Origin of the sequence: Halanaerobium kushneri (assembly GCF_900156285.1) — a bacterium.
GTDB classification, from domain to species: Bacteria; Bacillota; Halanaerobiia; order Halanaerobiales; family Halanaerobiaceae; genus Halanaerobium; species Halanaerobium kushneri.
In genome coordinates this window covers 1-50,595 of record NZ_FTNC01000019.1, presented here as the reverse complement: position 1 = coordinate 50,595, position 50,595 = coordinate 1, and the positions used below count along the sequence as shown (strand labels likewise).

Annotated in this window: 42 protein-coding genes, 1 tRNA gene, 1 rRNA gene, 1 pseudogene and 1 other annotated feature; of the genes and pseudogenes, 43 read left to right on the top strand and 2 right to left on the bottom strand. The window is 33.6% G+C overall.

The annotated features are described in order from the left end of the window. Nucleotides 1-38: 38 nt before the first annotated feature. From rrf to BW929_RS11485, 15 genes and pseudogenes are all read left to right on the top strand, one after another. Nucleotides 39-155: ribosomal RNA gene (gene rrf, locus BW929_RS11555) — 5S ribosomal RNA — on the top strand. A gap of 111 nt (nt 156-266) precedes the next feature. Then, nucleotides 267-342, top strand: a tRNA-Asn gene (locus BW929_RS11550). A gap of 180 nt (nt 343-522) precedes the next feature. Beyond that, on the top strand, nt 523-1,158 hold the full coding sequence (locus BW929_RS11545; protein ID WP_233493939.1) for an MBL fold metallo-hydrolase: 636 nt from the start codon (nt 523-525) through the stop codon (nt 1,156-1,158). 212 nt (nt 1,159-1,370) lie between these two features. Continuing rightward, entirely contained in the window at nt 1,371-2,132 is a 762-nt protein-coding gene (locus BW929_RS11540) for a DeoR/GlpR family DNA-binding transcription regulator (RefSeq protein ID WP_076545645.1), read from the top strand. Between the two features lie 22 nt (nt 2,133-2,154). After that, nucleotides 2,155-3,087 carry a 1-phosphofructokinase gene (pfkB, locus tag BW929_RS11535; RefSeq protein ID WP_076545644.1) on the top strand — a complete coding sequence of 311 codons (933 nt, stop codon included), beginning with the start codon at nt 2,155-2,157 and terminating at the stop codon, nt 3,085-3,087. Between the two features lie 24 nt (nt 3,088-3,111). After that, on the top strand, nt 3,112-3,561 hold the full coding sequence (locus BW929_RS11530; RefSeq protein WP_076545643.1) for a PTS sugar transporter subunit IIA: 450 nt from the start codon (nt 3,112-3,114) through the stop codon (nt 3,559-3,561). 30 nt (nt 3,562-3,591) lie between these two features. Then, complete coding sequence (locus BW929_RS11525; protein WP_076545642.1) at nt 3,592-4,980, top strand: PTS fructose transporter subunit IIC; 1,389 nt, start codon at nt 3,592-3,594, stop codon at nt 4,978-4,980. Between the two features lie 209 nt (nt 4,981-5,189). Further along, complete coding sequence (locus BW929_RS11520; protein ID WP_076545641.1) at nt 5,190-6,242, top strand: peptidyl-prolyl cis-trans isomerase; 1,053 nt, start codon at nt 5,190-5,192, stop codon at nt 6,240-6,242. A gap of 159 nt (nt 6,243-6,401) precedes the next feature. After that, nucleotides 6,402-7,526: pseudogene (ald, locus tag BW929_RS11515) on the top strand (alanine dehydrogenase). A gap of 63 nt (nt 7,527-7,589) precedes the next feature. Then, entirely contained in the window at nt 7,590-8,714 is a 1,125-nt protein-coding gene (gene alr / locus BW929_RS11510) for an alanine racemase (protein WP_084566195.1), read from the top strand. Nucleotides 8,715-8,815: 101 nt separating this feature from the next. Further along, a complete protein-coding gene (locus BW929_RS11505) occupies nt 8,816-9,283 on the top strand; it encodes a hypothetical protein (protein WP_076545639.1) in 468 nt (155 codons plus the stop codon). A 211-nt stretch (nt 9,284-9,494) separates the two neighbouring features. Next, nucleotides 9,495-9,705 (top strand) — a binding site (T-box leader). A 103-nt stretch (nt 9,706-9,808) separates the two neighbouring features. Further along, nucleotides 9,809-11,077, top strand: coding sequence for a serine--tRNA ligase (gene serS, locus BW929_RS11500; RefSeq protein WP_076545638.1), 1,269 nt, complete (start codon nt 9,809-9,811; stop codon nt 11,075-11,077). A gap of 254 nt (nt 11,078-11,331) precedes the next feature. Then, nucleotides 11,332-11,982 carry a bifunctional 2-keto-4-hydroxyglutarate aldolase/2-keto-3-deoxy-6-phosphogluconate aldolase gene (locus tag BW929_RS11495; protein WP_076545637.1) on the top strand — a complete coding sequence of 217 codons (651 nt, stop codon included), beginning with the start codon at nt 11,332-11,334 and terminating at the stop codon, nt 11,980-11,982. Between the two features lie 380 nt (nt 11,983-12,362). Beyond that, nucleotides 12,363-13,385 carry a sugar kinase gene (locus tag BW929_RS11490; protein WP_076545636.1) on the top strand — a complete coding sequence of 341 codons (1,023 nt, stop codon included), beginning with the start codon at nt 12,363-12,365 and terminating at the stop codon, nt 13,383-13,385. Between the two features lie 107 nt (nt 13,386-13,492). Continuing rightward, a complete protein-coding gene (locus BW929_RS11485; RefSeq protein WP_076545635.1) occupies nt 13,493-14,452 on the top strand; it encodes a sugar kinase in 960 nt (319 codons plus the stop codon). Between the two features lie 141 nt (nt 14,453-14,593). Here the strand turns inward: BW929_RS11485 and BW929_RS11480 are convergent, their stop codons facing one another. Next, nucleotides 14,594-16,984, bottom strand: a complete 2,391-nt coding sequence (locus tag BW929_RS11480) for a bifunctional diguanylate cyclase/phosphodiesterase (RefSeq protein ID WP_076545634.1) — start codon at nt 16,982-16,984, stop codon at nt 14,594-14,596. A 406-nt stretch (nt 16,985-17,390) separates the two neighbouring features. Between BW929_RS11480 and BW929_RS11475 the strand changes: the two genes are divergently transcribed. From BW929_RS11475 to BW929_RS11345, 27 genes are all read left to right on the top strand, one after another. Next, complete coding sequence (locus BW929_RS11475; RefSeq protein ID WP_076545633.1) at nt 17,391-19,655, top strand: MEDS domain-containing protein; 2,265 nt, start codon at nt 17,391-17,393, stop codon at nt 19,653-19,655. A gap of 155 nt (nt 19,656-19,810) precedes the next feature. Further along, the gene (gene nrdJ, locus BW929_RS11470) at nt 19,811-22,201 is read left to right on the top strand and encodes a ribonucleoside-triphosphate reductase, adenosylcobalamin-dependent (RefSeq protein ID WP_084566194.1); all 2,391 of its coding nucleotides are present in this window, start codon (nt 19,811-19,813) and stop codon (nt 22,199-22,201) included. Between the two features lie 305 nt (nt 22,202-22,506). Further along, nucleotides 22,507-23,670 carry a tetratricopeptide repeat protein gene (locus BW929_RS11465; RefSeq protein WP_076545632.1) on the top strand — a complete coding sequence of 388 codons (1,164 nt, stop codon included), beginning with the start codon at nt 22,507-22,509 and terminating at the stop codon, nt 23,668-23,670. A 28-nt stretch (nt 23,671-23,698) separates the two neighbouring features. After that, nucleotides 23,699-24,079 carry a response regulator transcription factor gene (locus BW929_RS11460; protein ID WP_076545631.1) on the top strand — a complete coding sequence of 127 codons (381 nt, stop codon included), beginning with the start codon at nt 23,699-23,701 and terminating at the stop codon, nt 24,077-24,079. Nucleotides 24,080-24,081: 2 nt separating this feature from the next. After that, nucleotides 24,082-25,146: a HEAT repeat domain-containing protein gene (locus BW929_RS11455; RefSeq protein ID WP_076545630.1), complete on the top strand. Its 1,065-nt coding sequence runs from the start codon at nt 24,082-24,084 to the stop codon at nt 25,144-25,146. A gap of 17 nt (nt 25,147-25,163) precedes the next feature. Beyond that, nucleotides 25,164-26,567, top strand: coding sequence for a glycosyltransferase family 2 protein (locus tag BW929_RS11450; RefSeq protein WP_076545629.1), 1,404 nt, complete (start codon nt 25,164-25,166; stop codon nt 26,565-26,567). A gap of 26 nt (nt 26,568-26,593) precedes the next feature. After that, nucleotides 26,594-27,595 (top strand): GGDEF domain-containing response regulator, encoded by a 1,002-nt coding sequence (locus tag BW929_RS11445; RefSeq protein ID WP_084566192.1) that lies wholly within the window; start codon nt 26,594-26,596, stop codon nt 27,593-27,595. A 17-nt stretch (nt 27,596-27,612) separates the two neighbouring features. Further along, complete coding sequence (locus tag BW929_RS11440) at nt 27,613-27,918, top strand: Hpt domain-containing protein (protein ID WP_076545628.1); 306 nt, start codon at nt 27,613-27,615, stop codon at nt 27,916-27,918. A 10-nt stretch (nt 27,919-27,928) separates the two neighbouring features. Further along, on the top strand, nt 27,929-30,367 hold the full coding sequence (locus BW929_RS11435; RefSeq protein WP_076545627.1) for a response regulator: 2,439 nt from the start codon (nt 27,929-27,931) through the stop codon (nt 30,365-30,367). A gap of 16 nt (nt 30,368-30,383) precedes the next feature. Further along, on the top strand, nt 30,384-31,751 hold the full coding sequence (locus BW929_RS11430) for an MATE family efflux transporter (RefSeq protein WP_076545626.1): 1,368 nt from the start codon (nt 30,384-30,386) through the stop codon (nt 31,749-31,751). A gap of 95 nt (nt 31,752-31,846) precedes the next feature. After that, on the top strand, nt 31,847-32,767 hold the full coding sequence (locus tag BW929_RS11425) for an ABC transporter ATP-binding protein (protein WP_076545625.1): 921 nt from the start codon (nt 31,847-31,849) through the stop codon (nt 32,765-32,767). Next, complete coding sequence (locus tag BW929_RS11420; RefSeq protein WP_076545624.1) at nt 32,757-33,524, top strand: ABC transporter permease; 768 nt, start codon at nt 32,757-32,759, stop codon at nt 33,522-33,524. The genes BW929_RS11425 and BW929_RS11420 overlap by 11 nt, the downstream gene beginning before the upstream one ends. 122 nt (nt 33,525-33,646) lie before the next feature. Next, the gene (locus BW929_RS11415) at nt 33,647-34,600 is read left to right on the top strand and encodes a 2-hydroxyacid dehydrogenase (protein WP_076545623.1); all 954 of its coding nucleotides are present in this window, start codon (nt 33,647-33,649) and stop codon (nt 34,598-34,600) included. Between the two features lie 57 nt (nt 34,601-34,657). Beyond that, nucleotides 34,658-35,938 carry an iron-containing alcohol dehydrogenase gene (locus tag BW929_RS11410; RefSeq protein WP_076545622.1) on the top strand — a complete coding sequence of 427 codons (1,281 nt, stop codon included), beginning with the start codon at nt 34,658-34,660 and terminating at the stop codon, nt 35,936-35,938. 15 nt (nt 35,939-35,953) lie between these two features. Then, the gene (locus BW929_RS11405; RefSeq protein ID WP_076545621.1) at nt 35,954-36,856 is read left to right on the top strand and encodes an SMP-30/gluconolactonase/LRE family protein; all 903 of its coding nucleotides are present in this window, start codon (nt 35,954-35,956) and stop codon (nt 36,854-36,856) included. Between the two features lie 230 nt (nt 36,857-37,086). Further along, complete coding sequence (locus tag BW929_RS11400) at nt 37,087-37,542, top strand: PTS sugar transporter subunit IIA (RefSeq protein ID WP_076545620.1); 456 nt, start codon at nt 37,087-37,089, stop codon at nt 37,540-37,542. Nucleotides 37,543-37,613: 71 nt separating this feature from the next. Continuing rightward, entirely contained in the window at nt 37,614-37,883 is a 270-nt protein-coding gene (locus BW929_RS11395) for a PTS sugar transporter subunit IIB (RefSeq protein WP_076545619.1), read from the top strand. 15 nt (nt 37,884-37,898) lie between these two features. Continuing rightward, nucleotides 37,899-39,176, top strand: a complete 1,278-nt coding sequence (locus BW929_RS11390) for a PTS ascorbate transporter subunit IIC (RefSeq protein WP_233493852.1) — start codon at nt 37,899-37,901, stop codon at nt 39,174-39,176. Nucleotide 39,177: 1 nt separating this feature from the next. Continuing rightward, nucleotides 39,178-41,400, top strand: coding sequence for a BglG family transcription antiterminator (locus BW929_RS11385; protein ID WP_076545618.1), 2,223 nt, complete (start codon nt 39,178-39,180; stop codon nt 41,398-41,400). Between the two features lie 96 nt (nt 41,401-41,496). Continuing rightward, a complete protein-coding gene (locus tag BW929_RS11380; protein ID WP_076545617.1) occupies nt 41,497-41,766 on the top strand; it encodes an HPr family phosphocarrier protein in 270 nt (89 codons plus the stop codon). A gap of 13 nt (nt 41,767-41,779) precedes the next feature. Continuing rightward, nucleotides 41,780-43,735 carry a transketolase gene (gene tkt, locus BW929_RS11375; RefSeq protein ID WP_076545616.1) on the top strand — a complete coding sequence of 652 codons (1,956 nt, stop codon included), beginning with the start codon at nt 41,780-41,782 and terminating at the stop codon, nt 43,733-43,735. Nucleotides 43,736-44,044: 309 nt separating this feature from the next. Then, complete coding sequence (locus BW929_RS11370) at nt 44,045-44,752, top strand: ribulose-phosphate 3-epimerase (RefSeq protein WP_076545615.1); 708 nt, start codon at nt 44,045-44,047, stop codon at nt 44,750-44,752. 1 nt (nt 44,753) lies between these two features. Beyond that, entirely contained in the window at nt 44,754-45,317 is a 564-nt protein-coding gene (hxlB, locus tag BW929_RS11365) for a 6-phospho-3-hexuloisomerase (protein ID WP_076545614.1), read from the top strand. Nucleotides 45,318-45,330: 13 nt separating this feature from the next. Further along, a complete protein-coding gene (locus BW929_RS11360; protein ID WP_076545613.1) occupies nt 45,331-46,512 on the top strand; it encodes a mannitol-1-phosphate 5-dehydrogenase in 1,182 nt (393 codons plus the stop codon). Between the two features lie 37 nt (nt 46,513-46,549). Then, nucleotides 46,550-46,990 (top strand): PTS sugar transporter subunit IIA, encoded by a 441-nt coding sequence (locus BW929_RS11355; RefSeq protein ID WP_076545612.1) that lies wholly within the window; start codon nt 46,550-46,552, stop codon nt 46,988-46,990. Between the two features lie 54 nt (nt 46,991-47,044). Then, nucleotides 47,045-48,484, top strand: a complete 1,440-nt coding sequence (locus BW929_RS11350; protein ID WP_076545611.1) for a PTS mannitol transporter subunit IIBC — start codon at nt 47,045-47,047, stop codon at nt 48,482-48,484. Between the two features lie 143 nt (nt 48,485-48,627). Next, nucleotides 48,628-48,894 carry an HPr family phosphocarrier protein gene (locus BW929_RS11345; protein WP_076545610.1) on the top strand — a complete coding sequence of 89 codons (267 nt, stop codon included), beginning with the start codon at nt 48,628-48,630 and terminating at the stop codon, nt 48,892-48,894. A 60-nt stretch (nt 48,895-48,954) separates the two neighbouring features. Here the strand turns inward: BW929_RS11345 and BW929_RS11340 are convergent, their stop codons facing one another. Beyond that, nucleotides 48,955-49,704: a DeoR/GlpR family DNA-binding transcription regulator gene (locus tag BW929_RS11340; RefSeq protein ID WP_076545609.1), complete on the bottom strand. Its 750-nt coding sequence runs from the start codon at nt 49,702-49,704 to the stop codon at nt 48,955-48,957. Between the two features lie 184 nt (nt 49,705-49,888). On the opposite strand from BW929_RS11340, the gene BW929_RS11335 reads away from it, so the two are divergent. Further along, on the top strand, nt 49,889-50,595 hold a 707-nt coding region (locus tag BW929_RS11335), incomplete at its 3' end, for a 1-deoxy-D-xylulose-5-phosphate synthase N-terminal domain-containing protein (RefSeq protein ID WP_234978101.1).

Here is a 50,595-nt window from a genome sequence, read left to right as displayed (position 1 = left end):
GCTTTAGAAGAGAGCAGAATCACATGTAAATAACGATTTCCGGTGGTAATAGCGGAGGGGCAACACTTGTTCCCATCTCGAACACAAAAGTTAAGTCCTCCAGCGCCTATGGTACTGCATTGGTAACGATGTGGGAGAGTAGGTCGCTGCCGGTCCTTTTTTTATTTAATTTGACTTTTTTAGAAAAAATCTAAAAAAGCACTGGAAATATAATTATATTTATGCTACAATATATTACAGTAAAAGAAAATATTAATATTTTATACTCCCCGATAGCTCAGTTGGTAGAGCAGGTGACTGTTAATCATCTTGTCGCAAGTTCGAGTCTTGCTCGGGGAGCCATTTTTATTTAGAGACCTTTAAGGGGTCTTTTTTTTATTTGAGCTAAAGTTAAAATTATAAGACTTAAAAAGTTTTAAATTTTGAAATTTAACCCCAAAATATTATATAATTAAATAAAGAAAATAAATTACTCATAAGCTTAAAAGATTTTACAGTACTTTAATTAAAAGGGGGAGTGATATGATGAAAATTAAATGGTGGGGTCATTCCTGTTTTTCAATTGAAATAAATGGAATTAAAATCTTGACTGATCCCTATGATGATAGTCTACCTTATAAAAAATTTGATGATTATCCAGATTATGTAACTGTCAGTCACGGGCATTTTGACCACAATGCAGTAGAAAGAGTTAATGGTGATTTTAAAGTGGTAGATAGTGAGAAAGGTTTAAAAAATGATGATCTGAACATTGAAGCATTAAAATCTTATCATGACAGCAGCAAAGGTAAAAACAGAGGAGAAAATTTAATTTATTTAATGGAAATAGGCGATTATAGAATCTGTCATCTCGGAGATTTAGGTCATTTGTTAGCTGAAAAGACTATAAATAAAATTAAAAATGTTGATCTGTTACTGATTCCTGTAGGAGGAAATTATACAATTGATGCTGAGACTGCTTATAAACTTACCAAAAAAATAGAACCAAAATTAATTATTCCAATGCATTTTAAAACAGATATATTAGATTTTCCTATTACGGGTGTAGAAAAATTCACCGATAAATTCGATGAAGAAGAAGTTAATTATGTTAATGAATCTGAAATTAATCTTGGTGAGACAGAAAATAAGCAGGTTATAGTTTTAAATTATAGTTAAAATAATTTAATATGGTTAGTTTATTCTATAAGTGACTTTATAAAAATATCTCAAACTGCAGTTTTATTATCATAACTGCAGTTTTAATTTTTTTCTACAATTTTTTGAAAATTGTGTTGACAAACAAAAACGAATAATATATAATCATAAATGAACACAAACGAAAGTAAACAATCATAAACAAACAACAATCACGAAAAGAGGTTTTATTAATGTTTGCGGAAGAGAGAAGAAAGAAAATAGTAAAATTATTAGAGAATCAAAAACGAGCAAGTGTTAATGAACTGAGCAGTAAATTTGATGTTTCACGTGCAACAATAAGAAGAGATTTAAGTGAATTAGAAAAAGAGGGATTTCTTCGTCGTACTCATGGAGGAGCTATTTTAAGTGGTAGCAGTAAATTGGAACCAAGTTTTAAAGAAAAAGAAGATAAACTGGCAAAAGAAAAAAGAGAAATTGGAAAAAAGGCAGCAGAAATAATAAGAGATGGAGATACAGTATTTATTGATGCTGGAACAACTACCAGATATATTATTGACTTTTTAAAAGGGAAAAAAGATATTACAATAGTAACTCATGCTCTGCATATCATTAATAAAATAAATGAAGATAATCTTAATTGCGAATTAATTGTAATTGGAGGAAATTTCAAATGGTCAACAGAGGCAATGATCGGTCCGCTGGCAGAAGATATTTTAAAAAAATTACATGTTGATAAAAGTTTTATCGGTTCTAATGGCTTTAATTTGGAATCTGCAGCTACAACCCCTGATTTAAATGAGGCAAAAATTAAAGAAATTGCTTTAAATATAGCAGGTGAGAATTTTATTTTATTTGATCAGAGTAAATGGGAGGAAATATATTTTTATCGATTTGCTGAATTAAATCAGATTGATTTTATTATTACAGATTCAATAGAAGAAAATAAGGCAAAAGTTCTTGAACAGGAAGAAATTGAAATAATTTTAGCATAAATTTAATAATGGAGGTGAGCAGATGATTTTAACAGTTACTTTAAATCCGGCTCTGGATAAAATAATAATTCTGGATAATTTAAAAGTAGGAAAATTAAATAGAGTAAAAGATACAACAGTTTTAGCTGGAGGAAAGGGAATAAATGTATCAGAAGTTTTAACAGAATTAGAAATTGAGAATAAAGCAATTGGGATAGTTGGTGGTAATAATGGCAGAAGAATAACTTCAATGCTTGAAAACAGAGGGGTCAAATCGGATTTTATCTGGTCTGATTTTGAAACAAGACAAAATTTAAAAATTAAAGAAAAAGAAACCAATCGGGAGACCGAAATTAATGAAGCGGGTAGAGTTAGTCAGGAAAATATTAATGATTTTATTAAATCATTTGAAAAAGCAATTAAAAAAAATAAAACTTTTGTACTTTCAGGAAGTTTACCGACAGGAGTAGACAAAGATATTTATGCCTTATTAATTGAAAAGGCTAAAGAAGAAGAAGCAAAAGTAATCTTGGATAGTTCTGGTGAAGAATTTAAACTGGCTTTAAAAAAGGCTCCTTATTTGGTAAAACCAAATTTAGAAGAAATTGAAAATCTATTGGGAAGAAAGATTAATAATAATGCTGATCTAAAAAAAGGAGCAAAATATTTACTTGATCAGGGAGTAAATATTGTTATGATTTCGCTGGGAGCAAAGGGAGCTTTTATTGCTTCGGAAGCTGAAGGATATAGAATTTATACCCCGCAGGTAAAAGTTTCTCAGACTACAGTTGGTGCTGGTGATACTATGGTTGCTGGACTGGCTGCTGAAATAGATGATAATCAAAGTTTAAAAGAAACTGGAATTTTTGCTGCAACACTGGCGACAGCTTATGTAAAAATTGGCTCGATAGCTAAGATTAATGATAAACTAATCAAAAGAATAAAAAATAGTACTAAGGTTGAAAAAATTTATTAATTAAAGAAAAGGGGTATTAAAATAATGGAAGTAAATGAATTTATTAATCAGAATTTAATTAAAATGAATTTAAAAAGTGAGGATAAAGAATCTGTTATTAAAGAAATGATAGAAATTATGGCTGAAAATGAAATAATTACTGATAAAGATGAAGTGATAAAAAAAGCAATGGAAAGAGAGGCTAAAGGTACAACTGGGGTTGGAAAAGGTGTTGCTATTCCACATGTAAAAAGTGATGCAGTTAAAAAACCTGCTGTTGCCTTTGGTCGTTCTAAAAAAGGTATCGATTATGGGTCTATGGATGAAAAACCAAGCTATTTATTTTTCTTAATCACTGTTCCCGAAGAATCACATGATGAACATTTAAAATTGTTAGCTAAACTGTCCAGAAATTTAATTCATGATGATTTTAGGAACAGCCTCTTAGAGGCCAAAGATGAGGAAGAAGTAATGAGTGTGTTGGAAAATATTTAAATCTATTTTAAAAATTAGGAGGAGTAGTTTATGAAAAAAATTGTTGCTGTAACTTCCTGTCCAACTGGAATAGCACATACCTATATGGCTTCTGAATCATTAGAAGAAGCTGGCAAAAAAATGGATGTGCAGATGAAAGTAGAAACCCAGGGCTCTGTAGGTGTAGAAAATGAATTAACAGATCAGGATATTAAAGAAGCTGATGCCGTAATTATCGCAGCTGATACCAATGTTAGTAAAGACCGTTTTGGTGGAAAGTATATTGTTGAAGTGGCTGTAGCTGATGCTATCAATGATGCTGAAGCCTTAATTAATCAGGCGCTTGAAGGTGCTGAATCTGGTAAAGAAAGTGAAGTGGATTCTAATCTTTATTCACAGGTAAGTGATGAAAAATCCAAGCGGAAAGAAAAAAGAACCGGTGCCTATAAGCATTTAATGACTGGGGTTTCTTTTATGCTTCCTTTTGTTGTTGCAGGAGGTCTTTCAATTGCACTGTCCTTTGTTTTTGGTATTAATGCTGCTGAACAGGAAGGTACACTTGCGGCTGCATTAATGCAGATTGGTGGAAGTTCTGCCTTTGCTCTGATGGTTCCTATTCTGGCTGGTTATATTGCTTTCTCAATTGCTGATCGTCCTGGTATAGCTCCTGGTATGATAGGTGGTATGCTGGCAAGCAGTATTGGTGCTGGATTTTTAGGCGGTATTATAGCAGGTTTTCTGGCCGGTTATATTACACAATGGTTAAAAAAGACTATCAAACTTCCAGAAAATTTACAGGGATTAATGCCTATTTTAATTTTACCATTTTTAGCTAGTTTGATTGTTGGTTTATTAATGATTTATTTAATCGGACCACCAGTAGAAGGTATCATGAATGGTTTAGAATCATGGCTGCAGGGAATGACCGATGCTAATGCTGTATTACTGGGGCTGATTTTAGGAGCAATGATGGCTTTTGATATGGGAGGCCCAGTTAATAAAGCTGCCTATACATTTAGTGTAGGACTTTTAGGTTCTGAAATTTATGGTCCGATGGCTGCAGTTATGGCAGCTGGAATGACTCCACCGCTTGGACTTGCTCTGGCAACTGTACTGTTTAAAAATAGATTTACCCGTCAGGAAATTGAAGCAGGTAAACCTGCCTGGTTTATGGGGATTTCATTTATTACAGAAGGTGCTATTCCTTTTGCTGCTGCTGATCCAATCAGAGTTATTCCTTCAATAATGACTGGTTCAGCTATTACAGGTGCACTCTCAATGTTGTTTGGGGTTGGTTTAAGAGCTCCACATGGAGGTATATTTGTCCTTCCAATTCCTAATGTTGTAAGCAATCTTGGATTTTATGCTCTGGCAATTATCGCAGGTACTATAGTAACTGCTTTAATGTTGAGAATAGTAAAACCAAAATTAGAGGAGTAGCAGCAGATATTAATAATTTCAAGCTGAAAATTTAAATTCAATAGTTAATTTAAAGAAGGTATCAGTTCTGATACCTTCTTTTTATGCCATTTATTAATAATTAGAATAGTATTAGAATCACCTGTGTTGACTTGCTTATAACAAAATTTATGGTATAATAATTAACGATGGATAAAAATTTAGAATATTTAAATTGGGAGTGTTTATTAATGAATTTAAAGAAAAACTTTTTAATTATCACAGCAGTATTTCTATTAGTTTTATCAATGCCAGTAATGGCTCAGGAACAAAATGCTCAGGAAACTAAGACTGAAAAAGTTAAAGAAGCTGTAACTGAACAAACTCCAGAAGTGGCAGCATATGTAAATGGTGAAGAAATTTCGATGCAGGAACTTGAGCAGTTTGCTGGAGTTAGAAATATTTTAATGCAGCTATTACAGTCAAATCAGGAATTTGCATCTGTAATTCTGCAGACAGAGGCAGGTAAAAATGTTGTAGATGAATTTAGAAAATTAAAATTGGAACAGTTAATTACAAATGAACTGCTTGTTCAGGAAGCAAAAGACAGAGGTATTGAAGTTAGTGATCAGGAAATGAACAATATTTTTGATCAGCAGGTAAATGCTCTAAAGCAGCAAAATAATTTAAATGATGAACAGCTGGAAAAAGCAATTCAGCAGCAGGGATTTGAATCCATGCAGCAGTATAAAGATATGTTTTTTGAAAATAATATGAATGGATTTTTAGTTAATAAATTACGCGAAGAAGTAGTAAGAGATGTTAGTGTAAGTGATGACGAAGCTAAGGAATATTATGATAACAATAAGCAAAAATATGAAACTTCTGAGCAGAAAAAAGTAAGCCATATTTTATTTGATGAAAAAGAAAAAGCTGAAGAAGTTTTAGCTAAAATTAATAATGGTGCTGATTTTGCAGAAATGGCTAAAGAATATTCCACTGGTCCTACAGCAGAAAATGGTGGAGATTTAGGATTTATCACTGCTAATGAGCAGGGTCTAGATAAAACTTTCCGTGATGCTGCAATGAAATTAAGTGTTGGAGAAGTTAGCTCTGAACCTGTAAAAACTCAGTTTGGTTATCATTTAATTAAAGTTACTGATTCTAGAGAAGCAGGAACCAGAGATTTCGAAGAAGTTAAATCTCAAATTAAAAGTCAGCTGAGAAGTCAGAAACAAAATCAGGCTTTTCAAGATTTTGTTGAAGGCTTAAGAGAAGATGCAGAAATAGATGTTAAACTGTAAAAAATAGAATTTTAAATATAAATCAAATATAAATATAATTAACTGTAAAAATTCCTGTTTCAGTAAAATGAGCAGGAATTTTTCGCTTTTATTAAGACTTTATATCTGATATTATAGTTATAGATATAATTTTAAAAATTAGATAGGGAGCTGATTTTAATGATAATTGCTGTACCAAAAGAGATTAAAAATAATGAAAATCGAGTAGCCTTAACAGCTGCGGGTACTGAAATTTTGAAAAAAGCCGGAAACTAAATTTTAATTGAAAAAAATGCCGGTCAGGGGAGTGGAATCTCTGATCAGGATTATAATAAAGCAGGTGCAGAAATAGTTAATAATAAAAAAGAACTTTTTGACCGGGCAGAAATGATCATTAAAGTCAAGGAACCTTTACAAGAAGAGTATGATTTATTTAAAAAAGATCAGATTCTATTTACCTATCTTCATTTAGCAGCAGATAAGGAACTTACAGAGGCTTTAAAGAAAAAAGGAGTGACTGCAGTTGCTTATGAGACTGTTCAGAGTGAAGATGGAGAACTACCACTTTTAACTCCAATGAGTGAGGTAGCAGGAAGATTATCTGTACAGGCGGCGGCAGCTTTTCTGGAAAAGCCAAAAGGTGGAAGTGGAATGCTGCTGGGGGGAGTACCGGGAGTTAAACCAGCTAAAGTAGTTGTAATTGGTGGAGGAATTGTTGGCCGTAATGCAGCAAAAATTGCTCTTGGGATGGGAGCAGATGTAACAATTATGGATATTAAGCAGTCGACAATGCGCTATATAGATGACATTTTCCAGGGACAGATAAAAACTATTATGTCAAATAATGCTCATGTGGCTGAAGAGGTCAGTCAGGCAGATGTAGTAATCGGTGCAGTTTTGATCCCGGGTGCTAAAGCCCCTAATTTGGTTACAGAAAAAATGATAAAAACTATGACAGATGGTTCTGTTGTTGTTGATGTAGCAATTGATCAGGGTGGATGTATAGAAGGAACTTATCCAACTACTCACGATAACCCAGTATTTACCAAACATGGTGTAATTCATTATTCAGTAGCCAATATGCCGGGAGCAGTTGCCAGGACTTCAACCTTTGCTCTGACCAATGCAACACTTCCTTATATTAAAAAATTGGCTGCTCTTGGATATAAAAAAGCTATGCTTAATGATTATTCTCTAGCTAAAGGTTTAAATATTTATCAGGGAGAAGTATTCTGTCAGGCAGTAGCAGAAAGCTTTGGGCAGGAATATAGGAGTCTAGATAATTTATTAAAATCCTGGCAGTAGAAAGTATAATAATTTGATTAGTATTTATATAGATAAGTTAAAGCAGTTGATGGAGGTAAAATGATGGAACAATATTTAAAAAGACCCGCCTGGATTGAAATTGATCTTAGTGCTTTAGAGCATAATTATAAATTTATTCGCAGGAAAATCAACTCAGAGACTAAGATTGCAGCAGTAGTTAAGGCGAATGCCTATGGTCATGGGGCAGCAAAGGTAGCTAAAAAATTATCTCAGCTGGGAGTGGAATATTTCTGTGTTGGTAGCCCGGATGAAGGTATTGAATTAAGAGAGGCAGGAATAAAAAAACCAATTTTAGTTCTGGCTGAGGTACTGGATTCACAGTACCAGGATATTATTAAGGGAGATTTAATTCAGACCGCTGCCAGTATAAATACTTTAAAAGCTTTAAATCAGGTTGGAATTAAAGCGAATAAAATAATTAAAGTTCATTTAAAATTTGATACAGGTATGGGAAGAATTGGATTCTTTCCAGAGGATTTGCTTGAGATTTATCAGTTAGCAGAAAAATTGAAAAATATTAAAGTCGAGGGTGTTTTTAGCCATTTTGCCAGGGCAGATGAAAAAAACAAGGAATTTTCTTTTAAGCAGCTAAAAAGATTTAAATCAGCTTTAAATAAAATTAAAGCCGCTGGTTTTAAATTACCTCAGCTACATATAGCTAACAGTGCAGCTGTAATAGATCTAGCTAAAACTTCGCTGGATTTAGTTAGACCGGGAATTATGCTCTATGGTCTACTTCCATCCAATCAATTAAAAAATGAAGCCTATTTAAAGCCACTTTTATCATTTAAAACAAGAATTGTTCAGCTTAGAACTCTGCCTGCAGGTTCAGCCGTCAGTTATGGTTCTACCTATACAACTGAAAAAGATGAGAGGATAGCAGTTTTACCAATTGGTTATAAGGATGGTTATCCAAGACTTTTATCAAATCAGGGAGAGGTTTTAATTAACGGAAAGAGAGCTCCAATTAGAGGTAGAGTTTGTATGGGACAGACTATTGTCAGTGTTGAGCAGATAGAAAATGTTGAAGTTGGAGATGAAGTTGTCTTAATTGGAAAACAGAGTAAGGAAGAGATAAGTGCTACAGAGATAGCTGATTTAGTAGGGACTATCAATTATGAAATAATATGTAATTTAAGTGAAAGACTAAAAAGGATATATTTGTAATTAAATTGGATTTTTGCATTTGAGATTGATAAACTTTTAATAAGTTCTCAAATTTTTGCTTAGAATTTAATAATAATTTTTTAAATTATGAGGAGGCAAATATGATAAAAGATAAAGAAAGAGTTAACAAAAAGGTAACTGGAATCCTGGAAAAAGGCTATGAGGCTCATTATATGTTGAGAAGAGTGCTGCAAAATGACACCCTGTTTTTGGAAAATAAAGATATTATAGATGTAATCTTTATTCAAAGAAAAAGTATGGATTCTCCTGATTTAAAACCAGAGACAATTAGTCCAGCCAAGCTTTTAATAGCAACTAATTATGGTATTTTGTTTATGGAGGAAGGATTTAAAGAAATAAATGATAATTATCTTGGTTATAAATTAAAGAGAATTTATTATGATAAAATTGATAGTGTGGAGTTAGATATCTGCATGTTAAATGGAAATTTTAGAGTAATAACTGGAGGTAAGGAAAATTTTGTTGTAGAATTTAATACAGCAAGTTATTATAAGCAGTTTGAAGAATTTATGAAAATAATTCATGATAATATTACAGAAAATAAATGATTAACATTTTTTTAAGATTTGTAAAAAACAAAATGACTGTACTGTAAAAAGTATTTATAATAGTTTATTTTAGAGCAGCAGAATTAAAAAATCTAAAATTAAATAAAAAAATATTCTTTTTCAGTGCAGTTATTTTTATAAATTATTATTTTAACTTGAATTTAGAAATCTGCTGTAATATAATAGGCATAATAATTAAATAGCCAATTTTATAAAAGCTGAGAAAGACATTAGTAGATTAATTAACTGAAATTAGAGAGCTGATGGCTGCTGCAAATCAGTCAGTTAATTTTTCGAATCCAGTCTGGAGCTGTGAAGCTGAAAATATAATGATTAAGCTGAACCGGTTGGGCCCGTTAAAACTATTTAAGCGGCAGTTTTTCTGTCATTAGGGTGGCACCACGAGCAATCTCGTCCCTTTTTTAGGGAGAGATTTTTTTGTTTTTAAGATGATTTTTTAATTTTTTTTAAAAATCAGATCTATATCAATTTTGATTAAAAATAAATTTTAAGGGGGAATAAAAAATGTTAGATATGAGATTTATTAGAGAAAATCCAGAAGTTGTTGAAAAGGCTATGGAGAAGAGAAATATGGAATCACCGGTAGCAAAATTTCAGAAACTTGATGATAATAGGCGTGATCTTTTATACGAAGCGGAACAGTTAAAGCATAAGCGGAACGTTAATTCTGATAAAATTGGTGAGTTAAAAAGAAATGGTGAAGATGCATCTGATTTAATTTCTGAGATGCAGGAGGTTTCTGCTAGAATTAAAGAACTGGACCAGCAGGTGGCTGAAGTAGAAACAGAATTAAATGAACTGCTTTTATCAATTCCCAATATTCCACATCCAAGCGTACCTGTTGGAACAGATGAGGAGGACAATGAGGAGATAAGAAAATGGGGAGAACCCAGAAATTTTGATTTTGAATATAAAGCTCATTGGGATCTTGGTGAAGAGTTAGATATCTTAGATTTTGAAAGAGGAGGAAAGGTAACAGGTACTCGCTTTACCTTTCTTAAAGGGGCAGGTGCCAGACTGGAGAGAGCTTTAATTAACTTTATGCTTAATCTGCATACAGATGAACACGGTTATAAAGAGGTTTTCCCTCCATTTATTGCTAATGCTGACAGTATGACCGGGACTGGTCAGCTGCCTAAATTTAAAAAGGATATGTTTAAATTAGAAGGGCATGACTATTATTTAATTCCAACTGCTGAGGTACCAGTTACAAATATGTACAGAGACGAAATTTTAGATGTAGAACAGCTGCCTGAATATTTAACAGCTTACAGTGCCTGTTTTAGAGCTGAAGCTGGGGCACATGGTCGAGACACAAGAGGTATTATTCGTCAGCATCAGTTTAATAAAGTCGAAATGGTTAAGTTTGTTAAGCCAGAAGACTCTTATGATGAATTGGAAAAAATAACTGCTGATGCAGAGGACGTGCTGCAGAAATTAGAACTTCCCTATAGAGTAGTAAGTTTATGTACAGGAGATTTAACTTTCTCATCTGCAAAAACTTATGATTTAGAGGTCTGGATGCCGGCTTATGAAACCTACAGAGAGATCTCTTCCTGTTCCAATTTTGAAGATTTTCAGGCCAGACGGGCCGGAATTCGTTATCGTCCTGAGCCAGAAGCCAGTACAGAATTTGTTCATACTTTAAATGGTTCTGGTCTGGCAATTGGGAGAACAGTAGCTGCTATTCTGGAAAATTATCAAAATGAAGATGGGACAGTCACGGTACCAGAAGTTTTAAGACCATTTATGGGAACAGATACAATTAGATAATATTTTAACTTAAAAAGATAATATTGTAATTAAAAGGGCCCTTTTTAGGGCTCTTTCTGTTTTTTAAATAAAATTTTAAATTTTTTTCTAAAAAAAGAAGGAATATGGCTTTGAGTATAGAATAATATAAAACGAGATATAAATAAAACAGTGTTTTACTATTAGAAACACTGTCTTAAAATACCGGCTGAGAGATTCGAATAGGATGCTGAGCTGTTTCTGGAAAGTTTTAAAATTAAAAGGAGGCTTATTTAATGAGTAAAGTTGAAGATTTAAAGAGAATTGAAGAGACTGGGATTGTGGCTGTTGTTAGAGCTGAAAATGCGGAAAAAGCATTAAAAATTACTGAAGCTGTAAAAGCTGGTGGTATTGATGCAATTGAAATTACAATGACTGTTCCTGGAGCTGTAGATGTAATTAAGCAGTTAACTGATGAGTACAGCAGAGATGAAATTTTAATTGGTGCTGGATCAGTTTTAGATGCTGAAACTGCTCGTGCCTGTATTTTAGCTGGTGCAGAGTATATAGTTTCTCCATCACTTGATGAAGAAACTATTGCGATGTGTAACCGCTATCAAAAAGCTGTTATGCCTGGTGCAATGAGTGTAACTGAAGTAGTTAAAGCTATGAAATTTGGTGCAGATATTGTTAAGATATTCCCTGCTACTTTATTTGGTCCTAAGATTATTAAGGCTGTTAAAGGTCCTCTACCACAGGCACCTCTAATGCCTACTGGTGGAGTTAGTTTAGATAATGTTAAAGATTGGATTAAAGCTGGTAGTTTAGCAGTTGGTGTTGGTAGTTCTCTAAGTAAAGGTGCTAAGACAGGAGACTATGAGCAGGTAACAGAAACAGCTAAAGAGTTTATTAGATTGATTAAGGAAGCCAGAGCAGAAATGAATTAAATTTTTATTTCAGAATAATTTTTAAGAATAACTAAAATTCATCTCTCAGCTAACTCAGCTTACCTTCCCGATCAGCACCTCCTGTGCTGCGGTCAGCTCAAGACATCGTGTCTTTCGAGCTGAGTTAGCGGAGATATTCATTAAGTTATTCTAGTAAAAATTCTAATTCATAAAAATTTAATATCATTTCTTCTAGTTAAGAAGGGTGGGTTGGTTGCCCTCATATCTCTGAGAAGTTTAGCCAGCTGAAAGATCAATTTTACTGGCAGATGTAGATTCTATTTTGAATTGTTCATTTTGACACTGTTAAGTTTTTAATATAGGATTATCATTTATTTAAATCAAATTTAATTCAAAAATTATCAGGAGGTTTTTATATTATGTCTAAGAAAGTTGTTACTTTTGGAGAAATTATGTTACGTTTGACCCCACCGGATCATGAGCGTTTTATTCAGGCAGATACTTTTAACGTTATTTATGGTGGTGGAGAAGCAAATACTGCAGTATCTTTAGCTAACTATGGTTTAGATGCTCGCTTTGTTACTAAGTTACCTGATAACCCAATTGGTCAGGCAGCTTTAAATGAAGTACGTCGTTTTGGTGTTAAAACAGATTATATTGCTCGTGGTGGAGACCGTTTAGGAATCTACTATTGTGAAAATGGTGCCAGTCAGAGACCATCTAACGTAGTTTATGATAGAGCTCATTCTGCAATTGCTGAAGCTGAAAGTGCAGATTTTGACTGGGAAGAAATTTTTGCTGATGTAGACTGGTTCCACTATACTGGTATTACTCCTGCTTTAAGTGAGCAGATGTCTGATGTTACTTTAGAAGCTGTTAAGGCTGCTAAAAAACATGGTGTAAAAGTAAGCTGTGACCTTAACTACCGTGCTAAGCTCTGGAGCCGAGAAAGAGCTGGTAAGGTAATGGAAGGTTTAATGGAATATACAGATGTTGTAATTGCCAATGAAGAAGATGCCGAAATGGTATTTGATATTAAGAGTGGTTCTGATATTACTGGTGGTGACCTCAATGTTGAAGGTTATAAGGATGTTGCTAAACAGTTAATTGACCGCTTTGACTTAGAATTAGTAGGAAGTCACTTAAGAATTAGTCACAGTGCTTCTAATAATGGCTGGTTAGTTGTTCTCTTTGATGGAGAAAACTTTGTTCAGTCAACCAAATATGAAATCACTATTATTGACCGTGTGGGTGGAGGAGATTCTTTTGCCGGTGGTTTAATTTATTCTCTAGTAACTGGTAAAGAACTTCAGGAAGCTGCTGAGTTTGGTGCTGCCGCATCTGCTTTAAAACAGTCAATCCCTGGTGACTTTAACCATGTGAGTGTTAAAGAGGTAGAAACTCTAGCTGGAGGAAATGCTTCCGGTAGAGTTAAAAGATAAATAGTTAATAATTCTATTCCTTAAAGAAGGCTGCAGCTTCAGGCTGTGGCCTTTTTTTCAATTTTAGCATTAAATACAAATTTTTATTTTTTTAGGAGGAATTTCAAATGATTGATCTTGTTACTATTGGAGAGACAATGGCGGCTATGGCACCAGGTGAAGTAGGATCTTTAAAGTATTTAAATAATTTTTCTAAATATATAGCAGGAGCAGAATCCAATGTTGCAATTGGGGTCAGAAGACTTGGGTTCAATTCTGGCTGGATTAGTAAACTGGGTAAGGACCCTCTTGGAGATTATGTAGAATTTTTTGTGCGGGGTGAGGGAGTAGATGTCTCTCAGGTTAAAAGGGATAAAGATCACAGAACCGGATTATTGATCAAAGAGATGCATACAACCAAGGAACCAAAAGTTTTTTATTATCGTGATAATTCTGCTGCCAGTCATCTCAGCAAAGAAGATATAGATGAAAATTATATAAAAAATGCCAGACATCTTCATTTAACAGGGATTACCCCCGCTTTAAGCTCAAGTGCTCGAGAGGCATTTTTTGAGGCTTTAAAAGTGGCCAGGGAAAATAATTTAAAAATTTCTTTTGATCCTAATTTAAGACTTAAACTCTGGGATTCAATTGAAGAAATGAGAGAGGTCATGTTAAAGATTATTCCTCAGGTTAATGTTTTGCTCCCGGGAGTTGAAGAAGGAGAAATATTACTTGGACTTTCTGATCCAGAAGAGATTATTAAGGGCTTTTATGAAATGATGGACCCCGGTTCTCTGATAGTATTAAAAATTGGAGCAGAAGGAGCATTATATTATCAGGGGGATAAGATCGAGCATGTTGAACCGTACTGTGTTGATAATATTGTGGATTTAATTGGAGCTGGAGATGCTTTTGCAGCCGGTCTAATCAGCGGTCTCTTAAGAGAATTACCAATTAAAGAAGCTGTGGAACTTGCTAATTTAGTTGGAGCTCTCTGTATTACTGTTAAGGGTGACATAGAGGGGCTGCCCACCTGGGAACAGGTTGAGGTATATCAGGGTAAAAAAGATGAAATCCATCGTTAAAAAATAATACTTCCAGGTAGATAGTCTGTTTTACTGCTTTGGAGTGTCTACTCTGGAAGTATAATCTGATTTTGATAAAATAGATTTTTATTAATCAGTTTGTTTATCATAATAAAATTGTTTATTTTAAAAGATTTATGATTATAATTGATCTATTTTTTCAATTATTTGAGAAAAGACAAGAGGTTTGCTAAATATATATCCCTGTATATAATCACAGTTAGCAGTTTTTAACTTAGCTAACTGTTTTTCTGTTTCTACACCTTCAGCTACAACTGGTAATTCCATACTGTGGAACAAACTAATTAAACTATCAATAGTGTTAATATTATCATATTCTAAGAATTCTTCAATTAATATCTTATCTAATTTGACTTTTGAAAAAGAGATATAGGTTAAATAATTTAAAGAAGAATATCCGGTTCCAAAATCATCTAAAGCAAGTTTAATTCCCAGATCAGTAAGTTGATTCAAATAATTAATAGCCTTTTGTTCCTGATGAATTAGGAGACTTTCTGTAATTTCAATTTCTAAATTCTCAAAATTTACCTTATTTGCTCTCATATTTTCCTCAATAAAATTAATATAATCCAGATCATTTAACTGCTGCACAGAAAAGTTAATAGAGATTTTTAAAGATTTATTTTTTTTCTTGTTCAAAACAGCTAAATCTTTAATTGCTCTCTTTGTAACCCACCTTGATATTTCAATAATTAATCCACTTTCTTCTGCCACAGGAATGAATTCTGCAGGAGATATAGAATAATTTTTTAATCTAATTAGAGCCTCTAAAGTTTCCACATTTCCGGTTTTAGTGTTAACTTGAGGTTGATATTTCAATTTAAAGCCATTATTTTTAAGTGCCAGACGAAGAATTTTTCTGATATCCTGTTTATTCTTTATTTTATTAAACATATCAGGCTGGTAAAACAGATAATCCTGATTGTAGCTTTCTTTGGCCTGATACATTGCAGTGTCTGCCATTGTAATTAATTCGTAACTATCGTTAGAATCTTTTGGGAAACAGCTTATTCCTAAACTAAAATCAAGATAAAATTCACTTTCTTCAATTAAAAATGGCCTGGCTACCAAAGCTTCTAATTTATAAATATATTCCTTTATTTCATAACTCGAATTAATCCCTTTTAAAAGAAGCAAAAATTCATCCCCACCATATCTGGCGACAAAGACATTATCCGAAAAAGAATTGAGTAATAACTGACTAAATTTTTTTAATAGGTTATCCCCATATATGTGGCCAAAGGTGTCATTGATTTCTTTAAAGTTATCAAAATCAAGTAAAATAATGGAACCCTCATTTTTATTAGCTAAGACTGAATCTAATCTTTCCCTAAAATTTCTTCTATTAGCCAGTTGAGTTAAGGGATCATGATATGCCTGATACTCTAGATTTTCATTTAAAGCAGTAATTTCTTGATTATAGGCTTCTAACTGCTGATAAGCAGCAGAAATTTCTTCTGTCATATAATTAAAATTTTGAGCTAATTTGCCAATTTCATCTTCTCTATTACTATTAATTTGGACTTCAAAATCTCCCTTTGCTACCTTTATAATATTATTAATTAACTGATGAAGTGGTTTAAGTAAATATTTTTTGTTAATTAAATATACTGTTAGAATTAAAATAAATAATATTATTAAACTTATTTTAAAAATAAGAGATTTTAATTTATCTCTGACTAAAAAAGCTTCTTCTGTGTTAATTTGAGAAAAAATAATACTATTTAAACGATCCAGGGATACAAAAGAAGCTAAAATTTGTTCATCATCCCTTTTATAGTTCAAAGAACCAATCTGTTCATTATAAACTTGACCATAATTAAATAGATTATTGATATTATATTTATTTTTAACAAGTTCGAAATTGGGGTGAGCTATAATTTCTCCACTTTGATTGGCTATATATGTATAACCTGTTTGCCCCATTTTTTTACTGGCAATTGTACTGCTTAATTGATCAAGTAAAATATCACCCGCTAAAACTCCCAAGAGCTCTCCCTTTTCATTTTTAATTGGTAAAGCGACGGTGATCATAAGATACCTGTCATTTGCATCCAAATAAGAGTCTGTCCAGATTAACCTATCTTTTTTAACAGCCTTTTTATACCAAACTCTCTCTCCGGGATTATATTCTGAACTTAAATATACTCCAGGATGAATAATCATTTTACCATTGGTGTCTGCAAAATAAATATATTTAAAAACTGAATATTCTTCTTTAACCTGTTCTAACAATTCCAGAATTTCTTGATCGTTATCTAAATGGTGACCAATAAAAGAAGCTGTTAAATTAATAATATTTTCAGTATCATCTAAAAAGTCATTAACATTAGTTTTTAAAGACTTTGCATTTTCTAAATTAACTTCTTTAACCTGATCACTTATTTCTTCAGAAGCAAGTTCATTAATTGACCAACTTAAAATTGAAATAAAAATGATTAAAATTAAAATTATAATCCAGTTAACTTTAACTATTAAACTTTTATACCATTTAACCTGATTATTATCCATATAACAACGCCTTTCCCTATAAATATATCAGATTTATAAAAAATTGAGAAAAATCTTATTTTACAATTCGAGTATATTTATTTATCAATTTAATTATATTATAGATTTGCAGAATATTCCAGTCTTATATTATAGAGTAAAAAATGAAAATAAAAAGGGGAATAACTATTAATGAAGAATATTAATTAATAAGAAATTACTATATAAATACAAATCAACATAATTTTTTTATTATTCTCAAAATAAATTATTGCAAAGGCAGCGACTAAATAGTCAGAGTGTTTAATCACTGACTATTTTTACTGTTTAGATATTTAAAATTTATTAGCTTAAATAAAGGAATTAATAAATCTATAGTTAATTATAATAGTAATGATTATTAATTACAGTAAAAGAGGTGACATTGATGCCTAATTGGGAGAAAGAAATAAAGAATATTGATTTACTTTCTCAGGGAGACCATGCAGTTTTATTTTATGAAAAAAACAGTGATTGTTTAAATTCTGTACGAGACTTTGTAATTAATTCTTTAAAAGAAAATCAAAAATGCTATTATATTGATCAGGAAGAAAATCAGGAGCTTCTGTTAGCAGAATTAAAAAATACAGATCTGGATCTGGAGAAATATCTAGAAACCGGGCAATTTCTCTGTTTAAAAAAAGAAGAAATTTATGGAACTCCTTCAAATTTTAACGCTCAGAAAATGTTAAATTTACTTGAAGAAAGCGTTATTCTAGCTGAAAATGAAGGCTATAGTGGTTTAAGTATTACGGGAGAATTAACGGGAGTAGTTGACTTTAGTGGGGGCAAGGAAGAAATAATAAAATATGAGTGGCAGCTTAACGATCGAATTTTTAAAAAATATCCTGTAACTGCACTTTGTAGATATAATATTAATCAGTTTGATAATCAAATAATCAAGGCGGCAGTTGAACTCCATGACTACATTGTCTGGAGAGGAGAATTACATGAAAATCCTTATTATATTGATCCCGAAGGTTATCGCCAGAATAAAATAGAAGAATATGAAATAAAAAGCTGGCTCAAAAATATTAGTGAATATCAAAAAAAAGAAAGTCTTTATAGAAAGGCTATTAATCAGAGTCAAAAAAGATATTTAAGACTTTTTAATAATTCACCGGTAGGAATTATCAAAACTACTTCTCGGGGGAAAGTGCTGCATATAAATCAGAGAATGGCAAAAATAGCTGGCTATGATAGTGTTTATGAAGTGATCAAAAAATACGATAATCTTGGTACTGAATTTTATGTTAACTTTGAGCGGAGAAATGATTTTTTAACTGAATTGAGAAATAACGATGAAGTTGAGAATTTTGAATTTAAAGCTAAAAAGAAGAATGGTGAACATATCTGGCTTAATATGAATGCCAAAATTATTAAAAGAAATAATGACGGCAGCTTTATCATAGAGGGTTTTGTTTTTGATATTAGTGAAAAAAAAGAGTATGAAAAAGAAATTAAGCGAAGAAAGGAAGAATTATCTGCTTCAAACCAGCAGCTGCAGGCCTATAATGAGGAAATTATGTCAATGAATGAAGAACTTGAGGATTCTTTTAAAGAGCTGGCAGATTTAAATAATAGATTTGAAAAAATGATTAGTTTAGTTTCGGATATAGAAAATTTAAGTACAATAAGTGAAGAAGAATTTCTGAGTAAAATTTTAAAACAGGCTGTTACAATAATTCCGGAGGCTGCTGCAGGCAGTGTTTATACTTTTGGACAGGAAAATGTTCAATTTGTAGATTGTATTGGGTATGATCTTGGCAATTTAAAGCAGAATGAGATTAAAAATGAAGCTTTTTATAATTACAATTCAGCTATAGAAACTATGACAGCCGCCGAAATTAAAGCGAGAAATAAACAATATATGCAGCCGGAAGATTTTGAAAGTTTAAAGGCGGAAAGTTTGGATAAGATTAAAGAAATAATGTATTTTGATTTAGAACTAAATGGAGAAAAAAAGGCCGGTGTCACTCTGGATATCAAAGCTGACAGCACAAATACATTTACTATTAATTCGAAAAAAATATTTAGAGCTTTTTATAATATAGCATCTTCTTTTTATAAATTAAAAGAATATAACCTGCTTCAGAACAATTTTACCCGGGAGATTATCTCGTCTACTATTAAAATGCTAGAAATGTATGATTTATATACCCGGGGGCATTCGGAAAATGTAGCAGAACTGGCAGTACAAATAGCGGAAGAAATGGGGCTATCACAAAACATTGTTGATAATATATACTGGACCGGTCTTGTTCATGATATTGGTAAAATGTTAATTCCATTGGAAGTATTAAACAAAGAGGGAAAACTTAGCAAAAGCGAATATGAGCTTATTAAAGAACATCCGGTTCTTGGCAGTAATGCACTAAAAAGCTCAAGTTCATTAAAACAGTTAGCTGATTATGTACGCTATCATCATGAACGCTGGGATGGAAGAGGCTATCCGGATGGACTTAAAGGTGATCAGATTCCAATTGAATCTCAGGTTATCTGTGCAGCGGATGCCTGGGATGCAATGCGTTCTAAAAGAACTTATCGAGAACCCCTTACTTTTAATCATGCTCTGGCAGAAATCAAAGATAATAAAGGTTTACAATTTGCGCCGGATGTAGCAGAAGCTTTGATAAATGTTTTAGAAATTTAATATCTAAATATTAAATAATCGATGATCTTTAGGAGTGTTTTTATGAAAAAAGAAGAATTACATAAAATTATTAATTTTAGACTTAAATTGACTTCTTTTATATGTTATAATTATATTTCAGAAATATTTATTGAAATTCCAAGGAGGTTTTTATTTTGAGTAAATCCGACATGACGGTAATCAAGCGGGATGAGAGAGAAGTAGCTTACAGTCGGGATAAGATAACTAAGGCGATTTACCGGGCAATGGTCGAATCTGGTGAAGATGCGACTGAAGATGATGCAGAACAGGTTGCCTTAGATGTAGAAACAGAACTTATTACAGAGTTTTATAATCAGGATCAGATACCAAAAGTGGAAGAAATTCAGGATTTAGTGGAAGAAAAATTAATGAAGGCTGCCTATGTAACAACAGCCAAAGCTTATATTTTATACAGAAATAAAAGACAGCAGTCAAGATTATCCAGAAAACAGGAGAAAGAAAATCCGCTCTTAACAAATGAATTTTTAAGTAAGTATAAACACCAGCCCAATCCTTTTCCAACTGAGCTGGGAGAATTTATTTATTATAGAACATATTCACGCTGGTTAGAAGAGGAGCAGCGTCGTGAGTACTGGTGGGAAACTGTAAAAAGAGCTGTGGAATATAACTGTTCCTTAGCTCAGACAACAAAAAAAGAAGCAGAAAAACTTTATGATAATGTTTATAACTTAAGAAACTTTCTGGCAGGTCGTACACTCTGGACAGCTTCTACAGAGTCCTCTAAGAAATATGGAATGTCAAACTACAACTGTTCTTTTACAGTTATTGACAGTTTTAAAGCCTATCAGGATTTGTTTTATCTTTTAATGATTGGTTCAGGTGTTGGCTTCCGCGTGCTTCCGCGTGATGTGGAGAAGTTGCCTAAAATTAGAACGGATATTGAAGTTATTCATAAATATTATGAGCCTGTAGATAAAGAAGAAAGAAGAGAATATACAGATTTTGATTTTGATGAAGATGATGTAGTAACAATTAATGTTGGTGACTCAAAAGAAGGCTGGATTCAGTCACTGGAATATTATTTTAAGTTCCTGGTTGACCATGCCTATCGTCCGCTAAAAAGAATTATTTTTAATTATGATTCTGTGCGTCCAAAGGGAGAAAAGCTTAAGACTTTTGGTGGTACAGCTTCTGGACATCAGAGTTTAAAGCGGATGTTTACTAAGATTGATAAATTATTAAAAGAAAAGCCGGACCGTGATTTAGATGATATTAATCGGGTTAAACTAAAGCCAATTGATGCTATGGATTTAGCCAATATTGTAGCGGAAAATGTGGTTTCAGGTGGAGTTAGACGCTCATCTCAGATCTGTCTCTTTAGTGCTGATGATAAAGAAATTGCTCAGGCTAAAAGTAATTTATATGTCAAAGAAGATGATGAGTGGGTAATTAATAAGGAAATTTCTCACCGCCAGATGAGCAACAATAGTATTTTCTACGAAGGTAAGCCTTCTAAAGAACAATTAAAGTGGCATGTTAAGCAGATGCGCTTTAGTGGTGAACCTGGCTTTATCAATGCTGTGGAAGGAAGTCGCCGCCGTGAAAACTTCAAAGGAGTTAACCCCTGTGCAGAAATTCTGCTTGATTCCAGAGGGGTCTGCAATTTAACTTCTTTAAATGTGATGGCCTTTGTTGATGAGGAAGGTAATCTGGATAAAAAATCAATGTTTGAATCTCAGAAACTTTCTGCCAGAGCTGGTTACAGAATGGCTCTAATCGAGTTTGAATTACCGGAGTGGGATCAGATCAACAAACGGGATCGATTGATTGGAACTTCTCTGACTGGTTGGCAGGACATGAAAAATGCTGCTGATTTAAATGAAGCTCAGGAAGCTCAGCTGCTGGAAGAACTGCGTGAGATTGCACATCAGGCTGCAAGAGAAATTGCCAAAGAGGTGGGAGATAATGAACCTAAACTGATTACAACTGTTAAACCTGAGGGAACTCAGACTCAGATGCCTACAGTTTCCAGTGGTCTTCATTATTCACACAGTGCCCATTATGTTCGCCGGGTAAGAATTTCTGCTTCTGATCCGCTGGCCCGGGTCTGTGAAGAATTGGACTATCCTATTCATCCAGAAGTGGGTCAGGATCCAGATGATCCAGAAACTTTAGTGGTAGAATTCCCTGTTAAAGCTCCTGAAGGACAGGTTAAAGGAGATGTGAATGCAATTGATCAGCTGGAAACTTATAAGATGTTTATGGAAAATTATGTTGATCATAATGCTTCAATTACTGTTCATGTTCGTGATGATGAATGGGAAGATGTAGAAGAATGGCTCTGGGAAAACTGGAACAGCGTAGTTGGTATTTCCTTTATTTCCTACAATGATAACTTCTATGATCTGATGCCTTATGAAGAAATTACAGAGGAAGAATACAATCAGCGGGTGGAAGAGATGGAGCGCTTTAATCCTTCCTTAGTATCTAAGTACGAAACAGAGTATTTAGAAAGAGAACTCGATGAATCTTCCTGTGAAGGAGGAGCCTGTCCGGTAAGATAAAGTACAGGTGCCGTGTAAAACTTGATTTATGAATAAAAATGTCGAAAAACATTTTTATTAGATAATATAATTTAATTCTAAGCCTACCTTAACTGGTAGGCTTTTTCTATAGTTATCAATCTTACAGACTTTTTTTAGTAAATTTAATATAATAATGGTATAATAACCTAAAAGAAGATAAAAGCAGATTAAGTATTAGTTCCAGAATAAAAAGAGGAAATACAGAATTTATAAATAAGTTTATATATAATAGCAATTATGGATTTAAAAATAATAATCTATACCAGATATAGGGTGATAAGTAGATGCTGAAAAAAATAATAATTCTGCTCTTTATTTTTGTGTTTTTAAGTAGCAGCTGTATATTAGCTTCAGATATAAGTTTAGAAAATATACAGAAATTAATTGCAGAAAATAATAATAAGCAGGCCTTAGAAATTTTGACAGAGAATAATCTGAATAATAATCCTGATCTTCTCTATTACAAAGCTCTTCTGTTGAGCTGGGAAAAAGAATATGTAGAATCCGAAAAAATTTTGCTGCAATTAATTGATGATTATCCGGAAAGGCTTGAATTTTATAATCATTTAGCCCGGATATATGGCTGGCAGCGGAAATTTGAAAAGGCCAAAAAAATTATTGCAAGAGCCCAGCAAAGGGAATATTCTTCAACCAGAATGGCTCTTTTAGCCAGACATGCAGAATGGCAGGGTAACTGGTTTGAAGCACAAAAATTGATTAAAATCGCTCTAACTAAAGCAGAATCAAATGAATTAAAAAATGAATATCAAAGCCGATTAAAGATAATTAATCAGAAAATCAGGACAGAATTATTTATAAAAGGTAAATTTATTTATTCTCCAGCTGCCAGGGACGATATAAGTTTGCGACTTGGTTTAGAAAAGCCATTAAATGATGGTATTAATTCTGAAATTTCTGCTGGTGTAAATCATTTTAAAGATGAGTTTAATTTGCTTTTAGGCGCAGAAATTGAATTAGCTCCTCCTTTGCTTTTTAATAAAACAAATTTTAGTTCTACTTTTAACTTCTATCAGGGGGATAGTAAGGATAAAATTGAATTAAATAACAGTCTTAATTACTTCTTTAATTCCAAAAATAGAGCCGGCATCAGCTTTGAGATAGTAAAAGATGATGCTAGTTATCAAAACCTTGAATTAGAATATGAACATAGATTTAAAAAAATAATAATGGTATTAAAAAATTCGTCAAGGCATTATTCCACTGGTTGGATTTCTGATTTTTCCCAGCATTTAGATTTTTATTATCCGCGTGATAATTATCTTTTAAATTTTAGAATAAGTCATTATCAGGATGGAGAAAATTTATTTAGAGTCGGTTTTGAATTTTCTAATCTATTTTCTGAGCATAAATATTCTTTCGAAAATCTTAATCTCTGGTTTAATAATCAGCAGACTGGTAATTTAGATTTTAGATTAAATTTAAGATAAAAAGAAAATGTTTAAAGGTGGGGTTATAATGGGAGATGAGAGAGATTATAAGATTTTGATTGCTGAAGATGATGAGTCAATTTCACGATTAATATCTTATAAGTTTAAAAATCAAAATTTGGAAAGTGAAGTAGTTACTGATGGTGATCAGGTGCTGCCGGAAATAGAAAAGGGTGTCTATGATGCTTTAATCTTAGATCTCATGCTGCCGGTTTTAGATGGGATGAGTATTTTAAATAAAATTAGGGAGAATAATATTGAAATACCAGTTTTAATATTATCGGCCAGGAGCCAGGAAAAAGATATACTCAAAGCACTTAAAAGCGGAGCTGATGAGTACTTAACCAAACCTTTTAGACCGGAGGAATTAATTATTAGATTAAAAATGCTGCTGGATGGAGTTGATTAATTTTGCGCACTATTTTATATTATGCTGCTTCGGTCATAATGTTTTTAATAGTCCTGGTGATATTAACTATTATAGTTTATCATTTAAAAAACAGGAGAAAAGAAAAAAAATATCAAAATCAAAAGAAAAAGTGGGAGCATTATTTATTTAAATATCTGGCAGAAGAAATAAATGTTGAAGAAGCAGCTTTAAAATTAAACAGTAATTATTTTTATTTATATGATTTTATAAAACCTTATTTAAAAAACTTAAAGGGCGATGATTTTGAAAAAATAAAGCAACTTGTAAAAGAAAATGGAATGAATAAATTTTTTTTAGAAAAGCTGGAGCAGGGGAGAAAAGAAGAAAAAATAAAAGCAGCTGTTTTTCTGGGTAAAGTTGAAGAAAAAAAGGCACTGCCATTACTGGAAATTTATCTTGATTCAGATAATAAAGATTTACAGACAGTCAGTATCTGGGCGATTGCTGACATTGGAGAACAGCGTCTTTTCTTTAAGATTTTAAAAATCGTTTTGAAGGAAAGCAGATTTACGTTTGAAATTTTAACGGAAATATTAATTAGATTTGGTAGAGATATCTGTGGAGAAATAGAGACTTTTTTAAAAGAAAATTTTTATCAAGAAAATAAATTAGAAGTTATTCTCGGGGTACCAGAATATCAAGCTCTTTCTCTGTTTTTTGACATATTTGGCTATTATAGATATCATCCAGGAGTTCAATTAATGGAGCCAGTTTTAATACCGGAATATAATAATGAAGTATTAATTCATATATTTAAATCACTGGTAAAGATGGAATATCCAGTTGATAAAGATTTAAGTGTTTTTTTAAGTCATGATGACTGGGTTGTAAGAAGTCAGACCGCTCGTTATATTGGTGTGATAAACGCTGACGGGTATTTAGAAGAACTGCAGGTTTTAATTAACGATTCAAACTGGTGGGTTCGCTATTATTCTGCCTGGGCTATTTTAAAAACTGGGAATATAGATGTTTTAAAAGATATCATTAAGAGTGAAAAAAAGGGGAAAGAAATGAGCGAATATGTTTTAGCTCAAAATAATATTTAAAAACGTAGGTGAAGGTAGTGGAGAACTTCTATTATTTTTTATTAGTATTTGACTATTTTGCAGTTTTATACTTCTTTTTAGTTAATGGGACATATATTTTTTTAAATGTGAAGGCCTTTTTTTCAATTAAAAATTACTGGACTTCCAGAGAGATAATTGATATTGAAAATTTATTTCAGAGTGAGTTCTATAAACCGGTGTCAATTATAATTCCGGCCTACAATGAGGAATTAACAATTGTCGATAATATTATTTCTATTTTATCACTGCAGTATCCGGAACTGGAAGTGATTGTTGTTAATGATGGATCAAAAGATAATACAATTGAAGAATTAAAAGATTATTTCAGTCTAGTTGAATCAAGCAGAACTTACAGAGATGATCTAGCAACTCAGCCGGTAAAGAAAGTTTATGACTCTCTTGATTATCCAAATCTAGTAGTTATTGATAAAGAAAATGGAGGTAAAGCTGATTCGCTCAATGCAGGCATAAATATTGCTCAATTTCCCCTGGTCTGTAATATAGATGCAGATTCTCTGATAGATGATCAGGCATTACAAAAAATTGTAGAACCTTTTTCTCGTGACTGGCGGGTTATAGCTGCAGGAGGAACGATCAGGGTTGCTAATGAGTGTGGAATTAAAGGTGGGCAGGTTAAAAAAGTCAGGTTATCTAAAAAACCAATTGTCAGGTTTCAAGTTTTAGAATATTTAAGAGCTTTTTTATTTGGACGAGTAGGTTGGGCTTCTCTTAACAGTTTATTGATTATTTCGGGTGCTTTTGGAGTTTTCAAACGTAAATATTTACTTAAAGTAGGTGGCTACAGCACCAGGACAGTTGGCGAAGATATGGAACTCGTTTTAAAACTAAATAAAGAGATGCAGAAAAGTGATCGAGATTATCGAGTGCTGTTTTTTCCGGACCCTGTCTGCTGGACTCAGGTTCCAGAAGAGATTAAAATTCTTTCCAGCCAGAGAAGGCGCTGGCAGAGAGGCCTGGGACAGAGTCTGTTGATGAATAAAGAAATATTTTTTAATAAAAATTATGGATTATTGGGTCTCTTTACCTATCCATTTTACTTTTTTGTAGAACTTTTAGGGCCTGTTATTGAAATTTTGGGTTATATAAGCATTATTTTAACAGTAGTTATCAGGGGTAGAATCAATGAGGTAGTTATCCTCTTTTTTATAACAGCTATTTTAATGGGGGTACTCTTATCTATTCTCTCACTGTTTTTTGAAGAGATGACTTTTCATAAATACACAAAATTGAAAGATAAATTAAGCTTGGTCTTCTATGCTTTTTTAGAAAATTTTGGCTACCGCCAGCTGCATACTTTCTGGAGATTGAGAGGTTTATTTGATCTATTTTCTAAAAAAGAAAGCTGGGGAAGTCAAAAAAGAAAAAAATTTAATGATTAGTAATTAGATATTTAAACTTTGCTGAGGTGGTAAAAATAAACATTTTAGTTGTTGATGATGACCGGGATATTAAATTGTTATTAGAGAGTTATTTAAAAAAATTAGAAGTTGATAGGATTCATTTTACAGAAACTGCGGCCGAAACCTATGAATTCCTGAATTTAAAGGATAAAAATAATGAAGCTAAAATTGATTTAATTATTCTGGACATCATTTTAGAGGATGAAGATGGGATTGCAATTTGTAAAAAAATAAAAAGTTCAGAAACTTATCAAGAAATTCCTGTAATAATGGTGACTGCCCAAAAAGCTTCAAAATTTTTAAAGAGGGCTTTTGAGGCTGGTGCCTTTGACTTTATAAAAAAACCAATAAATAAGATTGAGTTTATGGCCAGAATTAATTCTGCCATAAAATTAAGAAAAGAAATGAAAAAGAGAATAAAAAGGGAAGAAGAGCTGCTTAAAATATCAGCTAAATTGAAAGCAGTAAATAAAAAATTAGAAAAAATAGCTCTTCAGGATGGATTAACAGGTCTGGCAAATCGAAGGCTATTTGATAAAACTTTAAAGGATGAACTAAATCGAGCTAAAAGAAATAAAAATAGTTTAGCTTTAATTATGGCTGATATAGATAATTTTAAGGTTTATAATGATACTTATGGTCATCAGCAGGGAGATGAGTGTTTAAAAAAAGTTGCTTCAGTTTTAGCTAAAAATGCCAAAAGAGCTTCGGATTTTTCCGCCCGTTATGGTGGAGAAGAATTTGCTGTTATTCTGGCTGATACAGATAAAGATGGGGCAGTAAAAGTTGCTGAAAATATTAGAGAAGATATTAGAGAATTAGAAATTGAACATCAAAATTCGAATACCGATAAATATGTTACTTTAAGTCTGGGAGTAAGCTGTATTAAAGTAAAAAGAGAAATAACGGAAGAACTGGTTAATTCCTTTATAGAAAAGGCTGATCAGGCATTGTATCAGGCTAAAGAAAAAGGAAAAAATAGAGTAGTTTATCTTGACTTTGAATAAATTTAAGGAGTTTTAAAATGAAGAAAAATAAAGTATATATTGATCAGGATCTTGAGACTTTAATCCCTCAATATTTAGATAATAGAGAAGAAGATATTAGAAGATTAAAGACTTTAATAGAAGCAGAAAATTATGAAAAAATAAGAATAATTGGACACAGTCTTAAGGGGTCTGGTGGTGGCTATGGTTTTGATTATTTAACTGAATTAGGGAGTCAGATAGAAAAAAATGCAGAACTAAAAAACAGAGAAGATATTGAGCTAATTATTAATAAATTAGAGAATTATCTGGATAATTTAGAGATTATTTATCAGGAAGATTAGGGGGGATATAGTGGTAGAGCTTAATTTTGAGCAGGGTTATCAAATATTATTTAATAATACTCAGGATGCACTTTTTATAATGGAAGTGGATGAAAATCAGGATCTTCGATTTTTGAAATTAAATCCAGCTCATGAGAATTTAACAGGTTTAAAAACCGAAGATGTTGCCGGTAAAACACCAGTAGAAGCAGTTGGCCCGGAGATTGGAGAAATTGTAGAGTCACATTATCGGGAATGTCTGGAGAAAAAAGAAACCATAAGTTATGAAGAAGTTTTAGATCTACCCTCTGGCAAAAAAACCTGGGCTACCCAATTGAGTCCTGTTATAAACGAAGGAAAAGTTACTCATATTGTTGGTAGTGCCAGAAATATAACTGAAAGAAAGAAGTTAGAAATGGAAAATAGAGAGCTAAGTCAGCGCTATAAGCTGGCTACAGAGGCTGCTGGAATAGGTGTCTGGAAATTAGATTTAAAAGACAATTTTTTGCTCTGGGATCAGCAGATGAATAAGATTTATGAATTAACTTCTGAAGAAAATAAAACTTTCCAGGCCTGGGTTAAACATCTTCACCCCGAAGATAAAGAAAGAGTAGTCGCTAAATTTAATCGCGCCCTGGATAAGGAGAATATTTTTGAAGATGAGTTTAGAATCAAAACAGATTCCGGTAAGATAAAACATATCAAAGCTTTTGGTAAATCAATTTATGACAGTGGTAAGAAAGTTATTGGGGTAAATTATGATATTACTGAAAAAGTTAAGGCCTTAAAAGGTTTGGAAGAATATTCGAAGGAACTTAAAATAAAAAATATTGAATTAGAGCAGGCGAGAGATAAAGCCTGGGAAGCTTCCAGAGCTAAATCTGAATTTCTGGCTACAATGAGTCATGAAATAAGGACTCCGATGAATTCTATTATTGGAATGGCAGAATTGCTTTTAGAAACTGATTTGAGTAAACAGCAGCAAAAATATGTTGATATTTTTCAGAAGGCAGGGGAAAGTCTTTTAAATTTAATAAATGATATTCTTAATCTATCAAAAATTGAGGCGGGAAAGATAGAATTAGAAAAGAAGAAATTTAATCTGATTGAAACTGTGGAAAGTATTGCAGAGATGATAGCGGTTAGAGCTTATAAAAAAGGGCTTGAGATGCCTTTAAGAATTTCTTCTGAGGTTCCTCAATGTGTGATAGGCGATCCAGAAAGGCTGAGACAGATATTAATTAACCTGCTGGGTAATGCGGTGAAATTTACTGAGCAAGGAGAAATCTTTTTAGATTTAAGAATAGAATCTAATTTTAAATCTGAAAGTAAAAAGATGATTACTTTCATGGTAAAAGATACCGGCATTGGTATTGAAGAAGAAAAGCAGGAAACAATATTCAATCATTTTACTCAGGCAGATTCGTCCAGTACCCGAAAATATGGGGGAACTGGTTTAGGTCTGACTATTTCTAAACAGTTAGTAGAACTTATGGGAGGTAAAATCTGGGTAAAAAGTCAACCAGGTCTGGGCAGTACTTTTTATTTTTCAATACCATTTAAGGTAGCTGAAAAAACCACAGTTAAATTTGAGAAAAAGAAAAATATTAATTTTGATAGCATAAGTATTTTGGCTGTAGATGATAATCCAACTAATTTATTTATACTGGAAGAAATGCTCTCTGACAAGGGAGCAATAGTTGAGACTGCAGGTAGTGGAGAGGAAGCTCTATCTGCTCTGAAAAAAAGTATTAGCAGTAATAATCCTTTTAAGATAATTTTGATGGATAATTTTATGCCTCAAAAAACTGGATTAGAAACTGCCCGTGAGATTAAAGAAAAATATGAATTAAATAACATTAAAATAGTTATTACTTCATCTGATTTTGAAAATAAATATATTGAGGCTCAAAAAGAATATATTGATGATTATATTATGAAACCAATCAGAAAAAAGGAGCTTTTTTCTTTATTAAACAGGTTAACTGATGAAATTGGGAAAAGCAGGAATAAAGCAAGTAAAAAGAATAAAAAATCAGATCAAGGGGCCCTAGAGTTAGATAAAAAAACAACTGCAGCCTCTGATTTAGGGGATAAAGAAAAGAAATTACTAATAGTAGAAGATAATGCAGATAATAGAATGTTAATTAGGGCTTATTTAAGTAAATCAGATTATGAGGTTGAAATGGCGGTAAATGGGCTTGAAGGTGTAGAAAAAATTGAAAAAAATAATTATGATCTTGTGCTGATGGACATTCAGATGCCTAAATTGGATGGATACCAGGCAATTAGAAGAATTAGAGAAATGGAAAAAGCAGATAAAATTAACAGGAATAAAATAATTGCGCTAACGGCTTATGCACTGGATTCTGATAAAGAAAAAGCTCTTCAGGCTGGTTTTGACGGTCATTTAACTAAACCAATAAAAAAGGAAAAACTTTATAAAACGATAAATGAATATCTTGATTGAATAATGGAGGGTTAGTATGGCATTAAAATCAAAATCTGCTCGGATGGGTAATGAACCAATCTTAAAGTTGCTTTTTAAATTATCGGTACCTGCAATAATTGGAATGATTATTCAGGCAATGTATAATATTGTTGACAGTATTTATGTGGGCCGCCTCAGCACAGATGCTCTTTCGGCTTTATCTATTTCTTTTCCGGTCCAGATGTTTTTAATTGCAATTGGGGTAGGTACCGGTGTGGGAACAAGTTCTTTAATATCAAGACTTTTAGGTAGAGGAGAAAAATGCAGGGCGAATAATGTAGCGGAACATGTCTTTTTTATCGCTATTATTTATGGAATTCTGGGTGGTTTAATTGGTATTTTCTTTTCTGAAAATATTATAAGATTGTTTACTGATAATCCAGTTTTGATTGATCTTGGTTATCAGTATATAAATATTATTTTAACTGGCTCAATTGCAATTTTTATACCCGCTACTTTTAATTATATTCTGCGGGGAGAGGGAAACACATTTTTACCAATGCTGACAATGATTATTGGAGCAGTTTTGAATATGATTATTGATCCTTTTTTAATTTTTGGACTTGGTCCTTTTCCACAGCTGGGGGTAGCTGGTGCTGCCTATGCAACAGTTTTTTCTCGGATTATAGGTGGAATCTTTATTATTTCTGTCTTATTTAGTGATAAGAATGAGCTGACTTTAAGACTGGAAGATTTTGAATTCGATTTTCAGATTATTAAAGAAATCTATAATGTAGGTATTCCGGCAATGGCTAATAGACTTCTGTTTAGTGTTTCAATTGTATTTATTAATTTAATTCTTGGTGCCTTTAATTCGACCGCCATTGCAGTAATGGGTTTGATTTTTAGAATGCAGTCTTTCTTTTTAATGATGGTTTTTGGTCTGACCCAGGGATATCTGCCGCTGGTAGGATATAATTATGGACATAATAATCCGGAGAGAATGAAAAAGACAATTTTAATTGGAAGTTCAACTGCTCTTGCCTTTGGTACTTTAGGTTTTATTGTTTTCCAACTTTTTCCAACAGCGATCATTAAATTATTTAACAGTGACCCAAAACTTTTAAATATAGGAGTTGAAGCTTTACAGAAGGTTAGTCTTTCCTATTTCTTTATGGTTTTAAATATTATTGGAGTCGCTACATTTCAGGCTGTTGGTAAAGGAATGCCCAGTTTTGCTATTACATTTTTAAGACAGGCAATTCTCTTAGTCCCCGGGATGTATATTCTGGGAGAGTTATCCGGCCTTGATGCCACCTGGTTTGCTTTTCCGATGGCTGAATCAATTTCGTTTGTGATTCTTGCAATCTGGCTGAGTTATGTTATTAAAAAGTCAGTAGCCGAAATGAGAGAAACTTTGTAATTATTATAGACTGTTGTCTGTAATTGAAAGTATTAAATTAGTAAACAAATATGGTTTATTCAGATAGATTGAGAGATATTTATGGAGGGGATTTTGTGACGACTGCAATTAAAATTAGAGATATTAATAAGACATATGGAGAATTACAGGCTTTAGATGATGTGAATTTAGATATTAAAAAGGGTGAATTTTTTGGGCTTTTGGGTCCCAATGGGGCCGGTAAAAGTACTCTGATTGGAATTCTGGGAGGGCTGGTAAAAAAAGATTCGGGTAATGTGACAGTTTTAGGTAAGGATATTATTAAAAATTACAGGGAAACTAAAAAATCTCTGGGAATTGTTCCCCAGGAGATAACCTTTGATCCCTATTTTACTGTGCGAGAAACTTTAGAGATTCATTCTGGTTATTTTGGCATTAAAGATAATGATCAAAAAATAGATGAACTGCTCAATGCTTTAAGTTTATCAGATAAAGCAGAGATTGGTCCGCGGCAGCTATCAGGTGGAATGAAGCGGAGGCTTTTGATTGCCAAAGCTCTTGTTCATGATCCGGAGATTATTGTTTTAGATGAGCCAACGGCGGGAGTGGATGTTGAGCTGCGCAATAGCCTCTGGGAATATGTAATTAATCTTAATAATCAGGGCAAAACAATTATTTTAACGACTCATTATTTGGAAGAAGCGGAGGCCTTATGTGATCGAATTGCTATTATGAACAAGGGTAAAATAGTTAAGGTTGACACCAAAGAGAATCTGATTAACTCCATTGATAAAAAGCTGATCAAAATTCAATTTGCTGATTCAGTCCAGGGATTGGAAGATGAACTGCAGGAAATTAATTTTGATTTAAATAAGGATAAAAGAGAGATTGAAATTGAAACTGCCAAACAGGATTTAGATAAGATTCTGAAAAAAATAAATAGGTTAAATTTAGATATTGTTGATATGAATATTGAAAGTGCTAAATTAGAAGATGTCTTTATTAAGCTTACCAGCTTAGGAGGTGATGACAATTAATTCTATTACCTTTTTAAGTTTGGTTAGAAGAGAGGTTGCTAGATTTACCAAAGTCGCTATTCAGACTATCTTTGCCCCTTTAATTTCCACCGGTCTTTATTTAATAATCTTTTCCTATTCTTTTCAGAATCGGGAAGTTGCAGGATATGGAGTTCCCTATATTAGTTTTATTGTTCCGGGTTTAATTATGATGAGCTTAATTCAGAATTCATTTGCCAATACATCTTCTTCCTTAATTGGAGCTAAATATAATGGGATTATCATTGATTTTCTGCTGGCCCCATTTTCCTATATTGAATTGAGTCTGGGTTTTATGATTGGGGGAATGGTTAGAGGTTTGCTGGTTGCTACTGTAACTTATCTAGTTTCAATTTATTTTTACGGAGGAGCAATTGCACATCCGTTTTTAGCTCTATTTTTTGCTATTTTAGTTTCTTCGATATTTTCCCTCTTTGGGATTATTGCTGGTCTCTGGGCGGAAAAGTTTGATCATGTTTCGATTTTTTCTAATTTCTTTATCACCCCCCTGACTTTTTTAAGTGGAGTTTTTTATTCAGTCAAGGGTCTGCCTGGAATCTGGAGTGAAGTTTCTCTATTTAATCCGGTATTTTATATGGTGGATGCAGTTCGCTTTGCTTTTATCGGACAATCGGATATGTCTCCTTACTTTTCAGCGCTGGTCATTTTCAGTCTGGCGGTATTTTTACTTGTTATAGTTACCTATCTCTTCAAAATAGGATATAAGGTTAAAAGTTAACTGCTAAGGGACTGCCGGAAGAATTTGTTGATTTTGCTGAACAGGAATTCAAAAAAATCAATGAGGCCTATGAGAAAATAAAAGAAGAAAAGGGTGCTTAAATTAAATTTGGGAGGCAAAAAATGAAGATTGTAATGATAGAGCCAATTAATATTTCAATGATGAAGATTGAAGAGTGCAGGCAGAGAATGGAAGCTGAGGGACATGAGCTAATTGCTTATTCCACGCGGGCAGAAGATGATCAGGAAATGATTAAAAGAATTAAAAATGCGGATATTTTAATTATTGCCAATCAGCCCTTACCGTCAGAGGTTATCAGGGCTGCAGAAAATTTAAAGATGATTTCAGTTGCTTTTACCGGTTTTGATCACATAGCAATGGATGCCTGCAGGGAAAATGATATTTTAGTTTCCAATTCTTCCGGTTATGCCAATCAGGCGGTAGCAGAACTTGCCTTTGGACTGACCATTGATTTAATGCGCAAGATTAAGGATTCCGATCAGGCTGTGAGGGCTGGTAAAACAAGAGCCGGGCTAATTGGTAATGAACTGGCAGGCAAAAATTTTGGTATAATTGGTTTTGGTTCAATTGGCCAGAAAACTGCCCGAATTGCCGCTGCCTTCGGCTGTAATATTCTGGTTGATGACCATAAAAAACATCAGCTGGGTGAGGAGCTGGGAGTAGAGTATCTTTCAATTCCTGAGCTGATGCAGAAGAGTGATATTATAAGTCTCCATGTACCACTTAAAGATTCAACTGTAGATTTAATAAGTGCAGACGAGATTGGACTAATGAAAAAGGATGCAATTTTGATTAACACAGCCCGCGGTCCGGTTGTAAACAGTGAAGCGCTGGCTGAAGCTTTAAATAAAGAAAAGATTGCTGGAGCAGGTATTGATGTTTTTGAGATGGAGCCTCCAATTCCATCAGATCACCCACTTTTAAATGCTAAAAATACTATTTTAACTCCTCATACAGCTTTTGCGACCGAAGAAGCCTTCATTAAGCGGGCGGAAATTGTCTTTAATAATATTGAAGCCTGGCTTAAAGAAGAGCCTCAGAATGTGGTCAGTTAGAAAAACTAAGTCAGCTAAAATTGATAAAAATAATTTTTAAAGAGGTGATGATAATTTATGAGTTTAAAAGATAAAGCCAGAAAATTATTATCTGAATTTAGAGGAGATGATTATGCTTTAGGAATAGGCATTCTAAATGAAATTGGTGATTATGCTGAAGATTATGGTAAAAGTGTGTTATTAATTTCCAACGATACTTATCTTGATTCAGCGGTAAGGCCAATTAAAAAATCACTTAAACAGAATAAATTAAAGCTGGCAGGAAATAGAGTTTTTCGCGGAGCAGATCCAAATGCACCTCGAGAGGATGTTTATCGGCTGGCAGGATATATTCATACTTTTGAGCCTGATAGTATAATAGTTGTTGGTGGTGGCAGCACAATTGATGCCCTTAAGGCTGCAAATATACTGGCCTCCCTCGGACACTACAGTCCGGAGATCGATACTTATTTTGGGACCGGAATGGTAACTGAGGCCTTAAAACACAGCAAAAATCATCTAATACCAACTATTGCTGTGCAGACTGCTTCCAGCTCCGGTGCCCATCTGACTAAATATTCTAATGTAACTGATTTAATCAGCGGTCAGAAGAAGTTGATTGTAGATCAGGCGATAATTCCAGATCAATCTTTTTTTGATTATCAAATAAGTGAAACTATGCCTTTAAAGGTAACTTTAGATGGTGCCTTTGATGGAATGGCCCACTGTCTGGAAGTCTTTTATGGTATTGATCCGGAAAATTATGATTTAGAAAAAGAAATTGCTTCAACTGCAGTAGAATTAATAGTTGAAAATACGCCAAAATTAATAAATGACTTAAAAGATACTAAAGCCAGGGAAGCACTTGGGCTGGCCACAGATTTAGGTGCCTATTCGATTATGGTTGGTGGTACAAATGGCGGCCATCTGACAAGTTTTTCTTTAGTAGATGTCAGCAGTCATGGTCGGGCCTGTGGAATAATGAATATTTATTATACAGTCTTTTTTGCGCCAGCGATAGAAGACCAGCTTCAGGTGATCGGCGATATTTTTGCAAGAAATGCTTATCTAGAAGAAAAGATCGATGGCCTGGAGGGGCGAGAACTAGGAGAAGCGGTGGCCCGGGGAATGATTAATTTTGCCAGAGAAATTAATTTTCCTACAAAACTTTCCGAATTAGATGGGTTTACTGATCGACATATCGAAAGAGCTTTAAAAGCTGCTAAAGATCCCCAGCTGGAGATGAAATTAAAAAATATGCCGATCCCACTTGATGCCTCAATGGTAGATGAATATATGGCTCCAATACTGGAAGCTGCGAAAACTGGTGATTTATCTTTAATCAAAAATATGGAATAATAAAAGGTGAGTTTAATGAAAAAAATTACTGATAAACTTGATTTAGTTTTAGATGCTGGAGCTCAAATTGCAGAGGGCCCTTTCTGGGATCAGAAAAAACAATTATTATACTGGATAGATATTTTAAAAATGACAATAAATATCTATGATCCTGCAGCTGCTAAAAATAAAATTATTCAGCTGGATAAGATGATAGGTGCTCTTATTCCTACCACTGAGCCAGGGGAATTGCTGACAGCTCTGGAAGATGGTCTTTACATAATTGATTTGGAAACTTTGGAAAAGCAGTTTTTAGTTAATCCAGAATCAAATACTGAAGAGACCAGATTTAATGATGGAAAATGTGATCCAGATGGACGCTTCTGGGTAGGGACGATGGATTTAGAAGAAGATAAACCTATCGGCTCCTTATACTGCTTGAATCAGAATTTAACCTTAGAAGAGAAAGCTAAAGACATAAAAATTTCTAATGGTCTGGCCTGGAGCCTGGATAATAGGACAATGTATTATATAGATTCTCCGACCAAAAAAGTTGTTGCCTTTGATTATAATTTAGAGACTGGTGAAATTTCAAATAAAAGGGAAATAATTAAAGTTGCTGAAGGAAAAGGAGTGCCTGATGGAATGACAATTGATAATCAGGGTAAGCTCTGGATCGCTCACTTTGGGGGAGCTCAAGTTTCAAGGTGGGATCCGGAAACTGGAGAAAAAATAGACAGAGTTGATTTACCGGTCTCAAATGTTACTTCCTGCAGTTTTGGCGGTAGAAATTTAGATGAATTATATATCACTACAGCCAGTGTTGGACTTAGCGAGCAGGAAAAGAGAGAGCAGCCGCTGGCGGGTGGAATTTTTAAGCATCAGGCCGGAGTAAAGGGTTTAAGAGCTGATCGTTTTAAAATAAAAAATAAAAATTAAAGCTAAAATATCTCAAAGTTTAATACTAAATAGTTAAATAATTAGATTTAAAGACACCTTAAATTCGGTTAAAATCCGGCAACAGGGTGTCTTTTTTTTTAATAAATAAAGTGCTTTGCCACAATGGTTAGAAAAAGAACTAGTTTATTAACTCTTGCCATCTCAGGGATCCTGGGAGTATAATATAAACAGAAGTTAAAGAAAAGAATTAAATCAGGAGGTGAAAAGATTTGATTTTAGATCTTTTGAAAAAGAAAAACATTGCAGTAAATGTAAAAGCAGCCGACTGGAAAGAAGTAGTTGATGAAACTGGAAAGCTATTACTGGAAGCTGGTCAAATTGAAAAAAAATATATTGAAGCAATGAAACAGTCAATAATTGATAATGGCCCCTATGTGGTAATCGGAAAAGGGATTGCACTTTTACATGCCAGACCGGAGGATGGTGTTAAAGAAAATTGTCTCAGTTTAATTACACTTGCAGAGCCAGTTGAATTTGGGAATGAAAATAATGATCCTGTAAAAATTGCTTTTGCTTTTGGTACAGTGGATAATGAAAAACACGTTAAAACAATTTCAGAACTATCCGTAGTTTTAATGGAAGATTCAGCAGTTGATAACATAGCTGAAAAGGGAAGTGCGGAGGAAATCTTAACCTATATTGAAGATATTCTGGCACAGCAATAATTTTATTTAAAATAATTTTAAAATTCTTAAATTTTATAAAACAATCAAAAAGAAAATAGGAGGAGAAAAGCATGAGAGTTTTAGCAGTATGTGGAATGGGTTTGGGTAGCAGTCTTGTTTTAAAAATGAATATAGAAAAAATTATGGAACAGGAAGGTATTGAAGGGTCAGTCGAGGTTAAGGATTTATCTTCAATTCAGGGGGAACAGGCAGACTATATTTTTGCCAGTGAAGAAATTGGAGAAAAAATTGAACATCCAGCAGAAGTAATCAGTGTCAAAAATATGACAGATAAAAACGAGATTAGAGAAAAAGTATTAGCTGCTTATAAAAAACTTTAAGGAGGGGAATAGTGTATGGATTTTTTAATGTCTTTTGTTAATTTTTTAGTTTACGAGGTTTTAAATCAACCTGCAACTTTAGTTGGTTTAATGGCATTTTTAGGACTAATATTGCTAAAAAAACCATTTTCTAAAATAATGTCAGGAACCTTAAAGAGTATTTTAGGATTTGTAATTCTGGGTGCAGGTGCCAATGTTTTAATCGGAAGTCTAAATAATTTAGGACCAATGATCCAGGATGCATTTAATATTCAGGGAGTAATTCCAACCAATGAGGCAATAGTTGCTCTTGCACAGCAGACGCTTGGTACTCAAACAGCTTTAATAATGGCATTTGGTTTTATAGCCAATCTTCTTTTTGCCAGATTTACTCCATTAAAATATGTGTTTTTGACCGGTCATCATATTTTCTTTATGGCAGCTTTATTATCAGCTGTTTTAAGTACTGCAGGTTTAACAGGAGTACCATTAATAGTTGCTGGAGCTGTGATTTTAGGATTTGTAATGGTTCTCTTCCCGGCTCTGGCAGAACCATTTATGAAAAAAATAACTGGAGGTACTGATGTCGCACTTGGACACTTTGGAACCACAGGTTATGTTGCAGCCGGTCTGGTTGGTAACTTAGTTGGAGATCCGGAAGATAGTACTGAAGATATTGAAGTTCCTAAAACTTTAAGCTTCTTAAAAGAATCAGTTCTTTCTACAATGCTGACTATGATAATTATTTTCTTTATAGTTTCCTTAATTGCTGGCCGTGACATTTACTCTCAATATTCAAATGGTCAGAGTATATTTATGTTCTCACTGATGCAGGGTATTACTTTTTCTGCAGGTGTACACATTATCCTAACTGGTGTACGAATGATTATTGGTGAGATTGTTCCGGCCTTCCAGGGTATTGGCGAAAAGTTAGTTCCAGATGCAAAACCTGCACTGGACTGCCCGATTACCTTTACCTATGCACCAAATGCAGTAATTATTGGTTTTTTATTCAGCTTTTTAGGTGGGCTTATCAGCATGTTCTTACTTGGTCCAATAGGGCTTGCCTTAATTATTCCTGGTATGGTTCCCCACTTCTTTACTGGAGCAACCGCCGGAGTATTTGGTAATGCCACAGGTGGTAAAAAAGGAGCAATGCTGGGGGCTTTTGTTAATGGTATCTTAATCTCATTCTTACCAGCTCTCTTGCTACCAGTTCTTGGATCACTGGGTTTTGCAAATACAACCTTTGGTGATGCAGATTTCGGAGTAGTTGGTATAATAATTGGTTATATAGCGAAGCTGTTCGCTTAAAATGAAAAAGAGTACAAGGTTATTTGAGTTATATAAATATCTGGTTGATCAGAAAGAGCCTGTATCTATACAGGTTCTTTCTGAAATTCTGGATGTAAGCAGTAGAACAATTCGCTATGACCTGAATGAGATTGAAGACTTGATTCAAAAATACGAGTTAAAGCTGATTAAAAAACCTAATTTTGGTGTACTCTTAGAGGGCGAAGCGGAAGAACAGTTTAAAGTTTTTGCAGAATTCAATGAATTTTATAATAGCCGTCATTTTCGTTCGGCTAAGATGAGAAAATATTTAATTTTATACAGACTTTTTCAGAAAAAGGAACCAATCTTAATTTTTGAGCTGGCAGATCTTTTAGATGTTAGTTCTGCAACAGTTAGCAAAGATTTAGATCAGGTGGAAGAATGGCTGACTAAAAGAGGTCTGGCTTTGATCAGACGCAGAAATTATGGAGTCCAAATTGAAGGAGCGGAAATTGATATCAGGCATGCCATGAAAAGTCTGCTTAATGAAAGTTATGAAACAGGTAATATGATTGAGCTTTTAAATAAAAGTAATAAAAAGGTGAATTTTAAAAGTCGCCTGGAGCACGGTTATAATGAAGAAATAAAAAATCTTTTAGGTGAGCTAAATTTGGGGGAAATCGAAGCTGTTGTAAAAGTAGCAGAAAATGATCTTGGCATCCGCTTTACTGATAGTGCTTTTACCGGGCTGATTGTTCACATAGCTTTTGCAATCTCAAGACTTCTGGCAGAACAGGATATTAAAATTGGTGCTGAAAGATTACAAATTATAAAAAAGAAAAAGGAATTTGAAATTGCTGCAAAAATAGCAAATTTACTGGAAGGCAAATTTCCAGTAGAAATTCCTGAAGATGAGATCGGATTTATAACAATTCATCTTCTGGGAGCAAAAATGCGAGAAGGAAAAATTAACACTGAACTAAAAGAAAGTGAGCTTAAATATCTGGTCAAAGAAATGATTAGAGTTGTAGAAAAATATTTTTCTACCAGTCTGGCTGGGGATCAGAAGTTATATTCAGGACTGCTTGTTCATCTGCAGGCGATTGTAAATCGTATTATTTTTGATCTGCCAATCCAGAATCCTCTTCTAGAAGATATTAAAGAAAAATATAAAGAGGTGTTTCAGGCCTCAAGACTGGCAGCAAGGTTAATTCAGAGTGAGTTTTATGTAGAAATTAGTGAAGATGAAGTCGGTTATCTTACCATTCACTTTGGGGCGGCCCTGGAGAGAATAAACTATCAGGAAAAGAAAAAAGCAAAGGTTGCAATTGTCTGCTCAAGTGGGGTAGGAACTACCAATCTTTTAGAGGTTCGTCTAAAAAATGAGTTTAAGGCAATTGAAATAATTGAAAGTCTCTCAAGTCTTGATTTAGAGAATAGCGATATCCTGAAAGAAATAGATTTTGTGATCTCTACTATTCCTTTAAGTCTGGAGGCCAAGGATGTAATTGAGGTCAATCCTTTTCTGGAAGAAAATGATATTGATAAAATTAAATCCTATCTCCAGCAGAGAAAAATGGAATATGGCATTTTTACTGAAGACAAACTAGAAGCAAGTCAGGATAGATTCTCTAATGATTATAAGTCTCTGCTGGCAAAAAATTATAATCTAAAACCTGAAGAAATAATTGATTTACTGCGCCCATTTCTGAATCAGAATCAGATTCCTGCAGCTTTAGAGAAAATAAAAAATTATTTTGCTGCAGAAAAAAATCGGAAAGCAGTTAATTATCAAATTGAAAACCAGAAACATGATCTCCTAAAATTGTTAAAAAGAGATCAAATTAAAATTATAGATCAGGCAATTGACTGGAAAGAGGCGATAAAAAAAGCCGGCCAGCTGCTTTTGGATAAAGGTTTTATTGAAGCCAGATATGTTAAAAGAATGATCGAAATTGTTGAGGATAAAGGTCCATATATTGCAATTGCACCGGAGATCTGTCTTGCTCATGCAGGGATTGAAGATGGTGTCAGGCAGCCAGCAATTAGTCTGCTGGTGATTAAAAATGGAATTAAACTTGGTCATCAATTTGATCCAATAAAATTTGTTTTTGTGCTGGCACCTATTGATAAAAAAGGTCATATGCCAGCACTGACGGATATTATGGAATTTGCAAACAACCAAGAATTAAGAAACAGGATAACAGCGGCTAAGTCAGAAGCAGAAGTTTATGAGCTGCTTGAAAAAGATTTTGCCAGATAACAAGTGATTGATAAACTTATTGATTAATGATAGCAAATATTATTTATTTGTAAGACCATAAAATTAATAGTATTACAAAGTAGAAGGAGTGTTAATATGAAAGCAGAAAGAAATGTTGAAATTACTAACGCAACTGGTCTGCATGCAAGACCTGCTTCCAAATTTGTTCAGAAAGCAGGTACATTTAAATCGGATGTGAAAATTGTTTATGGAGAAAAAGAAGTTAATGCCAAGAGTATTATGGGGGTCTTGAGTCTGGGAGTAAGTCAGGGCAATCAAATAAAAATAAAATGTGAAGGTGAAGATGCTGAAACAGCGCTGGAAGAACTGATTAACTTTCTGCACGAACAAATGGCCGAAGAATAAGGGAGTGAAATAAATGCTACAGAAAATTGCTGATACAGTCCGGGCACTTTCGGCTGATGCGGTTGAATCTGCGGGCTCAGGTCATGCCGGGATGCCGCTGGGCTGTGCAGAAATTGGTGCTTATTTATTTGCAAAAGAGATCAAATATAATCCAGAAGCTCCAGATTGGTTCAATAGAGATCGGCTGGTTTTATCTGCCGGACATGGATCTATCTGGCTTTATTCACTGCTTCATCTTGCCGGTTATGATCTCAGTCTTGAAGATCTAAAGCAGTATAGGAGGTTTCAATCTAAAACTCCCGGACATCCGGAATATAAAGTTACACCTGGAGTTGAAATGACAACTGGTCCTCTGGGCCAGGGGTTTGCTCATGCAGTAGGAATGGCACTGGCTGAAGAAATTTTAGCCAAAAAATATAATAAAAAAAATTACAATTTAGTTGACCATTATACTTATGTTGTTGCCGGTGATGGTGATTTAATGGAAGGCATTAGTTATGAAGCTGCTTCTCTGGCTGGAAGTCTGGAGCTTGATAAACTGATAGTCATCTATGATCATAATCAGGTTTCAATTGATGGTCCAACCGACATAACTTTTATAGACGATATTAAAAAAAGGTTTTCTTCTGCTAACTGGCAGGTGATTTCGGCTATAGACGGCAGCAGTTTTTCCGATTTAGAGTCAGCTTTTAAGAAGGCTAAAGAAGAGAAGCAGCGGCCAACTATAATAATTGCAGATACAGTAATTGCAAAAGGAATAGCAGCCAAAGAAGGTGACAGCTCAGCCCATGCTTCTCCTCTGGGAAAAGAAGAAATAATTAAAATGAAGAAAAAAGCCGGTCTACCTACAGAAGAGTTTGAAGTTCCGACAGCAGTTTATGATTATTTTAAAGCACATCTTTCTGATTGCAAAAGTCGATTTGCTGAATGGCAGGAAATAAAAAGCGATTATGCGATTAAATTTGACAGAGATTATCAGGAATTTAAATCTGGAATTGAACTTAAAGTGGATATTAATTTCGATGATTTAAAAAATGATTTAAATGAAATTAAAGCAATTAGAAATTATGCAGGTGAATATTATCAGAAACTGGCGGAAAAACTACCTTATTTAATTGGTGGAACCGCAGATCTTTCTGCCTCAACAAGAATAAATCTGGATCAGTATGCTGATATTAAAAGAGGAAATTTTGCTGGCAGAAATATCAAATTTGGGGTTAGAGAACACGCAATGGCTGCAGCAGCAGGAGGTTTAATGCTGCATGGGGGTTTAAGACCTGTTATTGCAACTTATTTAACCTTTTCTGATTATATGCGGCCTTCAATCAGGATGGCAGCAATGATGGGGCTGCCGGTTATTTATGTATTTACTCATGATTCAATCCATGTTGGCCAGGATGGTCCAACTCATCAACCTATAGAGCAGCTGGAGTCTTTAAGAATGATTCCTAATTTGAGAGTCATTAGACCATCCACAGCTGCTGAAGTTAAACTGGCCTGGAAATCTGTGGCTAACGAAAAAGGTGGACCAGTTGCTCTGGTTATGGCCAGACAGGCTGTAAAAGCCTATAATAACGAAATTAATAATGAAGAATTTGATAAGGGAGCCTTTATAGTATCTGATGAAATTAATCCTGATATTGCTATCATGGCTGCTGGAAGTGAAGTTGAGACTGCTCTAAAAGTTAAAGAGATTCTAAAAAAGGATTATAAAGTTAGAATAATTTCTGCTCCTGAAAAAGAAAAATTATATCATAAGCCGGAATATCTGGAGCAGCTGTTTAAGAATGTAAAATTAAGTGCAGCTATAGAAGCAGGTAATCCAAACGGTTGGTACAGAGTGCTGCAGGGAAAAGCACTGGCTTTTGGAGTTGAAGATTTTGGATTTAGTGCTGATGGAGATCAAATAGCAGCAGAATTTGGCCTGACAGCAGAAAAAATAGCAAAAAAAATAAAGGCTAGTTTATAATTTTGCAATTAATTAAAATAAAAATATAATATTAAATTTAAAGCCTGGCAAATTGATTTTTATTGCCAGGCTTTTTATTTATAAAAATTTTAGTCGAATAATTTTAAAATAAATATTTCAAAATAGGTATATCAAAATATTTTACTGGCAAAATAAGTAAAATATTTCAGAATAATTGTTAGAATTGGCACACAAAACGCAAAAAAACTATAAAAAATGCATAAAAAGTTAAAAAATATGCATGTTTGTGCTTTACTTTTCGTAATTATTGTTTTATAATGAAGATGGATTAAATAAAGGAGGAAAAAAATGAGCAGAGAAAAAGTTACAATTAGCCCGTCAATTATGTGTGCAGATTTAGTTAATCTGGAAGAAAGTGTTAGAAAAATTGAAAGTGAAGGAATTGACACCCTTCATATTGATGTATTAGATGGAGCATTTAGCCCGAGTATGCCCTTAGGTATAGGTACAATTAGAGCTCTTAGAGAAATTACAGATATGGATTTTGATGTTCATATAATGTCAAACAATAATGAATTTTTCATCAAAGAAATGATCGACATTGGTGTGCAGCAGATTACATTTCACTATGAAAGCAGTACTCATATTGATCGTCATTTAAAATTAATCAAGAAAAATGGAATTAAAGCAGGAATAGCTTTGAATCCAGCTACCTCACTTAATGATCTAGATTATGTACTGCCGATGTGTGATACAGTGATGTTAATGTTAATGAATCCTGGCTTTGCAGCCGATAAAAATGAGACTCAGGTCGATTATGCGAAAGAGAAAGTCAGTGATTTATATAAGATGATTCAGAAAAAAGGTCTGGATACTAATATTGAAGTGGATGGTCGAGTTTCTTTAGAAGTTATTCCGGATCTTGTTGAAGCTGGAGCAAATATGCTGGTAGCAGGAAGTACAAGTCTTTTCAGAACAGAAAGAAATCTTTCTGAGAATAAAAAAATTATGGAAGAAGGAATAGAAAAAGGATTAAAATTAAGGGAGGACAACTAAGATGTCAGAATATTACGAAGCACAAAAAGATATAGTTTCAGAACTTGAAAAAACTTTAGAAAAAGTAGACTCAGAAGAAACTAATCAATTAGTAGAAGAGATTAAAAAAGCAGAAAAAGTCTTCTTTGTAGCTGTAGGAAGAGTGCTGCTTTCTCTTAAATCGGTTGCAAAGCGGCTGGCACACTTAGGTGTGGATTGTTATATTGTTGGTCAGGTAACAGAACCGGCAATTACCGAAAATGACTTACTAATTGTTGGTTCAGGAAGTGGAGGAACTGCATTTCCCCTGGCAATTGCCGAAAAAGCAAAGCAGTATGATGCAACTGTTTTTCATATCGGAAGAAATCCAGAATGCCCAATGGCAGAGTTTTCGGATTTCTTTGTTAGAATACCTGCCAGTAAGGAAGCTAACCTGGAAGTTGAAGGAGTAGAATCAGTACAGCCAATGACCAGTTTATTTGAACAGGCTTTATTATTATTCGGGGACACAATAGCATTAATGATGGTCAGAGAAAGAGATATTGAGATGGAAAGTCTCTGGCAGTATCATGCTAATTTAGAATAAAGGAGGAACTCTAATGCAGGCACTACATTTTGGTGCTGGGAACATAGGAAGAGGATTTATTGGTTATTTGTTAAACAAAACCGGCTATGAAGTTTGTTTTGTTGATGTTAATCAAGATATTATTGAATCTATAAATAAGACTAATAGTTATAAAATTGAGCTGCTTGATGATGATTCAACCAGAGAAATTATTTCGCCTGTTTCGGCTTTAAACAGCATTAAGCAGAAAGACAGAGTAATTGAGTCTATTACAGAAGCCGATTTAATTACAACTTCAGTAGGAGTCGAAAATTTACCGAAAATTGCTGGATTGATGGCTGCAGGACTGCTAAAAAGAATAGAGAATAATAAAACAGAGATTGATGTAATAGCAAATGAAAATGCTGTTAATGCCTCTTCAACTTTAAAAAAAGAAGTTGAAAAGAATCTCTCGGCAGAAGAAATAGAGGAAATATCAAAATATGTAGGATTTCCCAATTCAGCTATTGATCGCCTGGCTTTATCAAAAGAAATTGATGGAGAAGAGGTTGCTCTGGTTGAACCAGTTTATGAGTGGGTAATTAATAAATCGGAAATGAAGAATACCGATCTTCCGCCAATAGCAGATGTTATTTATGTTGATGATTTAGAAGCATATATTAATAGGAAGTTTTATATGATTAATATGGCCCATGCTGCAACTGCTTATGTTGGCTTTAGGGCAGGAGAAAAAACAATTCAGAGCACTCTGGCAGATCTTAAAATGAGAGAATTTATTAAATCAGTCCTAAATGAAGTAAAAAAATATATCGTGATAGATTCACATTTTTCGGCTGAGGAATTAGATGCTTATATTGAAAAAACAATCAGTCGCTTTAAAAATGAAAATATTAGTGATGATGTTCGAAGAGTTGGAAGAGCTCCAATCAGGAAATTGGGTTCTGATGAGCGTTTAGTAAAACCACTGCGAAATTTATTTGAATTAGACTTACCTTTAGAATCTTTAACTATTGTAATTGCAGCTGCCTTTAGATTTGATAATTCGGAAGACGAAGAAGCTGTCCGCTTACAGAAGTATATTCAGGAAAAGGGAATAGAACAGGCAATACCGCATTTTACCGGGATTGTAGAGGAAGAACTTATAAATAAAATTGAAAAATATTATCTTAAATTAGAGAATACAGAAATTGGAGAGTTAATTAAAAACGAGGCTTAATATCTGTCTGAATATTAAAAATGAAAGGGGTGAAGAAATGTTAGGTCAATATTTAAAGGGGAATACTAAATTTATGGGAGAAGTTTCATCCTGGGAAGATTCAATCAAAATAGCAGCAGAGCCATTGCTCGCCAAGAATTTTATCAAAGAAAAATATATTAAGTCAATGATTGATAATGTCCATGAGTATGGTGCCTATATTGTTTTAGTGCCTGGAATTGCTATGCCTCATGCCAAGGATGAAGAAAGTGTTAATAAAACAGGGATGTCTTTTTTAAAGCTGGAAAAAGCAGTAGAATATCCCGAAGAGAAAGAAGTCAAAATAATCTTTGTGCTGGCAGCAAAGGATAATTCTGAACATCTGGAATTAATAGCTGACTTATCTTCTATTTTAGCTGATGAAGAAGTTTTGACTAAGTTTAAAAATGTTGAAAGTGAAAAAGAGTTAATAGAGCTTATTAAAACAGTAGAAGAGTAATTTTGATAGATCATCAAAATTTATTAAAAAATTATTTTAAGAAAGGTGATAAATATGAAAGATATAGCTCCATCTCCAGATCAGTCTTCTGGTATTCGTGCTAAAGTTCAGGCATTTGGTGGATTTTTAACAAATATGGTTTTACCTAATATTGGCGCCTTTATCGCCTGGGGTATTTTAACAGCTTTGTTTATACCTACAGGTTGGATCCCCAATGAGAGTCTTGCTAACATAGTTGGTCCGGCAATTAATTACTTACTACCTTTACTTCTTGCTTATACTGGGGGTAAAATGGTTGGGGGTAAAAGAGGTGCAGTAATGGGTGCCGTTGGTACCTTTGGTTTAATAGTAGGTGCAGATATCCCGATGTTCCTGGGGGCAATGATTGTTGGACCACTGGGTGGCTGGATTATTAAAAAGTTTGATAAGGCCATTCACGGAAAAGTTCCAGCTGGTTTTGAAATGATCGTTAATAACTTCTCTCTGGGTATTTTAGGTTTCTTATTAATGATCTCATCTTATCTTTTTACAGGACCGGCTATTGAATTTGCTAATAATTTAGTTAAAGGTGGAATTCAGGTCCTGATTGATACCGGTATGCTGCCATTATTATCTCTGATCAATGAGCCTGCAAAAGTTCTGTTTCTAAATAATGCGATTGACCAGGGTATTTATTATCCTCTGGGTATGCAGAGAGCTGCAGAAGTTGGAAAATCAATTTACTTTACAGTGGCTTCAAATCCTGGCCCGGGTCTTGGTTTGCTGTTAGCCTATACATTCTTTGGTTCTAAAACTTCCAAGCGTACTGCTCCAGGTGCTATAATTATTCATTTCTTTGGTGGAATTCACGAACTATATTTCCCCTATGTTTTAATGAATCCGATTACAATTATCGGTATGATTGGTGGTGCAATGTCAGGTATCGCAACTTTCCAACTATTTAATGTTGGTCTGGTAGCAGGTCCCAGTCCAGGGTCTATTTTTGCCTATCTTGCTCTGACACCTAAAGGTAATTTTTTAGGTATTATTGCTGGAGTACTGGTAGCTACAGTAGTTTCCTTTATAATCACCTCCTTTACCTTAAAGGCTATTGGTGCTGAAAAAGAAGAAGATGACAAAGAAAGCTTTGAACAGGCTGCCGAAAAGTCAAAATCGATGAAAGAAGAAGGTAAAAAGGTTCTTAATTCCAGGGGTGGAAGCAGTACTATTGCAGCTGAAAATATTAGTAAAATTGCTTTTGCCTGTGACGCAGGGGCTGGCAGTAGTGCTCTTGGTGCTACAACCTTCAGAAAGAAGCTAAAGAAAAATAATATTGAAGGTATTGAAGTAGAGCATTATAATATTGAGGATGTTCCTGAAGATGCAGATGTTATAGTTGTGCATAAAAATCTGGCAGATAGAGCCAGACGTTCACATCAGAATAAGAGAATTGTTACTATAGAGAACTTTATTGGTGATCCTAATCTTGAAAGTCTGCTTGCTGAATTAAAATAATAAATTGGTCCTGAGACCTCCCTGCTAAAAATATAGTTAAACATTTTTAGTGGGGTTTTCTTTTAACTTTAAAATTAGAAAAATTGATATAAACCAATAATATTGACTACTAATAAAATGATTAGAAAGGATGAGTAAATAAAATGGCTTTTGAAAAAAAGGTAACCATAACAAACGAAACTGGTTTACATGCAAGACCTGCTTCGCAATTTGTTAAAAAGGCTGATAAATTTAAATCAAAAATTGAAATTGTGTTTGGAGAAAAAGAAGTTAATGCCAAGAGTATTATGGGGGTAATGAGTCTGGGAATTAGTCAGGGGACCGAAATTATACTTAAAGCAGAAGGAGAAGATGAAGAAGAAGCGATCAATAAACTGGAGTCCTTTATTAAAACTGAAATGGAAGAATGATTATAAATAATAGTCTCAGTTTTAAATAATTTAAAACTGAGACTATATAAGTTTATTTAGTTATGTAACAACAACGATATTTTTTTCCTGATATAAATTTTTGATATCAGAATCAATATCCTCTGTTATCATATAAGTTAGCTCTTCAGAAGGGCAGATAATCTGACTGGATACTGTTCCTAACTTATCTTTAGTTACCAGACCAATTTTTTCAGTTGAAACTTCAACCATTTTTCTTTTTACCAGGCATTCTGACAAAGTTGGAACACTGATTCCCATTTCTGCATCAATATTATAGATGCCCATAATATATAAGTCAGCTACCATTGTATTTAAAGATTCTACCGTCTGGATGCCAAGATTTATCATTGATTGTTTAAATAAAATTCCACCTAACATTATTACCTCAACATCTTTATGATTAGACAAAGCCATACTAATCGGGGGACTATTTGTTATTATTGTGGCTTTTAATGAAAGAGGAAGTTGGTTTACAAGATGGAGATTAGTTGTGCTTCCATCTATTAATAAAACCTGACCATCTTCGATAAAGCGAAGTGCTTTTTGAGCTAATTTAGTTTTTATATCACTGGCGATATTCTGTCTCGAAAAAAAATCAACAACCGGTGGACCCTTTCTAAGTGCTCCACTGTAGACTCTTTTAATTAAGCCCTGATTATCGAGTTCTTTTAGATCCCGACGAATAGTATCTTCAGAAACAGATAAACGTTCACTGAGATCACTAGTAATTACTTTTTGTTCAGCATTTAAAATTTCCAAGATTTTTTGTTGTCGTTCTTCTTTTAACATAATCACCAACCCATTCTAAATTGATTATAATGTAATAAAAAATAAATTTATAAATAAAGTCAAAAGTTTAATTTTGATGATTTAATCCATTTGATTTTGTTTAATTATATCATAAAAACAGGATAAACTAAAGAACATAAGTTTATAATTATCTTATTTATAAAAAATAACAGGAGTGATTAATTTGCTAAAAAAAATTGCGAACACAGTTAGAGGATTATCTGCAGACATTGTAGAAAAGGCAAATTCCGGACATCCAGGAATGCCAATTGGCTGTGCTGATATTGGTGCTCTACTATTTGGAGAAGTAATGAATTTAGATGCATCAAAATCAGACTGGCCTGATAGAGATCGCTTTGTACTATCAGCAGGACATGGCTCAGCATTTTTATACTCATTTTTACATTTAAAAGGTTATGAAATTTCAATGGAGGACTTAAAAAACTTTAGACAGTTACATTCTAAAACACCGGGTCATCCAGAATTTGGAGAAACAGATGGAGTAGAAACAACAACAGGACCTTTAGGACAGGGTTTTGCTAATGCAGTAGGTATGGCACTGGCAGAAAAGATGATGGCAGCAAAATATAATACAGATCAGCACACAATTGTAGACCACTATACCTATACAATAATGGGTGATGGCTGTATGATGGAGGGGATTACCTCTGAGGCAGCATCACTGGCAGGTCATTTAGGTTTAGATAAGCTGATAGCTATCTATGATGATAATGAAATTTCTATTGCCGGTAATACCAACCTGGCATTTACAGAATCAGTAGCCGATCGTTTTAAAGCTTACGGCTGGCAGGTAATAGAGAATGTAGATGGACATAATATTGATCAGGTAAGAGAGGCATTGGGTCAGGCTAAATCTGATAAGGACAGACC

Coding starts and splice junctions, on each gene's coding strand:
- BW929_RS11545 (WP_233493939.1), top strand. CDS start 523: ATGATGAAAATTAAATGGTGGGGTCATTCCTGTTTTTCAATTGAAATA.
- BW929_RS11540 (WP_076545645.1), top strand. CDS start 1,371: ATGTTTGCGGAAGAGAGAAGAAAGAAAATAGTAAAATTATTAGAGAAT.
- pfkB (WP_076545644.1), top strand. CDS start 2,155: ATGATTTTAACAGTTACTTTAAATCCGGCTCTGGATAAAATAATAATT.
- BW929_RS11530 (WP_076545643.1), top strand. CDS start 3,112: ATGGAAGTAAATGAATTTATTAATCAGAATTTAATTAAAATGAATTTA.
- BW929_RS11525 (WP_076545642.1), top strand. CDS start 3,592: ATGAAAAAAATTGTTGCTGTAACTTCCTGTCCAACTGGAATAGCACAT.
- BW929_RS11520 (WP_076545641.1), top strand. CDS start 5,190: ATGAATTTAAAGAAAAACTTTTTAATTATCACAGCAGTATTTCTATTA.
- alr (WP_084566195.1), top strand. CDS start 7,590: ATGGAACAATATTTAAAAAGACCCGCCTGGATTGAAATTGATCTTAGT.
- BW929_RS11505 (WP_076545639.1), top strand. CDS start 8,816: ATGATAAAAGATAAAGAAAGAGTTAACAAAAAGGTAACTGGAATCCTG.
- serS (WP_076545638.1), top strand. CDS start 9,809: ATGTTAGATATGAGATTTATTAGAGAAAATCCAGAAGTTGTTGAAAAG.
- BW929_RS11495 (WP_076545637.1), top strand. CDS start 11,332: ATGAGTAAAGTTGAAGATTTAAAGAGAATTGAAGAGACTGGGATTGTG.
- BW929_RS11490 (WP_076545636.1), top strand. CDS start 12,363: ATGTCTAAGAAAGTTGTTACTTTTGGAGAAATTATGTTACGTTTGACC.
- BW929_RS11485 (WP_076545635.1), top strand. CDS start 13,493: ATGATTGATCTTGTTACTATTGGAGAGACAATGGCGGCTATGGCACCA.
- BW929_RS11480 (WP_076545634.1), bottom strand. CDS start 16,984: ATGGATAATAATCAGGTTAAATGGTATAAAAGTTTAATAGTTAAAGTT.
- BW929_RS11475 (WP_076545633.1), top strand. CDS start 17,391: ATGCCTAATTGGGAGAAAGAAATAAAGAATATTGATTTACTTTCTCAG.
- BW929_RS11465 (WP_076545632.1), top strand. CDS start 22,507: ATGCTGAAAAAAATAATAATTCTGCTCTTTATTTTTGTGTTTTTAAGT.
- BW929_RS11460 (WP_076545631.1), top strand. CDS start 23,699: ATGGGAGATGAGAGAGATTATAAGATTTTGATTGCTGAAGATGATGAG.
- BW929_RS11440 (WP_076545628.1), top strand. CDS start 27,613: ATGAAGAAAAATAAAGTATATATTGATCAGGATCTTGAGACTTTAATC.
- BW929_RS11430 (WP_076545626.1), top strand. CDS start 30,384: ATGGCATTAAAATCAAAATCTGCTCGGATGGGTAATGAACCAATCTTA.
- BW929_RS11420 (WP_076545624.1), top strand. CDS start 32,757: ATGACAATTAATTCTATTACCTTTTTAAGTTTGGTTAGAAGAGAGGTT.
- BW929_RS11415 (WP_076545623.1), top strand. CDS start 33,647: ATGAAGATTGTAATGATAGAGCCAATTAATATTTCAATGATGAAGATT.
- BW929_RS11410 (WP_076545622.1), top strand. CDS start 34,658: ATGAGTTTAAAAGATAAAGCCAGAAAATTATTATCTGAATTTAGAGGA.
- BW929_RS11405 (WP_076545621.1), top strand. CDS start 35,954: ATGAAAAAAATTACTGATAAACTTGATTTAGTTTTAGATGCTGGAGCT.
- BW929_RS11395 (WP_076545619.1), top strand. CDS start 37,614: ATGAGAGTTTTAGCAGTATGTGGAATGGGTTTGGGTAGCAGTCTTGTT.
- BW929_RS11390 (WP_233493852.1), top strand. CDS start 37,899: ATGGATTTTTTAATGTCTTTTGTTAATTTTTTAGTTTACGAGGTTTTA.
- BW929_RS11385 (WP_076545618.1), top strand. CDS start 39,178: ATGAAAAAGAGTACAAGGTTATTTGAGTTATATAAATATCTGGTTGAT.
- BW929_RS11380 (WP_076545617.1), top strand. CDS start 41,497: ATGAAAGCAGAAAGAAATGTTGAAATTACTAACGCAACTGGTCTGCAT.
- tkt (WP_076545616.1), top strand. CDS start 41,780: ATGCTACAGAAAATTGCTGATACAGTCCGGGCACTTTCGGCTGATGCG.
- BW929_RS11370 (WP_076545615.1), top strand. CDS start 44,045: ATGAGCAGAGAAAAAGTTACAATTAGCCCGTCAATTATGTGTGCAGAT.
- hxlB (WP_076545614.1), top strand. CDS start 44,754: ATGTCAGAATATTACGAAGCACAAAAAGATATAGTTTCAGAACTTGAA.
- BW929_RS11360 (WP_076545613.1), top strand. CDS start 45,331: ATGCAGGCACTACATTTTGGTGCTGGGAACATAGGAAGAGGATTTATT.
- BW929_RS11355 (WP_076545612.1), top strand. CDS start 46,550: ATGTTAGGTCAATATTTAAAGGGGAATACTAAATTTATGGGAGAAGTT.
- BW929_RS11350 (WP_076545611.1), top strand. CDS start 47,045: ATGAAAGATATAGCTCCATCTCCAGATCAGTCTTCTGGTATTCGTGCT.
- BW929_RS11345 (WP_076545610.1), top strand. CDS start 48,628: ATGGCTTTTGAAAAAAAGGTAACCATAACAAACGAAACTGGTTTACAT.
- BW929_RS11340 (WP_076545609.1), bottom strand. CDS start 49,704: ATGTTAAAAGAAGAACGACAACAAAAAATCTTGGAAATTTTAAATGCT.